Raw genomic sequence first — 57,116 nt, 5'->3', positions numbered from 1 at the left:
GAAGAGGCGCTGCCATCCTATATGCTGCCCAGCTGTTTCATCTGTGTCGACGAGATTCCGCTGACCGCGAATGGCAAGATCGATTACGCGAAGCTGCCGAGTCCGGAGAAGACACGGCCGGATGGAATGAAGAGACCGGCAAAGCCGCTGGCGGATGCCATGGAGCATCAGATTGCCGCTCTGATGGCCGACGTGCTCGATCTTTCTGTCGACGACGCCGATGCAGATTTCTTCGAGCTTGGCGGGCACAGCGTTCTTGCCGTTCAGTTTCTTTCCAGGATCACGCGAGAGACTGGTGTAAAGATTCCGCTCAGCGATCTCTTCAGCTGCTCAAGCGTTGCCAGACTCGCGGCCCGCATATCGGAAAGAAAACAGGCACAAGCCGCCAAGAGTCCGCTCGTGCCCGTCAATACGACGGGATCGGCCGTTCCAATGGTCTGTTTTCACCCCGTTGGTGGGAACATCCTCTGTTACCAGGCCCTGGCCCGGGAACTAGGGCCGAACCAGCCGATCTACATGGTTGAAGCGCAGGGGCTTGAGGAAGGCCAGTCACTTGCCCCTTCCGTAGAGGAAATGGTGGCGGCCTATATGCCCCACGTTCGAGAGGTCATTCCGGAGGGGCCGGTGTTCCTTGCCGGCTGGAGTTTCGGTGGATTGCTTGCCTACGAGGCCGCCTACCGCCTGCAGCAGGCCGGTGTGGAGGTGCAAGGCGTCTTCCTGTTCGACGCAGTTGCGGTGCCGGATGCCGTGCGTGAACTTCTGCGCAAGGATGAGGCCGAGTATCTATCAGATCTGTTCGCCGAACTCGGCATTGTCGAGGCTGCTGAGCTTAGGCCGCTGACTCCGGAGGGTCGTATTGATTTACTGCTTGAACGGGGAAAGAATTCCAAGCTTCTGCCCAGGGAAGCCGATCGTGGCGTGATCCGGCGCCTTCTGGCCGTGTTTCAGAACAATGCTCTGGCGGCCGTCCACTACATTCCACCAGTTCTCGAGACTGTCGATGTACTGTTGATCCGCCCGAAAACCATAATCTCGGCAGCCCCCGGTATTGAAGGCGATGACTATAACGGCTGGAAAAGCTTCGCGGGCGAGAAGGTGAAGCTGGAATGGGTTCCGGGCACGCACGGATCGATGATGTTCGACCCGGATATAGTCAATGTCGCTGCCTGTATCCGGCATGAGCTAAGGTAAGGCTGATCGGCATTGCGGCCTGATTCAAGTTGCCTTTGCCTTCAAGCCCATGGAAGGCTGGATACGTCGAGAGCGGTCCGTTCTGGAAGTGTCACGGCCAGCCACCCCTTGAGGCCCTGCCAGACGAGGGTGCGGTACTGGGCGAAATTGCGATAGCGAAGGGTGAAAATACCGTTGTCTGCCTCGATCGAGGAAGGTGCGTAGATGGACAGCGGCGTCATCATGCCGGTGGTAAGCGTCTTCGCGAGACTTTCGCGGGCGACCCAGATCAATGTGGCCGCCGCAGACTCATCGAGACCCAGATCGTCGAGCAAACCCCGTTCCTCTGAAGCAAGGCCGGAAAGCACTGGTCCTATGTCTTTCTTCGCCGGCAGATCGATATCGATCCCCATCGGATGCGCCCTATGGAATACCAGCGCTGCGGCGTAGCTGGCCGAGTGCGAAATGGATATGCCCGTTTCGCTGATCCCTGGATACGTGACGCAAATCACTGGCTGTTCGAATACGCCAGATCCAATGGAGATTTCACGTGGGTCGAGGCCGTCGTGATGGCTTTTCAGGGCCAACTTTGCGGCAATTCGCCCAGTGGCGTAGCTTTGCTTGCGTTTGTCGTGTTCCAGCGCCTGCAGCCGGGCCCATTCCTCTGCATGAAAACAGGACGTCATATAGTCGTCCAGGCAATCGTCATCCAGCTGATCGAGCGCAAGGACCACCAGTGTCGCACGCAGATACGTAACATCGCAGAAGGTCACAGATCCTTTCGCACGTTTCATTTGAAGCGAATGGACGCGGACAGCGTCTTGAGGCTTCATCGCGCTTTACCGCGAAGTGTCCGGGCTTGTGTCTCCCGAGAAAAAAGAATGCCCAAAACAGGTTTTGGGCATTCTAAATTCGGGTCGGTTCTGGACAACAAGCTTGAAGTCAGGCTTTGGCAGCTGCTGCGCCCCCTGGAGTCTTTGTGCCGCTTGTCTTTGAACTGGCCTTCTCTCCCTTGACGAAATCCGAAGCCTTGCGCTTGCCCTCGGCAAACTCGTCCTGGAAACGACCTTTCATTTCCTCGGCATCGAAATCATCAACAGTACCGCCTTTGGCAAAATGCCAGGCAAAAACGCGCCCCAATGCATAGGTACAGGCCGCTGCAAAGGTCGGCATGGCAACAACACCGAAAATTGTGCCAACCACCGGAACGCGGCGGATCAGGCTGGCTGTTGCAAGCCCAATGCCGGATGCTGGCAGAACCGTTGCCACCAGAGTTGCAATCGAGTTCTTGATCGCGTTCTCAGAGAAGGGCACCCCAAAGATATCGCAAAGCTTTGCGATCATCCGCAACTGAATGGTGCTGCTTGCCGCCATTTCGAGGAAGGGAATTGGAACGAGACCACCGACCGCGGCATAGGCGCTGTGGCGATGGATACAGTCGCGAGCCTGAGTGTGGTGTTCGTCAGATTCCGTGACAGTGACTTCTTCAGTTTGCTCTGTGTTCTCTTCTTCGCTCATGCTCGCCCCTTTTCAAGTGTCGTTGGCCTTTGGACTCGGTATTCTGATTTTTAAATGGTGGTGTAAGATACTCGAATTTGTAGTCTATCGCAAATTGCAAGAGCAACTATTGTTTTGAATCTGTTTTCATTTCCGGTTGGGCTTCTGGTTCATGTTCCGGCTGTGATCTTGTACCCGGGGGTGCAGGAGGATTCTTGCTCGCGTTTCCGGCACTTGGGTCATAAATTGGCGAGAGGGAACGCATCACCCTTTCGATATTGCCAGGCGCTGTCTCCTCTTCACTATCAGGGTTTGCCGGTCTGGCCGTAGGTGTGCTGGACTGCACCTCGGGGCCCGGAGCCCTGAGAGGGCTGCCCGCCGGACTCCTGGACTGGTCCGTCGTTGTTGGCCTGGTCCTGGACTCGCCGCCCCCCTCTTCGCGCACGCCTGGCGATACTGAATTGTGTGGGGAGATTTCACGGAAATTGGCATTGGTTTCGTTTGGCAGGGGCAGGCTATCCGCCGAATCGCCCGTCAATTCGGGAGTGCCTGCTGCGGATCCTGAAGGAGTCCCGGTTTCTCCCGTATTGAGAATGACCGGAAGGCCGTCCTTGCCGCCGATGATGATGGTCTTGCTGTTCTTCGAGGTTGCCAGCGACATGGTCGCTTCGATGCCACGCAGGCGCAGATATTCCTCGGTGATCGTCTTGGCAACGATGTCCTGGAATTCACGGATGCCTTCCGCCTCGATCTTCTTGCGATCCCTTTCCTTGGCTTCGCGCGCCAGGCGGAAGTCGTATTCCTGCATGATCTGATATTGTTCAGCCTTGCGTTCGATCGCGTTGGCCACACGTTCAGGCAGCTTGACCGAGCGGATGAGTACATCCTCAACTGTTACCAAGCGTCCCTGAAAGCTCTGATTCAAGAGCGAAGAGCCAAGCTCGTTGACCATGCGTTCGAGAATTTCAGCCTGAATGAAGGCGCGGGTTTCCGTATAGAGCTGTTCCGGTGTATAGCGAGAAATCAGTTCGCGTGCATGTGATCCGATTTCAGGATAAACGAGAATCTCAGGGTAGTTCGGCCCTACGAGCTTGTGAAGCATGCCGGCGGCTTCACGGTTGATGCGGTAGCGCACCGCAATGTCGACTTCCATCGACAGTCCGTTCGACGAGATCGTGTCATAGATGCGCGCCTGATTCTGCAGGCGCGCGTCATAGACGAACATCTTGTCCCACGGGAAGATCATGTGGATGCCTTCGCCATAGGTATGATCAACGACCGTGCCGCCAAAGAAGCGATACCACATCACACCGACATGCCCGGCGGGGATCGTGATGAAGATCTGAGGCGCCAATACGATCATTGCGATCAGGATAAAGAAGATCGTGATTAGCAGGCCTGCCTGGAAACGCTTGAAGAAGCGGCCGAATTTCTCGACGAACCGCCACCAGCTACCCCGCAAGCGACTTTCGTCCTGGCCGGGATCATCATGTGGCCGGCCGGCCGGCGTTGCCGTGCTGTCAACCATTCGTCATTTCACTTTCGTATGCGTCATGCGGAGGGTCGATTGCACGCTAGTTCTCATCGATATCCTGGATTCTCCGGCGAATCTCCTTTGAGGGTCGCGCGACAAGCTGCACCAGAAAGTCCCCAACCGGCGTAATGAAGATCGCCAGAATGAAATGCCCCAGGAATCCGAAAGAAGTATGCCGGCCCAGCAGGCCGCAAACGACCGCGGCCAGGATATAAAGCATGATTACCATCAAATACATGGGGTCAGGTCCTGATGCCTTGGGTTTGTCGGGCTTGTCCGGTCAGGCTGATTTTGCCTTCTGGGAGAACACGAAACCTTCTTTAAGCTTCTCGTGGAAATAGGGTTCTGCCTTCTTGGGGTCGAAATCCTGCAAGGTTCCCCCAAGGGCATAATGCTGTTGGAAGACCTTGCCCAGTGCATAAGTGAACGCCGCGTTGAAGCCAGGCATGGTCAGGATGCTCAATGTCGAGCCAATGACCGGAAGCGTCTTGGACAGGCTGGAGAATATACCTGTCCCCAGAAGCGATTTGCCAAGCACATTGCTGGTCAGGCTGGTCATCAACGCTGCAATGACGGACCTGCCGCTGCTTTTCTGGAAATGGACCCCGTAGACGTTGCTGATTTCGGCCAGCATCTTCAGCTGCACCGCAACGATCGCCGCCGAATCCAAAACGGGAATTGGTATCAGGCCTGTACCGGCGGCCCAGAGTGTGTTGCGCTGAACAATGGACGAGGCACGACGATGCCGTGCCTTGCGCTTCAATGCTTCCAGCTTTTCACTGTCCAATAGGTCCCCCTGCAGTTCTTTTTCTTCTCCCCATCAGCGGGGCGAAGCGTAAACGCTAACACTATAGACTGCAATCGTTTCAGGGGTCTCTATTAAGATTATGAATGCCGTCTGATAAGGTCTGCCATCAAGCTTGAAGCGCCTGTTGAGATTCCTTGAATGGCGGACACCATCCCTTTTGCAAGGCTCCACTGTCCTCCACTTCTTTTTTCGGCGTCGCATTGGCGGGAAGACGAGTGTCTGACCCTGACAGAACGGAAGTCATGCAGAGCTTGACCTTCATCAAGAAGCAATTGAACTTTGATCGGTTGCAGTCAGGCTGTACCAGTTTGCTGTTGGAAACCTGCCAGCTGCCTCGGGGATGATTGGAGCTGCAACTTGAACCTGGCAACGAAGATCGGCGTGGCGTTGTTCGTCGTGTTCGTCACAGCTTTATGCATGACGACTGTGCTCAATTACCTTCGATTTGAGCAGACGCTTCGAACCTTGCTAACGCAGCGGGTCAACGTCGTTGCTTCTGAAACCAATCAGGACCTGCATGCGGCCATGGATTTGGGCCTCAGGCTTGAAAGCATGGAAAACCTGGAGGAGATCCTCGAACGGCGCGCCGCAATGTCGCCGGAAATCAGAAGGATGAGCGTACTGGATTGCCAGGGAACGCCGATTGCGACCACTGACCTGCCGGATACGAACGGTATTCCGGACACGCCTCCGCCCGGTAACATTGAACAGTCATACTGGGTTCACTTCGGAGAACACGCAGTGGCGGCAGGGACCACGCTGTATGACAGTCTCGGCCAGTGTGCGGGTCTTCTTCACCTGCAGGTTGACGGCGAAACATACCGGCGGAAGCTTGAGAACGCCTCTGCCAAAATGTGGAAGTCGGCCAGCATGGGTATGCTGGCAATCATCCCCGTGCTGGGGCTGTTAGTGGTTCTCATGCGCCGACGCCACCGCGTTTTCGACGAATTGCATGCGGATCTTGAACAAGCAGAATCTGGCAAGGCCGGTTCTGGCCCGACCCATGATGGCGATGTCCTGACCGAAAGCGAGATGGAGCTGGTTGAACTCTATCGTGAAATCCGCGATCAGCTGCCCCATGACGCGGCAGTGGAGAAGACTGTGCCTGCGTCTGCGGACAAGAACGCATGAGCCGATTGTCCGAGCCGAATTCGGAAAATGTCGATAAGGGAAGGGAGTCCCGCAGGCGTCTGCTGCCCAGGGGCAAGATCTGGATCCTGCTTCTGTTCAGTGCCATTGCCCTTTGCGCCACCCTGGTCGCCGTTTCCTGGCGTGCTGCCGATCTGGCGCGCGCGGACCTGCAATCCGAAATCACCCAGAAGGCTGAAATCGAAGCGCGCACACTGTCAGAGAGAATCGCGCATGCTCTGCATCTAGAAATCCCGGTGGAAGAGATCGTCGGCTTTGGAGAGGTTGTTGGCCAGCTGCAGGATGGAGATCCGGACCTGGTCTTTGCCGCTGTCGTCCAGGATGAATCCATTCTGCACAATGGTGGCTTTTCGGCCGGGGAAATTGCCCCGCTCCTCGATCCGGCAGGGGACACAGAAACTTCACCCTATATCGTAACCCGTGTGCTGGTTCAGCCTACGGGAGGCAATGCAGAGAACCTGGACATCGTTGTTGGCCACGACAGGGCGGCCCTGATGCGCCCGGTCACAGACAACCTGTACGATATTGGGGTCATCTTCTTCATTACATTGGCCTTGTCCTTTGAGCTGGTCCTGTTGGTTCTGACGGTGAATGTCGTTCTGCCTGCGCGGGTTGCCAAACGTGTCCTGCTGAACATGCGCGCACGCAAGTTCACCCTTCTGCACGGCCAGTCGACCCACGATGAAATCGGCCGTTTCATGGAACGCATGAATTCCATGATCGGCCATATGGCGCGCAAGGCCGGCACCGAGCCTCATCGCGTGCGGGAGGCAAAACTGATCGGGGTGCGGATGCTGGCATTCCTGTTCGTGCTGGCTGAGGAATTGGCCCGGCCGATCATGCCGAGTTTCTTTGGCGAGATTTCCGCGAACACCCTGGACGGGCAGTTGGGTGCCGGCATTGTCATGGCCTTGCAGCTTCTGATGGTGGCTGTCGCCATGCCGCTGTGCAGCCTGTTCCAGGAGCAGGTCGGATCGCTGAGGATGTATCTTGCAGGGGCGTTTCTGGCGACCGTCGGTCTGTTTGGCACGGCCTTCGCGATTGGTTTCTGGGACCTTTTGTCCTGGCGGGCGCTCTCCGGGATCGGCTATGCGACCACCTTTGTGGCTTGCCAGTCCTATGTGCTGAACGCCACCAACGAAAAGAACCGGACGCAGGGGACCGCCATGATGGTCGGCGGGATCATGCTGGCCGACATTTGCGGCCCTGCCATAGGGGGCATTCTTGCTGGCCACTTCGGAGAAGCGGCCACATTCCTGGCGGGGGGCACAGTGGCCGGCCTCGCCGTGGCACTGGCCTATTTCCTGATGGATGACAGGGTGCGGGGACAGGCTACACCCCCGGTTCCGACACGCGAGGCGTTTCGGGCCATGCTGTCCAATCGGCGGTTTCAGGTTCTGATTCTCTTTGCGGCCGTTCCCGCCAAGCTGATCCTGAGCGGGTTCCTCTATTATCTGACCCCGCTTATCCTGTTGCAGTCCGGCGCCACTACGGCTGAGACAGGTCGTGTCCTCATGCTTTACGGGCTGGTGGCCTTGCTGACCGGCTGGGCCATCGCGCGCTGGACAGATGACAAGCAGAACGAAACCCGTGCGGTGGGTATTGGAGGCGCACTTACGGCTGTCGGCCTCCTGCTGGCTGGATGGATGCCGGACTACGGGATTTTTGCCGTGGCCATTGCAATGCTGGGGCTGGCACAGGCGACATCGATTCCTGCCCAGGTTTCCGCAAGCCTTAAACTCAGTGAGGAGTTTACGCGCAGTCACGGGACCGGTCCGGTCTTGGCCGTGCTGCGCCTTGCTGAACGATTGGGCGGTGCGCTTGGTCCGTTACTGGCAGCAGGATTGACCCTATGGGTCGGTACCGGGGGTGCGGTCCTTGTGCTGGGCATCATTGCCGCTGTTGCGGTGACGGCCTTCGAACTCATGATCCGGATCGCCCCCAATGAGCAGGCGGCCAAGTCCGGCGATTCAGGGGAGCTTTCTTGAGTATCTCATGACACCGATCATCCGTCTGAACGAGTCGCACCTGGAGGCCGTGATTGCACTGCACCATGAAGTCGTACGCGAATTTCCGCCTGAGTTGGTGGCAAGAGAAACCGATGCGTTTTTCCGTGATCACATGGCGGCCTGCGGACAGATCTTCGGGGCCTTCAGGCATGATCGGCTGATCGCTTATGGCGTCCTGGGCCTGCCCCGTCCGGGAGACCCCAACTTTGGCAGGGATCATGGACTTCCGGATCATGAACTGGCGGGCGTTGCACATATAGACGGTGTTGCGGTGCGCGCCGATCAACGCAGGCTTCGTTGGCAGCACAGGATGGTCCAGCACCGCCTGCAGGCAGCCAGGGAAGCCGGACGCAAGATCGCGCTCAGCACGGTTGCTCCGGAAAATTATGCGAGCGTTGTTAATATCTTGTCGGCCGGTCTGTCCATCCGCAACTTGATCAGCAAGTTCGGCGGCAAGCGATTCTTGTTGCGCCGGGACCTGGAGGATCACAGCGGAACGGTGACCTCCTCAAGTGATCCATCGGAAATGAGCACCTGGTGCCTGTGCAATGATCTTGAGCGCTGCGAGGAACTGCTCGAGGCTGGCTATGTCGGAGTGACTTACCGCAAGGCGTCCGACGACACAGTTCCGGAGATAGGTTGGAGGCCCGCCCAGTTCATGCAGGGGTAGCCTGTTGCCTATTCCCTTGAATGGGCGACTGAGTCGTAGGTTTCCTGCCATTCACAGGCATCCGGGCGTATTTGCCAATAGCATGCGGCGCCCCTGTGAAAGGGTAGGAAGTTTCCTTTTTCAGACAAGTCCTCTGCTGTTGTGCTTCTGAAAGTGGGATACTCTGCTCTCAGTGTTTCGATGTTCTCGTGAATGATGCGTGTCACCCAATAAACGACGTAGGGATCTGCTGGCTCATAGGCAATCAGGGAGGCCTTGAAGCCGTATGAGTCGATGGATTCGTTCTGATTGGAGTAGGTGCCCGTCGGCAAAACCTGATTGAAGTAGTAGGGGTGCTGTTCGACAAGCTCGCGGGTCAATTCTCCGCCCATGCCAACGACCTTGGAATCGCAGGCCAGGCTTTCTTCAATCACCGGGACGGGGTGTCCGATCCAGAGACCGAAGGCATCGATGTAGTCATTGCAGATACCCTGCCGATTGTAATCCTGGGCGACACTGTAAACCGTCTCGAAGTCATCGAGGTCGATCTCGTTCTGCTCAAGCAACTCAAGCCAGAGTTCACGTGAAGCAGAGCCTTCCGGCCCGATATTGATGCGTTTGCCAGGCAGGTCGGCTAGGCTTTCAATATCGGAATCACGGCGCACGACCAGAAGTCCCATTTCGTCATGAAGCGACATGACGGACCGGGCCCCGGGGATCGGATTGATCCCTTCCTGTGCTTCCCAGTTGTTGTTGGATTGCACCAGCGCCATCTGAACACGCCCTTCGTTCATGAGCTGAATGTTGCTGCCAACCCCTTGCGAGCGCAACGGAACGCAGCGAACACGGTGACGCTCGTAGGTTCGGCGCATCATGTCGCAGATGGCTGCGGCAACCTTGAAGTAGGCGCCGCCCGTGCTGCCGCTGTAGATGGCTGCATAATAGGACGGGCGGGTCTCGCCATCGCTTGCAATGTCATATTCGGAGAAGGAGATCAGGCTTGCCGAATCGTCGAGCTGGCGACGATATTGCGACAGCGGAATGGCATCCGGTTCATAGATCAGACCGTCGACCCTCTGTTGATCCTGGGGTGAAGGCATCAGGGCGCCGCTTTTGAAGCGGTCGGTATTGGAGTCTTTGGCGGTCTCTTCGAGGATAATGCTGCCAAGCGCCTCGTCTTGCGGAAGGGGAAATTCCTGTGGTGCTTCTTGTGCCAGCGCAAAGGTTGCCACTCCACATGCCAGATACAGGCTTGCGATGATCCACCCAGTCGACTTTCCTGCTCGGGACACCAACACGCGCAAGATTATCCCCACCACCAAATGTTTGCACAGCAGGTTACAGCTTAGGGAATTGCCAACTGACCGTCGAGATTCATTGTGAAGGAATACAAATTCTTTCAGACATTTACTCGACCCTTCCCTCCGGTCAGGTTTGCCGGCAGTCGCTGCAAACTCGATAGCTTTCGTTCTCGAGAGTGGCTGTTAAGGTCGATTGCATTCCGGAGCAACTCATGAGTGGCTTTGACAGCCCTGTTGTTATACCTGCAGAGATTCGACGAGCTGTCACGGAGATCTCCTCATGGCCGGATTACGCGCCAAGCCCCCTGTTGCCATCGCCCGGCCTTGCACGCGAACTGGCGCTGGGAGAGGTCTGGATCAAGGACGAAAGCAGGCGTTTCGGGTTGGGGGGTGTCAAGGTTCTCGGTGCGCCTTATGGTCTGAGCCGGCAGTTCCAGAAACTTGGCCTCTATCCTGGAGCTCCTGGCTGCCGGGACTATATCGCGGTTGCAGCAACGGACGGCAATCATGGGCTGGCGCTTGCCTGGGCGGCGAGACAGTTCAACTGTTGCGCCCGGATCTTCGTCGGCAACGAAGTCGATACGGCCCGGATACAGCGCTTGCGTGAAAGCGGTGCCGAGATCGTCAAGGTGGATGGAACCTATGATGACGCCGTCTCCGCCGCCGAGGAAAATGCGAACGCGCCAAACGTGATCCTGGTCACCGATACCGATTACCGTGGGAACCTTGAGGTCACACGCGATATCATGGCCGGTTATGCCCTTTTGGGAGTGGAGTGTGCGCGTCAAATCGCTTCAGAGTCTGTCGCGATCGACAGCCTGTTTCTGCAATGCGGTGTGGGCGGAATGGCGGCAGGCTGCGCCATCGGCTTCTGGCAGGAAAGTGGGGTCAAGCCGATTGTCTATTCGGTCGAACCCGAAACGGCTGCCTGTGTGAAAGCCAGCCTGGAGAGCGGCCGGCTGACCCGTCTGCCAGGAACGCTATCAACCCGCATGGTGGGACTTTCCTGTGGCTGTCCAAGCCTGCCGGCTCTTGAGATTCTTCGGAGTGTCTGTGCGGGCAGTCTTGCAATCGATGATACGACGGCAGCTCAGGTGCAGGAACAGCTGTGCTGTGGCCTTCTAAGAGATGCACCCTTGGATACATGGGATACCGGCATTTCCGGAATTGCCGGATTGTGGCATGCAGCGAAGAACAGGGAGTTGCGCGGAAAATTCGGGCTGACCGCTCGAAGCAGGGTGCTGGTCGTGAACAGTGAAGGGGCCAGTCCCGGAGAATCTCATTGAAATCCGGACAGGTTCTCCTGTGCTGCTTGCTGGACACCCGGGCCAGCATGGTTACAGTTGCAGGCAATAAAACAGGGGGTGCCTTGAGGGGGGCGTTCAATAGATGAAGTTGCTGGAATTGTTATCCTGGGGCGATAACAGGTTCATGCTCCGGCTGGCCATTGCGGGAACGCTTTCCGGTATCGGAAGTGCCGCCCTTCTTGGCATCGTGAACTCTGCAGCCGAGGAAATCAGCGACAACGGCCTGGACCGCGTCAACTGGCTTCTGGCCGGCATCTTCATTCTTATTTCCGTCGTCTATTTCCTGGCCGAGGTCTATCTGCTGAGCAATATTGCCAGGCAGATCGAGGATGGCATCGACAAGGTTCGCAAGCGGCTTTTCGGGCAGATCGCGGCGGCCGATTTCGCCCAACTCGAAACATTCGGGCAGGCCCGGCTTTATGACAGCATCACCCAAAGCACTCAGGTCATTTCCCAGAACTCGCACCTGATCGGAATGACCTTCCGCAGCCTGCTGTTGCTGGTTGCAGTGATGGTCTATGTCTTCTGGCTTTCCGCGCTGGCCTTTTTCCTGATCGTTGTCGTGATCGGGGTCGGCATCGTTATCTACCTGCGCATGGGTCGGACTCTGTCGGACTGGTTCGGCGAGCTTCACCGGATCGAAGGGGTCCTGTTCGGGAAGATTGCCGACCTGTTCTTCGGCATCAAGGAAGTCCGGATGTGGTCGCGGCGCAGCGACACGCTCTATGCATCCTTCGCGAGTACGTCGGAAGACAAGATGGAAATCGGCCAGACCGCCCATCGCCTGATATCGCGCCAGATGATCATGGGCATTTCGGCCTTCTATGTCCTGCTGGCCGTGATCGTATTTGTCGTGCCAGTCTATACGGCAAGCCTTGGCACCGATATCTCGAAGATCGTCACGGCGGTCCTTTTCATGATCGGGCCCATCAGCATCATCGTGCAGTCCATGACTGTCCTCGGCCTGGCCGAACAATCCGCACAGCGCATGGCGGCACTGTCGAAGGATCTTTCGACCATCAGCGAACCGATCGCCGATGAGGGGACTGCGGCCCTGCCGTCCGAGTTCAACCGCATCACCTTTGACCAGGTGACCTTCACCTACCCCGGTCGCGATCCGCGACACGGCTTCGTGCTTGGTCCCCTCGATCTCTCCATCGAGCGCGGGGAGCTTCTGTTTGTAACTGGGGGCAATGGAGCGGGGAAATCGACACTGGTCAAGCTGCTGACCGGGCTTTACCGGCCGGTGTCTGGGACGATCAGGATCGACCAGCTTCAGTTGGGACCGCAAAGCATCGCACCCTATCGCAACCTGATCGCCACGGTGTTCTCGGACTCCCATCTGTTTGCCGATCTGCATGGCATTGATGGGATTGATCCTGAGGAAGCCGCCTATTGGCTTGAACGCTTCGAGATGGCCCATGCCACCAGCATTCAGGATGGGCGCTATACAACAATCGACCTGTCGGCCGGACAACGCAAACGGCTGGGCCTGATTACGGCGATCCTGGAGCATCGCCCGATTATTGTCCTGGACGAATGGGCGGCCGACCAGGATCCGCAGTTCCGCAAGAAGTTCTATCACGAGATCCTGCCCGAACTGAAAAGGCGTGGCACCACGATCATCGCGGTTACGCATGACGATCATTACTTCGATGTTCCGGACCGTCGTTTGCATCTTGAGACCGGCAAACTTGTTGAACTCGAGGCTGACGATGCACGCGGGAGGATCTGACCATGCGGTTGTTCGACATTCTCCGGTCCCGGGCCCGGATCGACCTCAGAACCGTCATGGCGCTGCTGGTCATGGCGGCGATCTCGACAACCATGGTTCTGGTGATCGTCAACCTTGCCTCCGAGCAGGCTCAGAACCGCGAGGTCAGCCCGCGCTTGATGAGCCTGATGGCGGTTTCCTTGCTGGGCTTCATCTGGGCGCAGCACAAGTCCGATGTTCTCGTTTCGGCCGAGGTCGAACGGGTGCTGCACCAATTCCGGCTGAACCTGTTCGACCGTGTGCGCAAATCCGGTCCCGAGGTTCTGGACTCCGTTGGCCAGGGGCCGGTCCAGACCGCCCTGACACAGGAGATGCAGACCATCTCGAATTCCTTGCCGATGATGCTGAACGGCGTTCAGCAACTGGTGCTAATCGTCTTTGTCAGTCTCTATCTGGCGTGGCTGTCGCTGTTCGCCTTCGTCATCGTGGGCGTGCTGGCCGTCCTGTCTGTCGGCATTCATCTGCATCGCGTCCGCGGGATCAGCGCCGCTACCCGCGCCGCCGTGGAGGACGAAGGCCAGCTGTTCGGCGGGCTGAGCGACCTTCTGGATGGCTTCAAGGAGGTCAAGATGAACAGCCTGCGGCGTGATGCGCTGCTGGCACAGCTGCATGAGCGTTCGGGGCGGGCGCGGGACACCAAGTCGGCGACCAAGGCCCAGTGGGCGCGTGAGACGGCCAGTATCCAGCTGGCCTTCTATTTCATGATGGCCGCGATGGTGTTCATCGTCCCGAACTTCACGACGGACTATCATGATGTTGCCGTGCAAACGGCAACGGCCACCCTGTTTCTTCTGGGCCCGATCGGATCGACCATTATGGCGGTGCCGAGTTTCAACGATGCCGACGCGGCGATCTCGAAGATCACCGAACTCGAGAACCGGCTTGGCGACGCCTTGGAAAAACAGCGCGAAGTAGGGGGCGGTATCACCACGGAGCTTAGCGGACATTCCGACCCTGTCGCGGATAGCCTTTCGGATATCCGGGAAATCGCGCTCAAGGATGTGCACTTCACCTATCCGGGACCAACCGGAGGCTTCGGTGTCGGTCCTCTGAATGCAGGTTTCAAAGGCGGTGAAATCACGTTCATTACAGGTGGGAATGGCGCCGGGAAATCCACGATCATTGCTCTGCTGACCGGCCTGCGCGCGGTGGACAGCGGCGAAATCACCGTGAACGACATAGCCGTGCCTGTTGACCGGTTGCAGTCATATCGTGATCAGTTCGCGACAGTGCTTTCGGGATATCACCTGTTTGGCGAACTCTATGGCATCGATCCGGTCGATCCCGAGCGTGTCGATGCCCTGATCCACCAGATGGAGGTCGAGCACAAGGTTGCGCTTGAGGACAACGCATTCTCGACCACCGCACTCTCCCAGGGGCAGAGGAAGCGCCTGGCTCTGATCGTCGCGCAACTGGAGGAGAAGCCAATCCTGGTTCTCGATGAGTGGGCGGCGGACCAGGATCCGCATTTTCGGGCCATTTTCTATGAGGAAATCCTGCCCAGCCTGCGTGACCAAGGCAAGATCCTGATCTGTGTCACCCATGATGACCGGTGGTTTCATGTCGCAGACCGGGTCTATCATGTCCGGGATGGTCAGTTCGACGAAGTCCGGGAGTAGCTTTCCTGTCCACCCGCAACCGGCGGACAGCCGAGTTTTGTCGCGATGAGCTCGAGCATCGGCACCTCGTTCTGGGCCATGAAGAAATGCCCACCGGGATAGATGTGCTTCTCGAACCGCCCTGTTGTTGCCTGCCGCCAGCCATCCAGATCCGTCGGTGCAGGGTTGCTGTCATCGGTGCCCCCGAAAGCCGTGATCGGGCACGCCAGTTGGGGGAGATCGGCCGAGGAGGCCGTTTGCGCAAGCTTGAAATCGGCGCGCAGGGAAGGCTCGAACAGGGTGCGATACTCGCTGCTTTCGAGGATTTCGGCGGGTGTTCCGCCATATGCGGCGACCTCGGACCAGAAGTCATCCGATGGCAGGGAATGAAGCTGTCGGCGCGGTGCTGTCATGTTCGGACCGCGCAGGGCCGCAATGAAGAGATGTGCGGGAAGGGGCGCGCCATCAGCCATGAGACGGCAAGCCAGATGGTGCGCGATGATGCCCCCCATGGAATAGCCAAAGAAGGCGTAAGGCGTGGCCGCCATGGGGCGAATGGCATCGATCAGTGCGGCGACCGCATCGTCGATGGCTTCGAACGCCGCTTCGCCGAAACGCTGTTCACGGCCGGGCAGGCAGACCGGGCGCACCTCGATTTCTTCAGGCAGCTTGTCCTGCCAGGACCGATAGACTGCGGCCCCGCCCCCGGCAAAGGGGAAGCAGAACAGCCGCAGACGTGTGTGCCGTGACCCCCTGCCGGCGGGTGGGGGCATGAACCACTTGTCTCCTGTCATATGGATGTTCCCGATTCACAACAGCGCACTGGATGATTGCTGTGAGAGTTGCGGTGAAGAAGGGCAGGCGTAAGCCCTTGAAGAATAGGGTGGGTGAGGCTGATAGAGAACCGACGAGCCCTGTATTCCTGCAACATGGATCTGAAACGGAACGTTTTCAGTATGACTGGCTGTCGGCCAGGATGGCACGTCGAACGCATTCGATCGTCCAGATCCAGAATATCGTGCCGACGATTTCCGAGACATACCCTTCGAACGGGATATTCCAGAACATTGGACCCACACCGATGATCGGAAGCACGATAAGGTGTGCCCCCAAACCCATGGCCAAACCAAAAGGAATCCCCTGCCATACGCGAAAGATGGTGTTGGCATGGACGAGCAGGCAATAGATCACGGCAATCACCACCGAGAACAGAATATGCACCCCGTTTCCGCCCCAGTTCACGACTTGGTCCGAGAAGTGGTAGGTCATTGACGTCGCATCGAAGCCGAGGCGTTCGAGCAGGCTGATGGGCGGGGGAGTCACGTTCGGCAATCTGGGGGGTAACAGCGTCTCCACGCCTGACTTCACGAATGCCGAGATGACGCCAGCGGCAACCCCGGCTCCGATAAGTTGATGAGTTCTCCGGCTCGATTGCAACTTCTGGATATCCCCCTCACTTTTCATGAACCAATTCACTCCGCCGCAAAACCGCGTACCCGATCCGACCATTGGGCCACCGCAGCCTAACCAAGCTCAAACTGGGTAAAAAGAATTGAGTTGGCAATAATTTACATTGCCTGGCCGCAGGACCCATTCGTTCATTATCGGGGCTGTTCTGGATAATGCGGGTTCGCTATCGAAGATAGAGGTGATTGCGCGCCGGGTCTTCGTGACCTTGGCCCTAAGCTTAGGGCCAAGGTCAAAATCAACCAACGATTCAGTCGTAACTGAATGCGTTCTGGGGGCGTGCGGCTGCTCAAGAGAGAGCAGTTTGGGCAGTTACGGTGCGATCAGTTCCCATTTGGCATCGGTGACGTCACTTGCATGCCGCAAGGCACTGCGGTCATACTTCAAACGAGTGGTTTGGGTCCACATATTACGGTCACATCTGTTTCTCAGCACAACGTGGAATCCACAACGAACTGAAATCACACAATTCTTTTCGAATCATGCACTTAGTAAGCAGCTATTAATAAATGGTAATGCAAATGACGAAAACAGTAGTAGTTACGGGTGCCGGAGGTTTGATAGGGAGGCCGTTGATCCGGGCACTTGCTGAACGTGGTTTTAAGGTGATTGCCCTTGATCGTGATGAGGTGAAATTTAATCATCACAACGTCCTAAGCTATGCTGCCGAGCTGACAGATAGTCTGCGCGCGCATGCAATACTTAAGTCGAGTAACGCTGATGCCTTGATACATTGCGGCGCAATATCCGGTCCGATGGTGTCAAATGATAATCCATACTGGATCTGTGAAACTAATATAACCGGAACTGCAAATCTTTTGGAAGCGGCACGCATTCATGGGGTGCGGCGCTTTATATACTGTTCCTCAATTGCTGCATATGGACCGACCTCCGAAGGGCCAATAACAGAAGAGTGTCCGCTCTTTCCCACAGATGTTTATGGGGGCAGCAAGGCAGCTGGTGAACACCTGCTGGCAGGGTATCGCTATCAGCATGGGCTCGAAGGCCTGGCTTTGCGCATAGGTTGGGTCTATGGCCCGGGACGACGGACGGCATGCATGATTCGAGAAGCCCTCAAGAGCGGATTGAGGGGCGAGAAAATCGTAATTCCTGGGCCGGCTGATTTTCCGTGCCACTACCTATACGTTGACGATGTGGTCAGGGGCGTTATCGCCGCTCTTGACGCGAAGTCTGCACCATCGCTGGTTTATAACTTGAGCAGTGATCGTTTTTTACAGCTCAAGGACGTCTGCGAAACGCTCCAAAATGCTTTGCCTGACATTGAGGTCGTGCTTGATGAAAGTGCGGATACCGGAGATCTGTACCAGGGCCAACTGGACCCTACGCGGATCAAGACTGAGCTCGCGTTCAAGCCGCAACTATCAATCCATGAAGGGGTCATCCGATATCGCGATTGGCTCCAAGAGCAAAGCTACTGAAATGTCCAGGGGCTGTCCTGGGCAATCAGCCTATGTAGCATTTAACCCACTTCTTTAGTTGCTTTATTGCGACTGGAGTTCGGGGTTGTTGAGCCGCCATTCGCATTCCTATGCGTTCGTCCGAACGGTATTCGGAGAACAGCTTTTCCCTCTTTATAGCGGCCAGCCAGGCTTCCTTCCCTCACCAGTTTAGCCCCTCTGTTCAGAACGGCCTGACAACTCCCCTATACCATCACTGGTGCAGCTTTCTCCCAATCTCAGTACATGGACCATGTTCCGCTGACAGCGCGTAAAACTCGCAAGAGAAAGTCCCTGGAACGTGTTCAGACGGCTGCAACAGACTGCGGTGAGAACTGCGGTGAAAATGCCGAAATCGCGACGAGCGAGAACCCTGCGGTGAAAAAAGTATGATAAGTCCTTGAAATATATGGTGGGCGCGGCTGGGATTGAACCAGCGACCCCTACGATGTCAACGTAGTGCTCTCCCGCTGAGCTACGCGCCCGCACCATGGTCGGCGATGCACGGGATGATCGCCTGCGGTAGGGCGGGCAGATAGCACCCTCGCCCGTGTTTGACAAGTCTCCTCTGCCTTCATTTTCGATGGACGCTGCTGCGATTCCTGGTTGGCCGTCACGCGGCTTCCAGCAAGGCCTCGATCTGCCGGACCAGGTCGCGTAAATGGAAGGGCTTTGACAGCAGGCGCGCGCCTTCCGGGGCGTGCTCCACTCTGCCGTCATGTATGGTGACTGCGGCAAAGCCGGTGATGAACATGATCCGGACATCGGGGTGGAGCGCGGCGGCCCGGCGCGAGAGCTCCATGCCGTCCAGTCCCGGCATGACGATGTCCGCGAGCAGCAGGTCCACCGGCTGCGCCTCAAGAGTCTCCAGAGCCTCCAGGCCGTTGCCCGTGGCCTCGACAGAGTGTCCGGCCGCACCCAGTGCGCGCACCAGAACCCGGCGCAGATCCGGGTCGTCCTCCGCCAGAAGTATGCGCGCCATGGGTTTCCTGCCTCCAGTCCGAGCGGGCGGTCCCGGGCATCCTGCCCAGGCAAAGGGATCGCGTGTCCCGCTTGTCAGTTGCTATGGCGCGCCGTTCCGGAGCATGAACCCCTGTCAGGACGGCCTTGAAAAGGGCAGACTAGCGGATTCGGACCGGGCAGGGGAGTCGAATTGCGCTTCGATGCCTGGAAAGCCTGTCAGCGACCGGATCTGTGCCAGGTCAAAGAAATCGTTGCGAAGTGCCGGCAACATTCGGACATTGAGCAATGAAGTCAGATATTTTGCGGAGTCAGCATGGACGGCCCGGCCCAGAGGACCGATATCTGCGAGAGTCACGAGGTCTTGCGTCCCAGGCGCCAGAGCCTGCCGCTTGTCGTCGCCTCGCCGCACAGCGGTAACAGCTATCCGGCCGATTTCCTGGCGCGTTCGCGACTTGACCCGCTGATGCTGCGCCGGTCCGAGGACAGCTTTGTCGACGAGATCTTCGCTTCCGCGCCCGAGCTTGGCGCCCCCTTGCTGCGAGCGCTCTTTCCGCGGGCCTATGTGGACCCCAACCGCGAGCCCTATGAACTGGATCCGACAATGTTCAAGGAACCGCTGCCCGATTACGTCAATACCAGCTCACCGCGCGTTGCGGCCGGCCTGGGAACGGTGGCCCGTGTGGTCGCGAACGGTGCGGAAATCTACGAAGGCAAGCTGACCCTGGAGGAGGCCCTGAAACGGATCGACAGCTGCTATCGGCCTTATCACGATGCCTTGGCGCACCTTCTGGGCGATACGCGGGAGCGCTTCGGCGCCTGCCTGCTGCTCGACTGCCACTCCATGCCGTCCAGTGCGCAGAACTGCGGGCACGACCCGCGCTTGCCGATGATGGATATTGTGCTCGGCGATTGCCATGGCTCGGCCTGTGCGGCGCAGGTGACCGAATGCGCAACCGAGGTGCTGCGTGCGGCCGGCTATCGGGTGGGCCGCAACAAACCCTATTCCGGCGGCTTTGTAACACGGCACTATGGCCGCCCGCGCGAAGGCCTGCACTGCCTGCAGATCGAGATCAATCGCCGGCTTTACATGGATGAGACGCGCATAGAACGCACAGCCGGCCTCGACCGTCTGGCCGGCATGGTTCCGGAACTGATCCGCAGTCTCGGTCAGTTGGATCTGCGCGCTGCGTAGAAGGACGGAGGCGCCGACTGTCCCAAATTTCTGGCCGGAAAGAAAAAAGGGCCGTGCGCTTGGCACGGCCCCAAGTCTAGGGAGGAAACGCCCTTAGAGACGTACGGCGTACGAAGGAAATCCTTCGCATGCCGCACTGCACAATATAAAGATTTCCCTGGAGAGTGCAAGAGCGAAAATAATATCTAGTTGGAATACATATATATTCCACCATTACTGGCCACTAGGATGCGTGTGGGGGCAGTGGTTGTTTCGTGCTGCAACGCACAATCATGAACCTGGCTCTGCCTCCTGATTCTGGATCATTCCGCCTTATGTGGCATGAAGTTTGCTTTCTATACCCTGTGAATTCACAGGAGGTTCCAAGGTGACCACTTTTGGCAGATTGACCTATTCCCTTATGTTCCTGGGACTGCTTGTCTTCGCGGCCTGGCCGGTCAGGGCCCAGGGGCCGCAGTCTGCGCCGGCCGGCGTCGAGTCCGATTGGACTCTCTGTGCGCGACATGTTGCCGAGGCGGAGCGCCTGCTGGGTGTGCCGGCCAGGCTGCTGACGGCCATTTCCATGGCGGAATCCGGGCGGCACAACAAGGAACAGCGGGCAGTTTTTGCCTGGCCCTGGACGGTCATGGCCGAGGGTAAGGGGCGCTATCTGCCCACTCGGACGGCGGCCGTTAACGAAGTGCGTCAGTTGAAGGCCAAGGGCGTGCGCAACATCGATGTCGGCTGCATGCAGATCAACCTGATGTATCATCCGCAGGCCTTCGACAGCCTGGAGCAAGCCTTCGATCCGGCCTACAACGTGGCCTATAGTGCGAAATACCTCCTGGACCACTATCGCGAACTCAATTCCTGGGAAGCCGCGGTGGGGCGCTATCACTCGGCAACACCCAAGTACAACCTGCGTTACCGCACCAAGGTCATGGATATCTGGAACAAGGAACAACAGAAGATGGCCTCGGGCAACGAGGACACCTTCCTTCCCGTGCAGCAGGCGTCCCGTCCGGCAAACAATGGCGACCCTTCAGACAAAAGCGATCCGTCCGCGCCGGCCAGCACGCTGCCCTATACCGCCAAACCTATTTCGGCCCAGAGCTTTGCGCACTCCTCGCAGATCCAGCCTGGACCGGGCGGGCCATTCTTCGCGCGCTGAGTTGCGTGCGCTGAGTTGTGGGGCTGCTTCGGAACGGCAGGGGGCATCCGAGCCTTAAAAAAAACTTCGCGACAAAAGCCCGGGGGTGAATTGCGGTTCCCGGTGAGCGGCGCTATTCTCGCGCGCCCTGGGGCAGACAAGTCCCGGTTCAGGGGCCATATATAGGACAAATCCCCATTCGGTAAGGGTTAGGAGCGAGAGTTATGTCTCAGCCGCGCACGCTGTTCGACAAGATTTGGGACAGCCACCTCGTGGATCAGCAGGAGGATGGTACCTGCCTGTTGTACATTGACCGTCATCTGGTGCACGAGGTCACCAGCCCGCAGGCCTTCGAGGGGCTGCGGCTTGCCGGACGCAAGGTGCGCCGGCCCGAGGCGACCCTTGCCGTGCCGGATCATAACGTGCCGACGGAAGGCCGCGCGCGCGGCATCGAGGACGAGGAAAGCCGCATCCAGGTCGATACGCTGGAGCAGAACTGTGCCGATTTCGGCGTGCCGATCTTCCGCATGAACGACGTACGCCAGGGAATCGTGCACATCATCGGCCCGGAGCAGGGGCTGACCCAGCCCGGCATGACCATCGTCTGCGGCGATAGCCATACCTCGACTCATGGGGCCTTCGGGGCGCTGGCCTTTGGCATCGGCACCAGCGAGGTCGAACATGTGCTGGCCACCCAGACACTCTATCAGAGCCATGCCAAGAACATGCGCATTACCGTGGACGGTCCCCTGCCCACCGGCGTGACGGCCAAGGACCTGATCCTGGCCATCATCGGCAAGATCGGCACGGCCGGTGGCACCGGGCATGTCATCGAGTATGCCGGGCAGGCGATCCGCGACCTCTCCATGGAAGGGCGCATGACGATCTGCAACATGTCCATCGAGGGCGGTGCGCGCGCCGGCCTGATCGCGCCGGACGACACCACCATCGAATACATCAAGGGGCGCCCCTATGCGCCCAAGGGGGGCGCCTGGGAACAGGCCGAGGCCTTCTGGCGCGCGCTGCCGTCCGATGAAGGTGCGCGCTACGACAAGGAGGTCGTACTCTCGACCAGCGAGATCGAGCCGCTGGTCACCTGGGGCACCTCGCCCGAGGATGTGTTGCCGATCTCCGGCGCCATTCCGCGGCCCGAGGACGCTCCCAACGAGAACAAGTCTGCGGCCATCAAGCGCTCCCTGGAGTACATGGGCCTGACGCCCGGCACGCGGCTGCAGGACATTCCGGTGGACAAGGTCTTCATCGGCTCCTGTACCAACGGGCGCATCGAGGACCTGCGCGAAGTGGCGCGTGTGGCCGAGGGGCGCCGCGTGGCCGACAGCGTCTATGCCATGATCGTGCCCGGCTCGGGCCTGGTGAAGGAACAGGCCGAGGCCGAGGGCCTGGACCAGATCTTCCGCAAGGCCGGATTCGACTGGCGCGAACCGGGCTGTTCCATGTGCCTGGCCATGAACGCCGACAAGCTGCAGCCGGGGGAACGCTGTGCCTCCACGTCCAACCGCAATTTCGAGGGCCGCCAGGGCCCCGGCGGACGCACACATCTGATGAGCCCGGCCATGGCGGCTGCTGCCGCGATCTCGGGTCATCTGAGCGACGTGCGCGAACTGGCCTGCTGAGCAGGGCGCGAAGAGGAGAGAAGACAATGGAAAAGTTCGACAAGCTGACCGCCGTTGCCGCGCCGCTGCCCATGGTGAACGTGGACACCGACATGATCATCCCGGCGCGCTTCCTGAAGACCATCAAGCGCACCGGCCTGTCAGAGGGCCTGTTCTATGCGCTACGGCACGACAAGGACGGCAATCCCAAGGACTTCGTGCTGGATCGGCCGGCCTACAAGTCTGCACAGATCCTGATCGTTGGAGACAACTTCGGTTGCGGCTCCTCACGCGAACATGCGCCCTGGGCGCTGCTGGACGCGGGCATCCGCTGCGTCATAGGTCCGTCCTTTGCCGACATCTTTCACAACAACTGCTTCAAGAACGGCATCCTGCCGATCGTCCTGCCCCAGGAGGAGATCGACAAGCTGATGGAGGACGCCGAGCGGGGCGCGAATGCGACCCTGACGGTCGACCTGGAAAGCCAGACGATCGAGGGGCCCGACGGCGGGCGCATCACCTTCGATATCGATCCCTGGAAGAAGCACTGCCTGCTGAACGGACTGGACGACGTGGGCCAGACCCTGAACAAGGCGGCCGAAATCGACAGCTTCGAGAATACACAGAAGGCCCGGCAACCCTGGCTCTATGCCTGAGCCGGAAGTATTTCCAGACACCGTGAAAGCAGACAGGACAAAGTGAGCAAGATGGCAGCCAACAAATCGATACTCTTCCTTCCCGGTGACGGCATCGGGCCCGAGGCCATGACCCAGGTGCGCCGGGTCATCGACTGGATGGACCGCGAACGCTCGGTTTCCTTCGAAATGGACGAGGATCTGGTGGGCGGGGCTGCCATCGACGCCCACGGTGTGCCGTTGACGGACGCCACCATGGACAAGGCGCTCAACGTCGATGCCGTCCTGCTGGGTGCGGTCGGCGGGCCGAAATGGGACGACCTGCCCTTCGAGAAGAAGCCGGAACGCGGCCTGCTGCGCCTGCGCAAGGAGATGGAGCTCTATGCCAACCTGCGCCCGGCGCTCTGTTTCGAGGCCCTGGTCGATGCCTCCAGCCTGAAGCCGGAAATCGTTTCGGGCCTGGATATCATGATCGTGCGCGAACTGACCGGCGGGGTCTATTTCGGCGAGCCGCGCGGCATCGAGGAACTGCCGGACGGCCAGCGCCGCGGTATCAATACCCAGGTCTACACGACCAACGAGATCCGGCGTGTGGGCGACGTGGCCTTTGACCTGGCACGCAAGCGCAGCGGGCGCGTGACCTCCAGTGAAAAGGCCAACGTCATGGAATCCGGCGTGCTCTGGCGCCAGGAGATCACGAAGCTGCACCAGGAAAAGCACAGCGACATCGCGCTTGACCACATGTACGCAGACAACGCCGGCATGCAACTGGTGCGCAATCCCAAGCAGTTCGACGTGATCGTGACGGACAATCTGTTCGGCGACCTGCTATCGGACGTGGCCGCCATGCTGACGGGCTCGCTGGGCATGCTGCCCTCGGCTTCGCTGGGCGATGTGGACGACAATGGACGGCGCAAGGCGTTGTACGAGCCCGTGCATGGCTCTGCGCCTGACATTGCGGGACAAGACAAGGCCAATCCCCTGGCCACCCTGCTCAGCTATGCCATGGCCCTGCGCTATACCTTCGACCTGGGCACGGAAGCCGACCTGATCGAGCAGGCGGTCCAGAATGTCCTGGATTCCGGTTTGCGCACGCCTGATATCATGGCCGAGGGCACCAAGGCGGTTTCGACCATCCAGATGGGCGATGCCGTGCTTAGCGAACTGAACCGCCTCAACGCGTGATCGTCATGGCAGGCGGTTTGCCACAACTTTGCCGCAAACTGCACCAATAATGAATGGCATCATGCCTCCTGTTCGCCGAACGGCTGTGACGCTTTCCGGACGAAACAGGGTGCTGTGGAGGTAAGCGGTTGCAATTTTGGGACATTGGAGGCGACAAACTTGCAATATTCCCAAATGCATCACACCTTGTTGATGAGCCCTGACGCAAGGAGGGGCGACGCAGAATTATAAACTTCGAACAATGGATAAGGGGACTCAAGATGTCCAAGTTCGCACGTACATTCGCCGTTGTCGGCATCGCCACGCTGAGCGCAACCGGTCTGGCAGCCTGCTCCACCGCGATGAGCGAAGAGGAAAAGTCGCAGGTCATGGCTTCGGTTGAGCGGGCCGAACAGGCTGCACGTTCCGCCGAGGACTCCGCCGTGCGCGCGGAAGCTGCGGCCGAGCGTGCCGAAGGTGCGGCAGCCCGCGCCGATCGCGCTTTCGAAAGTTCTGTCCGCAAGTAAGCCTTTCGGCAACTTTCAAAGAAAAACCCGGCCCTGCAGTCTTCAGGGTCGGGTTTTTTTTTATTCTGTCTGGTAGCTGTTGCGGACAGGAAACTCTACCACAGCGTCTTTACGGCACGTTCATTCCAGTCCTGATCGAAACTTTCCCCATTGATGCGCGCTTGGGAAACCGCTTCCAGGATGTCGCCTGCACTTGGCAGGCTTTTTGGGTCCACCTGGCTGTCGCTGTCCCAGAGTCCGGCCCGCAGAACGGCGCGTGCACACTGGAAATAGACCGTCTCGACAGAGATCACCAGGGCGGTTTTCGGTGGCTTGCCGTCGATGGCCAGGCTGTCGAGTAACTCCGGATCGTCGGAGATGATGGCCCTTCCATTGACGCGCAGGGTCGTGCCGCTGCCCGGGATCAGAAAGAGCAGGGCGACACGGGGGTCATTCAGAATGTTGCGTAAGGAGTCCAAGCGGTTGTTGCCCTTGCGGTCGGGTAGGATCAGGGTGCGGTCATCCTGAAGCTTCAAGAAGCCGGGGCGGTCGCCGCGCGGGGAGCAGTCCAGTCCTTCAGGGCCCGATGTGGCCAGGATCGCGAAGGGGGAGGCTTCGATCAAGTGCGCATAGGGCGCGATGACCCGGTCGGTTTCCTTCTCGCGCGCGGCTTGGGAGACGCTTGTGTCATAAAGCGCTTCCAGTTGCGCGACGGTCGTGATGGCCATGGCTGCCCCCTTTTTAAGGCCGTATTGCTCGTGTGAGCCCTGCGCTGGTCGGTCCTGATCGGCTTATACGTTGACCTGGATGGGATAGCCCGGGCGTTCCATTCCGGCCTTGTCGATGGCCTGCCAGTTCAGGCGGTCCCTGTCCCGGCCGGCGGCCTGCATGACGCGTCCGACCAGATTCTCAGGCATGACGCGGTCGAAATAGCCGCTTCGTTCCACCTGGTCCGCCTGCTGCTGTGTGGGGTGGACTTCCAGATAGAGCGCCTTGCCGACCCAGGCGATCTTGACCGGTTCGTTCAGCACCTGGACGCCGGTGCCTATGGGCACGGTGGGATAGAGTGCCTCGACATCGTCAGGGTACATGCGGATACAGCCGGCACTGGCGCGTCGTCCGATACCATAGGGGTTGTTGGTTCCGTGGATCAGGTAAGCCGGCCAGCCCAGGTAGAGGGCACGGGTGCCCAGGGGGTTGTCCGGCCCCGGCGGCACCACATCGGGCAGCTCGGGTTTTTCGGCCTTGATGGATTCCGGCGGATACCAGGTCGGATTCTCGGTCTTGCGCTCGATCCGCGTGCTGCCCAGCGGGGTTGTGCGGCCTTCGCGGCCGATTCCGATGGGATAGAAGACGGGCAGGGCGCCTTCCTCCCGGAAATGATAGAGGCGCATTTCCGGCAGGTTGATGACGATACCGTTGTGCTCAGCCGGCGGCAGCAGGCTTTGTGTCGGAAGGATAATTTCCGTTCCCTCGCCCGGCAACCAGACATCCACGTCGGGATTGGCCGCGCGCAGGGCCACGAAGCCGATGCCCATGCGCGTTGCGATGTCCACCAGGGTGTCGTCCTTCCTGGCCTGGTAATACCGCAGCTCACCCACCAGGCGGCTTTCGGGACGTTCGCCTTCTTCAGTGCTGGCAGTGCCGTCCACGGCAAAGGCCTGGCCAGCGGCCAGTGTCCCTGAGAACAGGGCGCCGGCCGCCAGGGTCCAGGCGCTGGCCTTCAGGAAGCCGCGACGGGAGGAATCGGGGTGATCATAGCGTGACTGAGACATATTTTTCGTCCATCTGCATCTCTTGCAAAACGGAAGCAAAGGTCTAAAGTCCGAGCCCCGTTCAGGCGCAAGTCAAATATGGATAGTTATTATGGGTTACAAGGTGGCAGTCGTCGGAGCAAGCGGCAACGTTGGTCGCGAAATGCTCACGATCCTTTCCGAGCGTGGATTTCCCGCGGATGAAGTCTACGCCGTCGCCTCCGAGCGTTCGGCCGGGAGTGAGGTTTCCTTCGGCGAGGACAAGGTTCTGAAGGTCCAGGACCTGGCCAAGTTCGACTTCACCGGTGTCGATATTGCGCTCTTTTCGCCGGGTGGCAAGGTTTCCGAGCAGTATGCGCCGATTGCCGCACGTGCCGGAACCGTGGTGATCGACAACACCTCGCAGTTCCGCATGGATCCCGACGTCCCGCTGGTGGTCCCCGAAGTCAATCCCGAGGCCATCGCCGGCTATGGCCGCAAGAATATCATAGCCAATCCCAACTGCTCGACGATCCAGCTGGTCATGGCACTGAAGCCGCTGCATGAAGTCATGCCCATCGAGCGGGTGGTGGTGTCGACCTACCAGTCGGTCTCCGGCAGTGGCAAGGAGGGCATGGACGAACTGTTCAACCAGACCCGCGCCATCTACGTGAACGATCCGATCAAGAAGGAGCAGTTCACCAAGCAGATCGCCTTCAACGTCATTCCCCACATCGACGTCTTCATGGACGATGGCTCGACCAAGGAAGAGTGGAAGATGACAGTGGAGACCAAGAAGATCATGGATCCGCAGATCAAGCTGCACGCCACCTGTGTGCGCGTGCCGGTCTTCGTGGGCCATGGCGAGGCCGTGAACATCGAGTTCATGGATGAGCTGGGTGAGGAGCGCGCCCGCGAAATCCTGCGCGAGGCACCTGGGGTCTCCGTGGTCGATCACCGGGTCGACGAAGGCTATGTCACCCCGGTCGAGTCCGCCGGCGAGGATTCCGTCTTCGTCAGTCGAATCCGCCAGGATCCGACCGTCGACAACGGCCTGGCCCTGTGGGTCGTCTCCGACAACCTGCGCAAAGGTGCCGCTCTCAACACGGTCCAGATCGCAGAGAAGCTGGTCGAGAGCTACCTCTGAGCCATATCAACGCCGGATGAAGGGTGGGAGCGCGTTGTCACCCCACCTTGTCCGGCGTGAAGCGCTTGTCCGGCTTCACGAAGCGGTCTTGTGAAGCGATAAGCTGCAATTCCCGTGTGCCGGCTTCCAGAGTGGCAGAAATGATCTCGAAGACGGCCGCGGCCATGGCGGCCAGGCTGTCGGGCGCCGAGTGCGTTTTCAGGTAATGTGCCAGGAACAGAGCTGTGACGGCATCCCCGGCGCCGTTCGGCGGGATTTCCAGTGGCAGCATGGGCGTGCGCACGCGCCAGGCGCCTTCGCCCGAGACGGCCAGCATTTCGATGGAGTCGTCCGGAGTTTCCGAGGTCTGAAGCGAGGTCACCACAACCACTTCCGGACCCAGGGCGCGTGCCTTTTGAGCTGCTGCGATGGCGTGTTCAAGGTCGCTTGGCGTCTCTCCCGTCAAGAGTTCCAGTTCGAACTGGTTGGGCGTGATGATGTCGGCGGCCGGGACGGCGCGCTGTTTCATGAAGTCAGGGATTTCCGGCTGGACGAAAATGCCGCGGCCTACGTCCCCCATGACCGGATCACAGGTATAGAGCGCTGTTGGCCGGGCTTCGCGAACGCGGTCCACTGTGGACAGGATGGTCTCGCCCAGCTTGGCTGCGCCCAGATAACCCGACAGGACCGCTTCGCAGGACTCCAGGGGCGCGCGCTCGAAGATGCCGGAAAGGACCGAGGAGATATGCTCGGGCGTGAAGATTTCTCCGGTCCAGCTGCCGTAGCCCGTATGGTTGGAGAACTGGACCGTGTTGACGGCCCAGACGTCGAAACCGAGGCGTTGCAAGGGAAATACGGCGGCGCGGTTCCCGACATAACCATAGGCGACATGGGACTGGACGGAGAGTATGCTCATTTTGGACTTTCCAGTGGGATTGACGATTTTTCTTTCCTGCAAACTTGCTGTAGCAGCCCTGCTTCGGCAAGAATTCCTTTGATTGCAAGAACCGACCGTCGGACAGGCTTGCCGCAAGAGCCTCGACCGACCCTACGACAGAGAGGTAGAGCAGAATGACCGAAACCTTCCGCCCGCGCCGCAGTGTCCTCTATATGCCCGGCTCGAACACGCGAGCCCTCGATAAGGGCCGCGGCCTGCCGGCGGATGCCCTGATCCTGGACCTCGAGGATGCCGTGGCACCCGACGCCAAGGACGAGGCGCGCGCGAACATTGCCGAAGCCGTGAAGCAGGGCGGATATGGACGTCGTGAAATCATCGTCCGCGTCAACGGACTGGATAGCGATTGGGGCCGTGCGGATATCGAGGCCCTTGCGACCTGCGGGGCCGATGCCTTGATGCTTCCCAAGGTGGAATCGGCAGCCATGGTCCGGCAGGCCGAGGAACTGATGGTGAAGGCCGGTGCCGGGGAGGACGTTGGCCTGATGTGCATGATGGAGACCCCGCGTGGAATCCTGAATGCGGACGAGATTGCACAGGCCAGCAAACGGCTGACCTGTCTGGTGATGGGCACTTCGGACCTGGTGAAGGAATTGAATGCCGAGCATACCCATCAGCGTCTGCCGGTCCTGACCTCGCTGTCGCTTTGTGTCCTGGCTGCCCGGGCCGCCGGTCTGGCGATCGTCGATGGCGTGCACCTGGATCTGAGCGACGACGCGGGCTTTTCCGAGCATTGCCGCCAGGGCAGGGAGCTTGGCTTTGACGGAAAGACCCTGATCCACCCCAAGACGATCGCAAAGGCAAACGAGGTTTTTGCCCCCTCCAGCGACGAAGTGGCCGAGGCCAATCGCATCATCGAGGCACATGGCGAAGCCGTGCGCGAAGGCAAGGGCGTGGTCGTGCTGGATGGCAAACTGATCGAGAACCTGCATGTGGAAACGGCCAAGCGAACCGTGGCCCTGGCCGAGGCCATCAAGGAGCTGGAGGACCAGGCGGCGTCCTGAGGTGAACCCGGGAGCAGTCCTTCCGACCGGACAAGGAGCAGAATGTGAGTGACAAGGCCTTTCAGGGCAATTTCTTCGAGGATTTCACGCTTGGCCAGGAAATCCGTCATGCCACGCCGCGCACGGTGACGGAGGGGGATGCTGCACTCTACATGGCACTGACGGGCAGTCGCTTTGCCCTGCATTCCTCGGCGGACTTTGCCGTGTCGCTGGGGCTGGACGAGGCGCCGCTGGATGACCTGCTGGTCTTTCACGTGGTTTTCGGCAAGTCGGTGCCGGATATCTCGCTCAATGCCGTGGCCAATCTCGGGTATGCCGAGTGCCGCTTCGGCATTCCGGTCTATCCCGGGGATACACTGACGGCCTATTCGCAGGTGATCGGCCTGAAGCAGACCTCTGCGGGCAATACCGGGATCGTCTATGTTCAGACCACAGGAGTGAACCAGCTGGGCGAACCGGTCCTGGACTTCAAGCGCTGGGTTCTGGTCAACAAGCGCGATCCGGACTCGCCGGCACCACAGACCCAGGTCCCGGAGTTGGCCGATGCGGTCGCGGCAGAAGACCTGGTGCTGCCCGAAGGTCTGAACTGCGCCGGCTATGATGGCGAGTTGGCCGGCAGTCCGTATTTCTGGGAGGATTACGCGGTTGGTGAGCGGATTGATCACGGTGACGCCATGACCCTGGAGGAAGCCGAGCATCAGATGGCAACCCGTCTCTACCAGAACACCGCCCGGGTGCATTTCGACCAATTGGCAGCCAACAGCAACCGTTTCGGGCGCCGTATCGTCTATGGTGGACATGTCATCTCCCTGGTCCGTGCGCTCAGTTTCAACGGGTTGGGCAATGCCGTCCGGATTGCGGCCATCAATGGCGGGCGCCATGTTTCGCCCACCTTTGCAGGCCATACGCTTTTTGCCTGGTCCGAGGTTCTGGAGAAGATGGAACTGCCCGGCCGCAACGATCTTGCGGCCTTGAGGCTGCGGAGCGTTGGCGCGAAGGACCGGCCCTGTACCGAGTTTCCTGACAAGGATGAAGAGGGAAAGCCCGACCCCTGCGTTGTGCTGGACCTGGACTATACCGTCCTGATGCCGCGGCGCGGATAGCTCTCTGGGGCTAGCAAAGCTGTCCTCTGTTGGCCTGGACAAGCCCGTGCACGAAGCGAAGCTTGCCCATGACAGTCGGAGTCAGGACAAAGGGATAGAGGTCGGGCTGCCCCATGCTGTGACTTAGGCTGTTGATCGCAAAGGTCAGGGACGGCCAGTTTGCGAACAGACGGTCGAAATCCGCTTCCTCGTAGGGATCGATGTCAAAGCTTTGGGCGGTTTCGAAATCGCGGCCGGTGCGCGGCGCAACCTGCAACTGGAAGGCATGTGCCGTTTCCAGGGTGTCCAGAATATGCAGATAGTGTGCCCAGCACTCGGCGAAGTCCTCCCAGGGATGGGCGCTGGCATAGCTGCTTATGTAGTGGTCCTGCCAGTCGGAAGGAGGGCCATGGGAATAGTGGTTCTGCAGGGCCGTCATGTAGTCCTGGCGCTCATCGCCGAACAGCTCGCGAAAAGCGCTGTGCCAGACGCCGCCTCGCACAAGCCTTTCCCAGTAGTGATGCCCGATCTCGTGGCGAAAGTGCCCAAGCAGGGTGCGATAGGGTTCCGCCATCTGCAGGCGGTGGCGTTCGCGCGCTGCGTCGTCGGCTTCCGAAATATCCAGGGTGATCAGGCCCTCGGCATGTCCTGTCATGACCTGGGAAGATTCCTGGAACGGCTCGGGTGCCTGGCCAAGGAAGTCGAACGCAAGGCCATGCGCGGCATCCGCACGCTTGTCCACCAATGGCAGGCCAAGGCGCAGCAGGCCGTAAAAGAGCCGATGCTTGGCGCCCTCGATCCTCTGCCATAGCAGCAGGTTCCGCGCATCCGAGAGGTTAGGTATCGTCCGGTTGTGTCGACAGGCGTGGCAGTAGATGTCCTTGCTGCAGATATCCTTACTGCCCTGGGGCACAAGCCAGTTGCAGGCGTCGTGACTGGCATTGGCGCAGAAGCGGAAGGTCCGGCCGGAGGCAGCCAGTGCCTTCCAGGCGCCGTCACCAGAGGGCGAAAGCGCACTGAGCGTCGTTATTTCGGGAATGTAGCCCAGTGCCATGCCGCAGTGCTCGCACCTCGTGTTCTCGAAATAGAGGCGTTGCCTGCAGTTCTGGCACTCGAAGAGCTTCATGCAGGCGCATTGCCTTGCGGCTGTTCTCGATTCAGCTGCCGCAGTGTCACCATTTTCTCGCGCCCTTCATCCCAGAGGACGTACCAAAGCGCGCGCATGCCTCCGCGAAAGCTGAGTTGTGATGCGCCGTGCAGGGTCGGCAGGGCTTCATGACAGCTCTTCAAACGGTAATTGGGGACTCGCGGATTCAGGTGGTGGACATGGTGATAGCCGATATTGCCCGTGAACCAGCGCAGGATCCGAGGCAGGTTCAGAAAGGTGGAGCCCTCGATTGAAGCGGCCTGCGCACTCCAGCGATCATGCCGGAACCACTGGGTGGACTCGCTGCGATGCTGAACCGAGAACAGCCAGACCCCGACGATCGCGGCCAGGATCATGACCGGTAACTGAACCAGAACCACACGCTCGAAGCCAAGCAGCAGACCAAGGCCGGTAAGCAGGCCGAGCAATGCAATGTTTGTCAAATAGACACCGCGTCTTTCGCGTTGCCAATCGCGTGGCATGTCGAAGGGCAGGCGATAGAGCAGCAGGAAGATCAGCGGGGGCAGCAGAAGGTTGGCGACAAGCGGGTGTCGCGCCGTGCGATAAGCCCAACGCTGGCGCGGACTCAAGGCCTTGTATTCGTCGGTGGTCAGGCAGGACGAGTAGATGTCTGCGCCGCTTTGACGCCGATCCAGGTCGTTCCAGATGCCGTGGTGTCCCGCATGCTGGCGGCGCCATGATGTGTAGGGGGTCAGGGTCAGAAGGCCACAGATAAACCCGGTGACGTTGTTGGCCCTGCGTGAGCGGAAGAAGGAATAGTGGCCGCAGTCATGTTGTATGATGAAGATGCGGACAAGGAACAATGCGGCCAGAGGCGCTGGCAGCAGGGCGAGCCAGTAGGACTGTGCTGCCAGCAAATACATGCCCGTGCAGGTGAGGATGAACCCCCCGAAGGAGGTGACAATCTGGCTCAAGCTTTCACGGAGCGTCGGTGTCTGGAAGGGGGCAGTGGCACGTTGAAGTTCAGCTTGGGTCGGAAATTCAGCTTGGGCTGAAGGCGCATCCCCGATGGCTTTTTCTTGGATCACTATGGTCTTTCATGGGCTTGTGCATTGAAGTCACGTCTTTTTCGGTCACTTCTTACCGTGTATCCAGCAGAATTTGGAAATAAACGTAGAGTCTTTACGTAAATATTATAATCTGGGAATCAATTCCATAATACCCATATATTTAAGACCGGCGAATTAATGCCGGAAAATACGAAAGAAAATTTCAATGTCATTCAAAGATTTTTCCTCGAAGCAAAAAGATAAACCTGAGGACAAGGCTGATACGAAACCTGCCGACGCTCCCGCCGGCACGGCCAAGAGCAGCGACGCAGCGAAGGGCTCCAAGCCCGCCCGTTAAGCCCGCTCGCTGAATTTCGGCTTTTCAGGGCCCGACTGTCCGGCGGTGCGATTGCTGCCGGACAGACAGCTGCATGTGTATGAATCTGCAAGGAAACCACGACATGACCTTCTTCCAACCCTCGGGTGACAGTCCGTTGGGGGACAGACCAGATGTGGCTGAAGGCAAGACCAGGCAGTGCCTGCGTTGCCGCGATACTTTCGAAAGTGAATGGGCAGGGGAGCGTATATGTGGGCGCTGCAAGGGAACCCGGAGTTGGCGCAATGGAGCTCCGATGCAAAGCTTTTCGACGAGCGGTAGGAGCTAGAGTCCGGCCAGCATCTACCGCAGATTGATGTAGTGCCCGGAAAGAGGCACAGGCGCCCGCCGATCCCTTGCCCGCTGGAGGCAAAGGGCGTAAACAGCCCGTGAATTTCACAAGGGCGGGTTGCCCGACCATAGCTTTCGAGGAGTCGTTTCATGGCACGAAGCAAGATTGCACTTATCGGCGCAGGCAATATTGGCGGTACGCTGGCGTTGCTGACCGGACTCAAGGAATTGGGCGACGTGGTGCTGTTTGACATTGCCGAAGGGCTGCCCCAGGGCAAGGCGCTGGATATTGCACAGTCCGCGCCGATCGAGGGTTTCGATGCGAAGCTGAAGGGTGCCAACGACTATGCCGACATCGAGGGCGCCGATGTGGTGATCGTGACGGCTGGCGTGCCCCGCAAGCCGGGCATGAGCCGTGACGATCTGGTCGAAACCAACATGAAGGTCATGAACTCCGTAGGTGAGGGCATCAAGAAATATGCTCCCAACGCTTTTGTGATCTGCATCACCAATCCCCTGGACGCCATGGTCTGGGTGCTGCGTGAGGCAAGCGGCCTGCCGCACAACAAGGTGGTCGGCATGGCCGGCGTTCTGGACTCTGCTCGCTTTCGTCATTTCATTGCCGAAGAGGTCAAGGTCTCCGTCGAAGACGTGCGGGCCTTCGTTCTGGGCGGCCATGGCGACTCCATGGTGCCCATGACCCGCTATTCCACCGTGGCCGGAATTCCCCTGCCAGATCTGGTCGAGATGGGCTGGATCGATGCCAAGCGGGTCGAGGAAATCGTGCAACGGACCCGGGACGGGGGCGCCGAGATTGTCGGTCTGCTGAAAAGCGGCTCGGCCTTCTATGCGCCGGCCTCATCGGCCATCGAGATGGCCGAGAGCTATCTGAAGGACAAGAAGCGCATCCTGCCCTGTGCTGCCTACCTTGATGGCGAATACGGTGTCGATGGCATGTATGTGGGTGTTCCCGTGGTCATTGGTGACGATGGTGTCGAGCGCATTGTCGAGTTGCAGTTGACCGATGAGGAGCGCAAGGACTTCGAGACCTCGGTGGCCTCCGTGCGCGGCCTGCTGGATACCTGCAAGAAGCTGGCCGGCGGTTGATGCCGCCAGCCCTTCACAAGGTTGACCGGGCGCCACAAAAGGCGGCCGCGACGGTTGCGTGTCACTGGCAGGGTGATAAAGTGACGCGCGCTTCCGGTGCGCAAGAGGATTTGGCGGGGCTGCCGTCCCGCCTTGTCGTCACCAGCACAAAGATCACGAACATCACGAACGGACCAGCATGAATATCCACGAATATCAGGCAAAGAGCCTGCTGGCGAAGTTCGGCGTTGCCGTGCCGAAGGGCCAGGTGGCCTATACGCCGGCGGAGGCCGAGAAGGCAGCTGACGAACTGGGCGGACCCGTCTGGGTCGTGAAATCCCAGATCCATGCGGGCGGACGAGGCGCCGGCCGCTTCAAGGAAGATCCGGATGGCAAGGGTGGCGTCCGGGTCGTCAAATCCAGGGACGAGGTGCGCGAGAACGCCGAGCAGATGCTGGGCGCTACGCTCGTCACCAAGCAGACCGGATCCGAGGGCAAGGAGGTCAAGCGGCTTTATATCGAGGAAGGTTGCGACATTGCGCGCGAGCTTTACCTTTCGATGCTGCTGGACCGTGCCACTTCGCGGGTGACCATCGTTGCCTCCACCGAGGGCGGCATGGAAATCGAGGAAGTGGCCGCCGAAAACCCGGAGAAGATCTTCAAGGAAGCGATCGATCCGGCCATCGGCTTCATGCCCTATCAGGGGCGCAAGATTGCCTTCGCGCTGGGCCTGGAAGGCAAGCAGATTGGTGCGGCCGTCAAGTTCCTGGGCGCCATGTACAAGGCCTTCACCGATCTGGACGCTTCGCTGTTGGAGATCAATCCGCTGGTGGTGACCGGCGAGGGCGGCGTGCTGGCCCTGGATGCCAAGATGAACTTCGACGACAACGCGCTGTTCCGCCACAAGGACGTGGCCGAACTGCGCGATGAAGACGAAGAAGATCCCATGGAGATCGAGGCCAGCCAGCATGAGCTGAACTACATCAAGCTGGACGGCAATATCGGTTGTATGGTCAATGGCGCCGGCCTGGCCATGGCGACCATGGACATCATCAAGCTCTACGGCGGCGATCCGGCCAACTTCCTCGACGTGGGTGGCGGCGCCACCAAGGAACGCGTCACGGCGGCCTTCAAGATCATCCTGTCCGACCCGAACGTGGAGGGCATTCTGGTCAATATCTTCGGTGGCATCATGCGCTGTGACGTGATTGCCGAGGGCGTTGTCGCGGCCGCACGGGAGGTCTCCCTGCATGTGCCATTGGTTGTGCGTCTGGAAGGCACGAATGTCGAGCTGGGCAAGAAGATTCTTGAGGAATCGGGCCTGCCGATCGTTTCGGCCGACGATCTGGCGGACGCAGCCGACAAGATCGTGAAAGCGGTAAAGGAGGCTGCATAAATGTCAGTTCTCGTCGACAAGAATACACGCGTTATCTGTCAGGGTTTCACCGGCGCACAGGGAACTTTCCACAGCGAGCAGGCGATCGCCTATGGCACGCAGATGGTCGGGGGCGTCACGCCGGGCAAGGGCGGTTCGAAACACCTGGACCTGCCGGTCTTCAACACCGTGAGCGACGCCGTATCGGAAACCGGTGCCAATGCCAGCGTGATCTATGTGCCTCCGCCGTTTGCGGCGGAGGCGATCCTGGAAGCCATTGACGGCGGGATCGAACTGGTGGTGTGCATCACCGAAGGCATTCCCGTGCTGGACATGGTCAAGGTCAAGCGTGCCCTTGCGGATTCCAACACGCGCCTGGTGGGGCCGAACTGCCCGGGCGTCATCACGCCGGATGCCTGCAAGATCGGCATCATGCCCGGTCATATCCACAAGCGCGGCAAGATCGGTATTGTCTCGCGTTCCGGCACACTGACCTATGAGGCCGTGGCCCAGACCACTGCTGCAGGCCTGGGGCAGTCCACCTGCATTGGCATTGGCGGCGACCCGGTCAACGGCACCAACTTTGTCGATTGCATCAAGCTGTTCCTGGATGATGACGAGACCGAAGGCATCATCATGATCGGCGAAATCGGCGGCGATGCCGAGGTTGAGGCGGCCGAGTTTTTGCGGGATGCGCCGAAGAAGAAGCCGGCTGCCGGCTTCATCGCCGGTCGCACGGCACCGCCGGGCCGCCGCATGGGACATGCGGGCGCCGTGATCTCCGGTGGAAAGGACACTGCCGATTTCAAGATCAAGGCACTGCAGGAAGCTGGCGTTCATGTCTCGGACTCGCCGGCACACCTGGGAAGCACCATGTTAGAGGCACTGAAGGCCGCGTAAGGCCGCGACCCGATAAGAAGGAGAGGCGGCGGGGTCCGCCAGCCGGCCCCCGCCGGAAAATTGCAAGATGGCGCAGCAGAACCCGCACGTTGATACCGCTCTCATCGGCCCGAGCGCAGCAGAGATTGCAGAGCTCTATGCCCGTTTCCTGGGAGAGCCCGATAGCCTGGACAGCGATTGGCGCGACTTTTTCGGGTCCCTGTCCGATGAGGCGCGCAGCCTGCTGGACGGGATGGTGGACAAGGCCGAAGGCGGTGGCCAGTCCCCAGCCGCAGGCCAGGGAGTCTATTGTGACGACCCCAAGGTTCGTGCGGCGGCGAAGGACTCCATTCGTGCGCTGATGCTGATCCGTGCCTATCGTGTGCGCGGACATCTGGAAGCCAAGCTGGACCCGCTGGGCCTGACCGAGATCGAGCCGCATCCCGAGCTGGATCCCAAGACCTACGGCTTCACGGACGCCGACTATGACCGTCCGATCTTCATCGACAATGTCCTGGGGCTGGAAACAGCCACGATCCGCCAGATCATGGAGCGCTTGCGGCGTATCTACTGCGGCTCCATCGGCGTCGAGTTCATGCATATCCAGGACCCGGACCAGAAACGCTGGATCCAGGAACGCATCGAGGGTGCGGAACTGAACCGCACGGATTTCACCGAGCGGGGCCGTCGCGCCATTGTCGAGCGCTTGGCGGCTGCGGAAAGTTTCGAGCAGTTCCTGAACAAGAAGTATACCGGTACCAAGCGTTTCGGCCTGGACGGCGGCGAGTCCATGATTCCGGCGCTGGAACAGATCGTGAAGCGTGGCGGCCAGCTGGGCCTGAAGGAAGTCGTGCTGGGCATGCCGCACAGGGGGCGCCTGAACGTGCTGGCGAATTTCATGGCCAAGCCCTTCCAGGCCATCTTCAGTGAGTTCCAGGGCGGCGCTGCGCATCCCGAGGACGTGGGCGGCTCCGGTGACGTCAAGTATCACCTGGGCACCTCGACGGACCGCGAGTTTGACGGCAACAGCGTGCACCTTTCGCTGACCGCCAATCCCTCGCATCTGGAGGCAGTCAATCCCGTGGTGGCGGGCAAGGTGCGCGCCAAGCAGCAGCAGCACAATGACGAGGACCGCACCGAAGTCATGGCCCTGATGATGCACGGCGATGCGGCCTTCGCGGGGCAGGGCCTGGTGCCCGAGACCCTGGATCTGTCGGAGCTGCGGGGCTATCGCATCGGTGGGACGATTCATTTCATCGTCAACAACCAGATCGGTTTCACGACCAATCCGGTGAATGCGCGTTCCGGCCCCTATTGCTCGGATGTCTCGAAGATCATCCAGGCGCCGGTCTTCCATGTGAACGGTGACGATCCCGAAGCGGTGGTCCATGTGGCACGCATTGCGACGGAGTTCCGGCAGACCTTCAAGAAGGATGTCGTCATCGACATGTTCTGCTATCGCCGTTACGGCCACAACGAAGGCGACGAACCGGCCTTCACCCAGCCGATCATGTACAAGACGATCCGCGACAAGAAGTCGGTGCGGGCGCTCTATACGGACAAGCTGGTCGAAGAGAAGGTCATCAGCGAGGAAGAGGGCGAGTCCTTCGTCAAGGACTGGTATGCAAAGCTGGAAGAGGAATTCGAGGCTTCCAAGAACTACAAGCCGAACAAGGCGGATTGGTTGGAAGGCGCCTGGAGCGGTTTCAAGGCCGCCCGCGGCTATGATCCGCGCCGCGGCAAGACAGCCGTGCCCAAGAATGAACTGGAGAAGGTCGGCAAGGCACTTGTCACGGTGCCGGATGACTTCAACCTGAACCGCAAGATTGCGCGTCAGCTCGAGGCGAAGAAGCAGGCGCTGGAGAGTGGCGAGAACATCGACTGGGCCACGGCCGAGGCACTGGCGTTCGGGACCCTTTTGCTGGAGGGGCATCCGGTGCGCATGTCCGGCCAGGACAGCAACCGCGGAACCTTTTCACAGCGTCATGCCGCCTGGGTCGACCAGGAGACCGAGGAGCATTACAAGCCGCTGGCTCACATCGATCCGGAACAGGCCAAGGTCGAGATCGTGGACAGCCCCCTCAGCGAGATGGGAGTCCTGGGGTTCGAGTATGGCTATTCCCTGGCGGAGCCACGGGCGCTCACCCTGTGGGAGGCGCAGTTCGGCGATTTCGTCAACGGTGCCCAGGTAATCATCGATCAGTTCATCGCCTCGGGCGAGGCCAAGTGGCTGCGCATGTCCGGCCTGGTCATGCTGTTGCCGCATGGTTACGAAGGCCAGGGGCCGGAACACTCCTCGGCACGCTTGGAGCGCTTCCTGCAGCTCTGTGCCGAAGACAACATGCAGGTGGTGAACTGCACCACACCGGCGAACTACTTCCACGCCCTGCGCCGTCAGGTGCATCGCGACTTCCGCAAGCCACTGGTGGTCATGACGCCGAAGTCCCTGCTGCGCCACAAGCGCTGTGTCTCCACTCTGGAGGAGTTCACCGGCAAATCCACTTTCCACAGGGTCTTGCCGGCACCGCAGCAGCCAAGTCAGCCCAAGGACGCCAAGCAGGTGGTGCTTTGCAGCGGCAAGGTCTACTACGATCTGTTGGACGAACTGGAAAAGCGCAAGCTGAAGGATATCCATCTCATACGCCTTGAGCAGCTCTACCCCTTCCCGGTGGACGGGCTGGCCACGGAGCTGGAGCCCTACAAGCATTGCGATATTGTCTGGTGCCAGGAGGAGCCGCGCAACATGGGCGCCTGGTCCGTTGTCGAAAGCTTCATCGAGGAAGTGGCCACGGATGTCGGCTTCAAGAATCCGCGCCCGCGTTATGCCGGCCGTCGTTCGGCCGCATCCCCGGCCACGGGCTCGTTCAAGCGCCATGAGGCCGAGCAGGCCCAGCTGATTGACGAAGCCTTTACCAAGGGGCTCAAGAGAACCGGACGCATAGGCACTCGGCGTGCGATGGACGAGGAAAAGGCCAAGCAGTCGGCCAAACAGGCCGCCAAGTAACGGCGCCTGAAGGATGACACGAAAGCCGCACGGCCTGGCCGTCCGGCGCACAAGGGTGGAACGAGGAAAGACATGGCAACCGAAATCAAGGTGCCCACACTGGGGGAATCGGTAAGCGAGGCCACAGTGGCCCGTTGGCTGAAGAAGGCGGGTGAAACGGTCGAGGCCGACGAAGCCCTGGTGGAGCTGGAGACCGACAAGGTGACCCTGGAGGTCAATGCACCAGCCGCTGGCACGATCAGCGAGATTACGGCCGAGGAAGGCGCCAATGTCGAAGTGGGCGCCGTGCTGGGCCTGATCGGTGAAGGCCAGGCGGCTGCCTCATCCGGCAAGAGCAGTGACGCCAAGAGTGAGGACAAGAAGGACAGCCAGCCGGCAAAGCAGGAGGCGAAGGCCGAGGACAAGGCCGCCTCCACCTCCAGTGAAAGCGCCTCTTCGGGCAAGGGCAAGACCGGCGGCGCGGGCAGTGGCCAGAGCGTCGATGTGGTCGTCCCGACCCTGGGGGAATCGGTCGCCGAGGCTACGGTGGCGCGCTGGCTGAAGAAGCCGGGCGAAGCGGTTGAGGCCGACGAGGCCCTGGTGGAGTTGGAGACCGACAAGGTGACCCTGGAGGTCAATGCACCAGAGGCCGGCAGCCTGTCGGAAATCCTGGCCGAGGAAGGCGTGAACGTCGAAGTGGGCGCGGTCCTGGGCAAGATTGCCGCCGGTGCGGCTGGCAGCGAACCTGCACAATCTGGCGCCGAGGAAGAAAAGAGCGAAGGGACTGAGTCCGATAGCGAAGAAAGGACCGCGCAGGCTGACAAGGGGAAAGCTGCAGCCGGAGCGGACACGGACCAGCACCTGGATCCGAGCAGTGCGCCGCGCAGTGGCGAAGGCGGCAAGATCACGGCCGATGACCTGAGGCAGTTCGTTGAGTCCGCCTCGCCCAGTGCGGCCAGCCTGTCGCCGGCTGTTGCCAAGCTGGTCGAGGAAAACGATCTGGATCCCGCGCGTATCCAGGGCACAGGCCCGCAGGGGCGCATCACCAAGGAAGACGTTCAGAACGTCATCGATGGCAAGACGCAACTGAAGCCGCGCCCCAAGGTGGCGGCCGGTCAGGCGGCGACCGCCGCAGCGGGCCAGGCAACCAGCCAGTCCCCCTCTGCGGAGAGCGGTCCCCGTGAAGAACGGGTGCGCATGACGAAGCTGCGCCAGACAATTGCGCGTCGCCTGAAAGAGGCCCAGAACACGGCGGCCATGCTGACCACCTTCAATGAGGTGGACATGGGCGAAGTCATGGCTGTGCGCAGCGAGTTCAAGGAAGCCTTCGAGAAGAAGCACGGCGTGAAGCTGGGCTTTACCTCCTTCTTCGCCAAGGCCGTGGTCGGGGCCCTGAAAGAGCAGCCGACGGTCAACGCCCGGATCGATGGCGAGGAACTCGTCTACAACAAGTTCTACGACATCGGCATGGCTGTCTCGACGCCCAACGGCCTGATGGTGCCGGTCATCCGGGATTGCGACAGCAAATCCTACGCCGATATCGAGAAAGCGCTGGGCGACGTCGCCGCGCGTGCCCGGGACGGCAAGCTGACCATGGAGGAAATGCAGGGCGGCAGCTTCACGATCACCAATGGCGGTGTCTTCGGTTCCCTGCTGTCCACGCCGATCCTCAACATGCCGCAATCCGGGATTCTGGGACTGCACAAGATCCAGGAGCGGCCCATGGCCGTGAACGGCAAGGTGGAAATCCGCCCCATGATGTATGTCGCCATGTCCTATGATCATCGCATCATCGACGGGCGCGAAGCCGTTACCTTCCTGGTGCGCCTGAAGGAACAGATGGAAAATCCGCAGCGCATGCTGCTGGATCTCTGATCGGGGGCGCGGTTGTCCGGGATGGCAGGAAGCCAGGGTATAAGCGGGCAGCTAGGGCTTTCGAAGAAGGCAGGCGTTTCCTTCATGGGACGCGCGACGGCTGTTCCGGCACTCTGTGCCGAGGCAGAGCGACTGGCCGCCGGGCTTGCGGCACGTGATGGCGCCCAGGCAGGGCAGGTCACCCTGTTCATGCCCAACTGCCCCTTGGCGGTTACCAGCCTCCTGGGCTGTCTCGCTGCGGGGTATGCGCCGCGCTTGCTGGATCCGCGCGCGGCTTTGAATGATCTGAAACCCCAGTTTGCGGATATCGAGGAGGGCGACCTGATCCTGACGGTGGATCTTTCGGCCGTGCAGGACAGGTTGCTTTCCGTGCTGCCCGAGGGCAGCCAGCCAGAGGTGGCGGTGGCACGCTTTGCCAGTCAGATGCCTTTCCCCCAGCGCTTGTTTGCGCCTTACCTTCGTGGCGGTACCTTTTCCCGGGTGCCCGCACACACCGCTTTCTTTCGCCTGGACCAGTTGATGGGAAAATCCGGACAGGTTGCCAGTGCGCTTTCAAGCGAAAGCGAGATCGTGGTGTCGTCCGGGGCCTGTTCCCTGTCGGCTCTGGTCGAGGAAGCCGGCGAGCAGGCGCAGAAGAGGCAGGGCGAGCGCTGGCTGCTGGATCAGCCACTCACGCGGCGGGACAGCCTGGTGGCTGCATTGGCAGCCATGAGAAAAGGCGCGGAGCTTGTTCTGACTCCGCGCCTCGATGGGGACTCTCTCAAGAAGGTCCAGGCGGCCTCAAAGGCCGACCTGCGGGTCCCGGGCACACGATAAGCGCGTCCGGTCCCGCTGGATTGAGCCCTGTTATTTCATGGTCGGCATGACGAATTCCGCTCCGCTGCGCACGCCCTTGGGCCAGCGCGAGGTGATCGTCTTCATGCGTGTGTAGAAACGCACGCCCTCGGGACCGTGGGCATGATGGTCACCGAACAGTGACCGCTTCCAGCCGCCGAAGCTGTAGAAGGCCATCGGCACGGGGATCGGCACGTTCACGCCGATCATGCCGATCTGGGCGCGGTTGGAGAAATTGCGCGCGGCATCGCCGTCATGGGTGAAGATGGCGGCTCCGTTGCCGTACTCGTGCTCGTTCACCAGCTTGAGCGCTTCCTCGTAGTCGTTTGCCCGAACCACGGAAAGGACCGGACCGAAGATCTCTTCCTTGTAGATGCGCATGTCCGGCTTGACATGGTCGAACAGGGTGCCGCCCACGAAATAGCCGTTCTCGTAGCCCTGTAGCTTCAACTCGCGGCCATCGACGACCGCTTCCGCGCCTTCCTCGATGCCTGAGTCGATGTATCCGCGAACGCGCTCATACGCCTGCTTGGTGACCAGCGGGCCCATGTCGGCCTCGGGATCGTCGAAGGGGCCGACCTTCAGGTTGCGCACCTTGGGCGCCAGACGCTCGATTAGTTCGTCTCCGGCGGTGCCCACGGCGACAGCCACGGAGACGGCCATGCAACGCTCTCCGGCGGAGCCGTAGCCGGCTCCCATCAGGGCATTGGCGGCCTGGTCCATGTCGGCATCCGGCATGACGACCATGTGGTTCTTGGCACCGCCGAGCGCCTGCACGCGCTTATTGTGGGCGGTGCCGGTGTGATAGACATACTCGGCGATGCCGGTGGATCCCACGAAGCTGACCGCCTCGATCTGCGGATGGGTCAACAGGGTGTCGACGGCTTCCTTGTCCCCATTGACGACGTTCAGGACGCCATCGGGCAGACCGGCCTGCTTGGCCAGCTCGGCCAGGAACAGCGGAGCGGAGGGATCGCGCTCGGATGGCTTCAGGATGAAGGTGTTGCCACAGGCGATGGCGACCGGGAACATCCACATGGGCACCATGGCGGGGAAGTTGAACGGCGTGATGCCGGCCACCACACCCAGTGGCTGGCGAACCGAGTGGGAATCGACGCTGGTGCCGACGTTCTCGGAAAACTCGCCCTTCAGGAGATGCGGCGCGCCGCAGACGAATTCCACCACCTCGATGCCGCGGGTCACTTCGCCGGCGGCGTCGGCCAGCACCTTGCCGTGCTCGCGGGAGATCAGCTCCGCGATCTTCTGCTTGTTGGCTTCCAGAAGCTCGCGGTACTTGAAGAAGACACGCGCACGGTTGAGCGGCGTCGTGGCTGCCCAGTCCGGAAAGGCCTCCGCGGCATTCTGCACGGCCTTGTCCACCTCTGAGGCAGAGGCCAGGGAGAGTTTTCCTGTCACCTCACCGGTGGCCGGATTGTAGACGTCACTGGTGCGTCCACTGGTGCCCTTGACCACCTGTCCGCCTATGAAATGGTGCAGTTCCTGTGTCATCCTCTACCTCTGTCGGTTGGCTTTATGTATTCCATTGAATGGATTGGCGACAGCTTAGGGAAGGACAGGGGGAATTGAAAGAGTAAGACTGAAATTTCACTGCCACTGCCGGCACGCTTCATTTCAGTGGCCGGCGACACTTATCAGTGATCAGCGACCCTTGCCGGGCGCATGGGAGGCATTTGGCAAGCCGTCTTTTACCTTTTCTTTATTCGATCTCCACATTCTGGCATTAGGGTTGCCGGAGCAACCTTTGGCCGTAATTCCCAACACTTTCCGATCAGGAAGCGATGATGCCGGACCCGGAACTGAAGGAACGTCTCGAGGCGGAACTGGAAAGACTGTCTGCCCGCCGTGAGACCGTGACTTATCGGGATATGGCGAAGTCCCTTGGGATGTCCGGGGGGCAGACCATTCACAGGCTGACACTGCTGCTGGAGGAGACCATGCGCGAGGACCATGCAAGGGGTCGACCTCTCCGGGCCTCGCTGGTCGTCAGCCGCACGAGCGGCAATCTGCCCCAACGCGGCTTTTTTCAGTTGCTCCGTGAGCTTGGACTCTATAACGGCTCCGAGCAGGGCGCGGAGGCTGAGGCTGCGCACCAGCACGAATTGGCTCGTCTCTGGGACAGCCAGAGATCCAGGCAAGAGGGACGAGGGAGCAGCGGCAGCTCATGATTTCGCGCGCATCATCACGGCCACCGGAGCTGCTGGAAGCGGGTCTGACACGGCGCAGCGAGGCCAACTGGCTGGCCATAGAACTGAGCGGTGCCTGGATCACCGAGACAGTGGCCGCGCGCGAGAAGGACATCTCGGCCCTTGTAACCTCACACGACATCCGTGCCTCTCAGCAGGTGGTTCTCGATCTTTCTGAAGTGGACGCGTTGGACACAGCCGGCGCCTGGATCGTGCAGCGCACGGCCGAACGTCTGCGCGAGCGCGGATTTCAGGTCGAAATCGCCGGAATCGAGGGCGCACGCGTGGAATTGATGGAGGCGGTCTCGAAGGCGTCCGAACCGGAACAGCCGGCGCCCGGCCCGGGCGGCCTGGCTGGCCTGGTGGAAAGTCTGGGGCGTGGGACCGTGGCGCTGGGGCGGGACGCACGCGACCTGGTGGCCTTTCTCGGCCTCTGTGTCGTGGCCACTGGCCGTTCCCTGATACATCCCAAGCGCCTGCGCATCGTCTCGCTGGTCAACCAGATCGACCAGACCGGGTTTCGGGCCCTGCCGATCGTGGGGCTGCTGGCCTTCCTGATTGGGGTCGTCGTCTCCTATCAGGGCGCGGGGCAGCTTGCCCGCTTCGGGGCGCAGATCTTCACCGTCAACCTGCTGGGCGTTTCCGTCCTGCGCGAGATGGGCATCCTGATTACGGCCATCATCGTGGCCGGTCGTTCCGGCAGTGCCTTCACCGCCCAAATAGGAACCATGAAGGTCAACAAGGAGGTGGATGCCATGCGGACCATCGGGCTCGACCCGGTGGAGATTCTGGTCTTGCCGCGCATTCTCGCCCTGGTCCTGGTGCTGCCCTTGCTGACGGTCTATGCAAACTTCATGGCCTTGCTGGGTGGGGCCATCATGTCTATGGTTCAACTGGATATCGATCCCAGCCAGTTCATTTCGCAGCTGCATGACGCGGTCACGGTCTGGTCTTTGTGGGTCGGTGTCATCAAGGCGCCCGTCTTTGCCTTCGTGATTGCACTTGTTGGCTGTTATGAAGGCTTGCGTGTCGGTGGCGATGCCGAGTCCGTGGGTCGGCAGACCACCCGGGCCGTGGTCGAGGCCATTTTCCTGGTGATCGTCCTGGATGCCTTCTTCTCGATTTTCTTCACGATGATCGGAGTCTGAGCCCATGAGCGAGACGGCAATTCGCGTTCAGGGGCTTGAGACACGCTTTGGCACCAACGTGGTTCACGAGAACCTGGACCTCGAGGTGTATCGCGGTGAGGTGCTCGGTCTCGTCGGAGGATCCGGGACAGGCAAGTCGGTCCTGCTGAACACCATCGTGGGTCTGCGCCAACCAGACGCCGGGCATATCGAGGTCCTGGGTCAGGACATGTCATCGGGAAATGCCGCAAGTCGCGCGGCCTTGCGGCGGCGCTGGGGCGTGCTTTTTCAGGATGGCGCCCTTTTCTCGTCCCTGACGGTGCTGCAGAACATCGAGGTGCCGCTTCGCTTCCATACACGCATTTCCGAGACGCTGCGCCAGGAACTGGCGGCCGTCAAACTGTCCCTGGCAGGTCTGCCGCCCGATGCAGGCCCCAAGTACCCGGGCGAACTGTCCGGCGGTATGCGCAAGCGTGCGGGCCTGGCCCGGGCATTGGCGCTGGATCCGGACATCCTGTTCCTGGACGAGCCGACGGCGGGTCTGGACCCCATCGGGGCCGCCTCGTTCGACAGCCTGATCGGGGACTTGAGAGCGTCTCTCGGTTTGACAGTGGTAATGGTGACTCACGACCTGGACAGCCTCTATGCCGTCTGTGACCGGGTTGCCGTGCTTGTCGACCGACGTGTAAAAGTCGGAACGATCAAGGAACTGATGAATGAGCCGGACCCCTGGATCCACGAGTACTTTGGTGGACCGCGTGGTCGACAGGCCGGACAGGCGCATGACAGTACGTAGGCAGGAAACAGTCCCGAGAAACGGCAAGCAGGAATGCTAGGCTGATGGAAACCAAGGCGAACTATCTGACGGTTGGAATCTTCGTCCTGCTGCTTTTCCTGGCGGGTCTGGGGTTTGCCATCTGGCTTGCCGAATCCAACTGGGACAAGAAGTTCGAACATTACCTGCTTCTGTTCGACGGCTCCGTGACGGGGCTGAGCAAGGACAGTTCCGTGCGCTATAACGGTGTCCGCGTGGGCAATGTGCAAAGCGTGCAGCTCGATGATAGGGATCCCAGCAAGGTCAGGGTCGTCATCCGGGTCGAGGACGGTACACCTGTTCGGGCAGACACGGTCGGCTCACTGGCGTTCCAGGGCTTGACGGGCGGGCGCTTCGTGGAATTGACAGTAGGGTCCCGCTCGGCTGACCTGCCTAAGAAGCAGCCTGGCGACCGTTATCCCAGATTGAAGACCAAGGCCTCTTCGATCGATCAGATCCTGGAAGGGGCCCCCGACATCATGTCGGCCGTCAGCAAGGTTCTGGGCCAGGCCGAGAAGGTCTTCAGCGACAAGAACATCGCCAATGTCTCCATGATGTTGGAAGAAGGGGCCTATGCCGCCGGGAATGTGCGGGATGCCAGTGCCGAATTCGCCGACCTGGCCCGGGACCTGCGCACGGAAGCCGGCAACCTGACCGAGCAGGCGAACAAGACCCTGCTGGCCGTGGAAGCCTTTGCCAATACGGCGGAGGGGACAGCCAAGTCCATAGATCCGGCGGTCCAGGACTTCCGCACGACGGCCCAGTCGGTCACGGCGGTGGCCGGGCGCCTGGACCAGGTCATAGAACAGAACAGCGGCCCTCTCAGCGACTTCACCTCCTCGGGCCTGGGCGAGCTGTCCTCGTTGCTGACCGAGTTGCGCAGCCTGACGGGCAACCTCAACCAGGTGGTCACACGCATCGAACGGGATCCGGCCCAGTTCCTGTTGGGCGATCCCCAGTCAGGTTACGAACCGGAAGATGACAGATAGCAGGCAGGAAGGATCAGGGCAGTGAAACAGCCTTACTATACGCGACGCGGTCTCTTGACGACCGGACTTCTTGGCGGTGCTGGGCTGCTGTCCGGTTGCGGGTCTCTGCTGCAGGCTGTCGAGCGGGACGAGCCGCGCCTCTACCGTCTGGATCCCGATGTGAGCCTGCCTTCCAGCCTGCCCAGGGTCGACTGGCACCTGGTGGTCGCCGATGTGAACTCGGGCTCCGACATGGACAGCCTGAGAATCCCGCTGCAGCAAACGCCGCTTCAGGTGGAGTACTTTGCCCGTGCCAACTGGACGAATCACCTGTCCGACATGGTTGCCAACCGCATGCTGGCTGCCTTCGAGAACTCCGGCAGCATACTGAATGTCGGCCGCGAAAGCCTGTCGTTGAACCCGGATTACCGATTGAGAACGGAAGTGCGCAATTTCCAGGCCGAATATTTCAACGGTACACCCCCCGAGATTCACGTGGGCCTGGCTCAGCGCCTGTTGTCTGTCCAGGACAGTCGTGTCGTGGCCACAAAGATATTCGAAACACGGCAGAAGGCAGAGCAGGACAGCATGGATGCGATCATTCGCGCCTTCAACGCGGCTTTCGGAAAGGTTCTCACGGAGATCATCCCCTGGACCCTGCAGCAGGGTGAAAGCGATTACCGCGCCCGACAGAATTCCTGAAGGTCGGCGAAGAGGTCGGGGTCGCTGATCAGGCGCGGCACCTTGTTCTGTCCGCCCAGGCGTCCGCGTTTCTTCATCCAGGCGGCAAAGGTCCCGGGCGGCATGGCCTGGACCTCCGGTGCGCCCATTCCGGCGCCGCCTCCGCGATGGGCGGCATAGTCGTCGTTTTCTTCAGCCAACAGTCGGTCCACTTCCGCGGCGAAACGGCTTGTCTGCTCGCTATCCGGCACCTGGTCGAACTCGATGTAGAGTCGGTGATGCCCCCTGTGGCGGTCAGCCTCGGGAAAGACGGCGCCCATGGAATAGTCGGTCACCTCCAGGCCGGCGGAGCGGGCCGCCTCGGCAACGGCATTTTCCACCTCTTCCGCGATCAGGTGTTCGCCGAAGGCGGACAGGCTGTAGGAGGTCCGTCCGGTCACGAAAATACGCGGCGGCTGCAGGTTGGAAAAGCGTACGGTATCGCCGATCAGGTAGGCCCAGGCGCCGGCGCAGCTGGTGACCGCAATGGCGTAGTTGACGCCGGTTTCCACGGTATCGATCCAGTGACGAGTGGGGCACTCATGGTCCAGTTCGTCCAGGGGCACGAATTCGTAAAAGACGTCATGATCCAGGTTCAGCCGCAGGCCGTCGTGGGGACCTGCATCCGCGCCTGCAATGAAGGCTTCGCTGGCAGGGTAGACCTCTCGAAACGAGGCGGGCGTATCCGAGAGCAGGCGCTCGAAACGTGCACGATAGGGCTCGAAATTGACGCCGCCGTGGACCAGCAGCTCAAGATTGGGGTAGGGCGTCTGGCCACCGTTCAGTTCGCGCGCGCGTTCCAGCAGGATCAGCAGCCAGCTGGGCGTGCCGCTCAGACTGCGAATGTCCTGGATCAGCGAGGCCTCTGCCGTGCGCTCCAGCTTTTCCTCCCAGTCCGAAAGCAGGGCCAGGTCCTTGTCGGGGAAGGCAAAGACCTTGCCCCACCAGGGCATGGCCCCTGTGATGATGCCGCTGATATCGCCGCTGTACACACCCGGCGCTTCCTCCACCAGGGCCGTGCTGCCGCCCAGCATGAAGCTCTTGCCGGCGAACAGGCGACTGTCCGGGTGGGCCTGCAGGTGCCAGGTGATGATGTCCAGGGCCGCCTTGCGATTGCTGGCCAGCATGCGATCGGTGACCGGAATGTACTTGGTCTTGCCGGTGGTGGTGCCGGAGGTGACGGCAAACCAGGGGACAAGCCCCGGCCAGGTGATGTTGTCGAGCCGGGGAAAGGCATCGCGCCAATAGACTTGCCAGAAATCCTCGTAGCGGCGCAGCGGCACGCGTTCCTGGAAGGCCTCGACAGTCGTGATGTCCGCAAAGCCATGATCCCGCCCGAAACGCGTATCCCGGGCCTCCTGCAGCAGTTTCAACAGAATCTGCTCCTGGCTTTTCACGGGGTCCAGCCTGGCCAGGCGTTTCTGGCGCCAGCGCGCATAGAGACGCAGGATCGGTGTGGCATCCATCATGGGTTACCCTAGCACAATGGGCCCTGGGCGATCATCCGGTGCCGGCGGGCAGCTGCATCAGGCGCGGAAAATCCTCGACAATCCTGTCCCGGGTCAGCGGCATGCGGATGTAGTCGCCCTGCCGCCAGAGCGGGACCTGGTCCATGAAGTTCGCACTGCCAAGCCAGCCATCATTCCCGCCGAAAAGCACGAAGTAGTTCTCGTCGGGATCCGACAGGTCCGACAGATGGCGGGCCTGGGAGCCATAGCGCGCCGCATGGCGCGCATTGACCAGGTCATGTGCCGTTTTCATGATCGTCTCCCGTGATCCGCCCACGGGATAGTCGCCATATTCGAAGAAGCTTCCGATCACGGGCAGGTTGGCCAGGCTGTGTGCGGCCTTCAGCCGGTGCATGTCCCCCCAGCGAGGGTAGGCTTCGGCATCTTCCTCGGCGGCCTCCAGGCTTTCGGAGAGGGCCTGCCTGCGCTCTTCGGGCAGAAGGGCGGCCAGGTCCTCCTGAAGATAGGCCAGGATGTAGTTCCATTCGTTCACGGCCCCTGCCAGGTCGTCGCTGTTCTCGGCCCCCTGGATGCGTGGCCAGAGGTGGTAGAGCAGGGTTTCGAAGACGACAGGCGCGCGGGCATCGGCAGCATAGTCGCCGTCCCAGCTCTCGAGCGGACCCAGGAATTCTGAATGCCTGTCGTGGAGCTCGGCCTCACGGATGGACCGCAATAGATGCCCGGCCAGGTCCTGCGCGCCCAGCGATCGGGTGTCGCGCTGCAGATCTGCCAGATCGTCGAGGGTTATATTCCGTTGGCCTGCAACGAATTGTTCCAGGCGGCGCACCCTTTCGTCCGGGCTGTAGAAATAACCCATGGGAGGGCCGGATTGCGTTGGTTCGTTGTTGGCCGAAGCCAGATATCCCTTGTCGGGATTCAGGATATACGGCAGATCCGAGGTGCGGTGAAAGCCCTGCCAGAGAGTGTCCGGGTCCGAGGGATCCAGAACGAGGTCGTCGGGAGGAAAGTCCTTCCGGACAGGCTGGAAGGTGGCCATGATATGGCCGATGTTGCCGGCCCGATCGGCGATCAGCATGTTCTGCGGCGAAAGCGCGAAACTTTCCAGCGCCGCCCGGAATTCTTCGGGCGTGGTGGCGCGGTTGGCTTGCAGCAGGGCCGACAGCTCGTCACTGGGTTCATGGCCGACCCAGCGCAGCGCCAGGGTCTCGTTCGCGCCGTTGGGCAGGATATCTGCATCGGTGATGATGGGCCCATGGGGTGTGCGGCGGACCTGGCGGGTTTCGTCGAACCAGAAGCGCACGGAGATATCGGTTTCGCTGACGTCTATCTGCTCGGCGGGCAGGTCCGAGACATCGTAGAGATCGCTGCTGGCCGCGCGCATGTGCGTGCCGCCCCAGGCCATCTCGGGATTGCGTCCTACGGCAACGAAGGGCAGGCCCGGCACCATCAGGCCGACGGCCTGATAGTTCGGGGCTTTGAGGCCGGCCAGGATCCAGAGATTGGGCAGGTTGAGGCCCAGATGGGGGTCGCTGGCGATCAGGGCGCCGCCGCTGGCACTGCGTTCGGGCGCGACCACCACGGTGTTGCTGCCCGAGCGGCTGAGCCCGCCCAGGAAATCGGACAGCGCCTGCTGCTGCGAGCCTTTGCGGAAGGACACGGTGCCGTTCTGCCCGGCTTCGAGCGCCCGGTCCCAGAGGCGCTGGAACTCCGGGTCGCCGCGCTCGGCCAGCAGGGAGAAATAGACCAGCCAGTTCACGTCCGTTCCGGCCAACCGCCCTATGCGCAGCACATCGCGGATCGTCCAGGGTTCGCTTTCCAGGCCGGCAAGGCCGTATTCAGGCGGGTCTTCCCGGCGTTGCGCCTGATAGTGGTTCAGGCCGTCGACGAAAGCCTGGACCCAGTTGCGTGTTTCCGCGGGCAGCTTGGCTTCGATCTCCCCGGTGGCATGGCCGAAATCGAGGATGCGCAAGGCATGATCGATCTCCGTGGCCGGTGGGCCGGCGATCTCGGACAGGCGTCCGCTTGAGACATGACGCAGCAGGGAAAGCTGTGCGCCGCGCAGGTGGGCATGGACCAGGCCCAGGGTGAAGGCCAGGTCATGATCGTTCCGGGCCTCGATATAGGGAACCTGGTGATCGTTCCAGCGCAGCTCGACCGCCTGCCTGAGGGGCAGGTCCTCTGTTGGGAACACCGAAAGCCTGTCATCGGTCGCGCGCTCGTCGGGCCAGAGCGCACTGCAGCCGCTGACAAGCAACAGGATCAGCAGGAAGGCAGGAAGTTTGGCGACAAGGCGCATGCGGGTTCCTTGAAGGTTCGGCTGGGCCACGGCGTCTGCGAACAGCAACCGGGATTGCAAATAGGGCAGCCGCAAGGCCGGTCAAGCTGTCCTGCTGTCAAGACGTCCGCTGTCAAGGCGTGCAAGGACAAGCCCCGACTTGCCGTAGCGGCGGCGGTCGAGCACCTGCAGGCCGCCGGGCAGCTCTTCGGGGTGCTTTCCATCGGTTTCCATGACGATCAGGCTGTCGCCATCGATCCAGCCGCTTGTCTGCAGGGCCTCGACGGCAGGCGCCAGCAGGCCCTTGCCATAGGGCGGATCCAGGAAGACCAGGCCGCAGGCGCGCCGCGCGGCAGGCGGGCGCAGGGCATCGCCCTCGCGCACCTGACAGCTAGCTGTCAGGTCAAGCTTCGTGATGTTCCGGCGCAGCAGGACCAGGCTGTCGCGGTCCCTGTCCAGAAATGTGCATTCGGCAGCACCACGGGACAGGGCTTCCAGCCCAAGTGCGCCGGTTCCGGCAAAGGCGTCCAGGACGAAGGCGCCCCGCACGAGATTGCGACCGTCGAGCAGGCTGCCGCTTTCCAGGATCGAAAAGAGCGCTTCGCGCGTGCGGTCGCTGGTCGGGCGAACGGCATGCCCCTTTGGCGTTTCCAGGGCTCGGCCGCGCAGCTGTCCGGCAACGATCCTCATGGGCTCGTCTTGCGCCTGCTTTTGGCAGCGGGCGCACGCGCGGGGCGTGAAGCCGGCTTTTCCCGTTCCGGCTTGGCCTGTCTTCCCGGCCGGCGCGTCTTTTCCGGCTGTTGCGGCAGGCGGTTGCCCAGTTGTTCGCGCAGGATCTTGGAGGGCACCTCCTCGACATGCCCCTCCTTCAGGTTGCCCAGTTGGAAGGGGCCGTAGGCAACGCGGATCAGGCGATTGACCTGATAGCCCAGATGTTCGCAGAGCTTGCGGATCTCGCGGTTCTTGCCTTCGCGCAGGGCGAAAGTCAGCCAGGAGTTGCGCCCGCGCGTGGAATCCAGCCTGGCCTGAACGGGGCCGTAGGAAACACCATCCACCGTCAGGCCGTCGGCCAGGCTGGCCAGGTCGCGTTCGTTGACGCTGCCGAAGACACGCACGCGGTAGCGCCGCAGCCAGCCGGTCGCCGGCAGCTCCAGCTGCCGCTTCAGCCCGCCGTCGTTGGTCAGCAGCAACAGCCCCTCTGAGGTCAGGTCCAGCCGCCCCACAGGCATGACACGGGGCATTTCGTCGGGCAGGCCATCATAGATGGTTTGCCGTCCCTGGGGGTCCTGTGCCGTGGTCAGGACGCCGCGCGGCTTGTGAAGGCGCCACAAGCGCGTTTGCTCGACGGCGGGCAGCAGCTCGCCATCGATGGTCACGCGCTGGCCGGGACGCACCCGCACCGCCGGTGTCTCCAGGGTGTCGCCGTCGACGGCGACACGCCCCTGGGCAACCAGGGTTTCCGCTTCGCGGCGTGAACAGACGCCGGCACGCGCGATCAGTTTGGCGATGCGCTCGCCCTCGGTGGCGCTCTGGGATTCGGTCATGATCTCACTTGTCGTATTCAAAAGGCGCTGGCGCGTTTAAAAGGTGCTGGCGAAGTTTTAAAAGGGGTTGGCGCGGGGGCGTCAGATCCGGTTTTCCTCGTAGTCCCCGCAGGACAGGCCGAAGGCCGCCAGTCCCTCTTCCAGATAGTCGGCCAGTTGCGGCATGCCCAGAAGATAATAGGCCGTGCGCAGATTGAAACGGTCGGCTGCGGCTTCCACCACATCCGCCCATTCCTCGGCCTCGTAATCGCCCCGTCCGATCCAGGTCAGTGCGATCAATTCAATCTGCTCGTCCTCGGGCAGCGAGGCGATGTAGTTCGCAAGCTCCTCGCCCAGGGGGTCGTTGTCGTCATGCCCGTCCAGCTCGTCGAAGGCCTCTTCGTGGTCCAGGTCGAATTCGTCGTCGCCCTCAAGACGCTCGGGGTCGTCGATGAGGTCTTCCTCCTCGAATTCGTGGAACCGCGCGATGATGTAGCAAACCTTGTCGGGATCAATCTGCAGCATCCTTGTGCCTCCGTTCCGTGGGCTGCCCTGTTCTGCCCGTTCACGCAGTCATCTGCACCCTTACCTTGATCCTTGACCTGGTGCAATCGCGGCGCTTGTCTTGAACCCGTGACAAGCAGCAAGACAGGACCCGGCCAGCCATGATAGCGCGCAGGGACTACATGAAGGAAGCGCTGGATCAGGCCGCGCGCGGCGCGCAGGCCGGCGAGGTGCCCGTGGGCGCCGTGGTGGTCGCGCCGGATGGGACCATTCTGGCCAGTGCGCACAACCGGGTGGAGCAGGACGACGATCCCACCGCGCATGCCGAGCTGTTGGCCCTGCGTGCGGCTGCGGCCGGGTCGGGCAGTGCGCGGCTCGCCGATTGCGACCTCTATGTCACGCTGGAGCCCTGTGCCATGTGTGCCCAGGCCATTGCCTTCGCCCGCATCCGGCGCCTGTATTTCGGGGCCTATGATCCCAAGGGCGGCGGTGTGGATCACGGCGCGCGGATCTTCCAGCAACCGACCTGTCATCACCAGCCCCAGGTGGTGGGCGGCCTGCAGGAACAGGCCTGCGGCGATCTGTTGAGGGATTTCTTCCGCGACCGCCGGGCGGCCCAGGCCCGTGACCATCAGCAATAGCAGGGCCCAAAAGGCGAGAGCCGCGCGGGGCAGCGCGGCTCTCTGGGCAGAAAAGGAAGCAGATGCTAGGGACGGAAAACAGCTTCCATGCTTATGAGCCTGCCGAAAAAGATTTAAGGAGTGATTAAAGCGATGGGGCGGTTTTTTGAATCATGTATCGCAATTCCCATCAGTCATATTTGTACCGGGATGTTGCTGGCAGAAGCTGGCCACGCTTGGATGCAGTACGGCCACCATGCTTTTTTATCTTATATTTAAAGTGCGCTTATCGGCACATAGCTGACAGTTTATTCCGGATACATGGTTTTCGGCAGCCGCGAACACCGATCTGGTGCGCGCATTGCTGCTGGACCTTCTCGCTCAAGCGTCTGTGAACGGACCGGACGCCATGGTTCTGTTCCAGGGAGTGCTCCCAGCACGCGCAGAAAAGGGCACTAGCCGGTGAGAGCGGGGACTTTCCGGCAGTTCAGAACATTTCTCGGGGATTGAAGTTCAGAATCATATCGCTCCAAAGCGCATAATCTTCGGAAGGCAGGTCGAAAGGCTGGCATTCCGATATTGCGCGCCGGGCATTCTCGGCGGCTTTTCGGTAATATCTATCATTGTTCATTCGTGAGGTGTTCTGGATCTCTGGCGTTCGACGCAAGCTGCCATCCCTCGCCAGTTGAACACGTATGGGAACCACCAGATCCTCGGCGCGCTGGGCACCAGCGTCAATTCGCCAGCAGCGCGCAATCTGAGCCTGAATAGTCTCAGCCAGCTTTTGCGTGGGCTCCATCGAAGACAGATTGTGGTCCTCAGCAGACGAGGATTGTTTGGCCTTCTGTTGCTCCATCTCTTCAATGTTTTTCAGAATCGAGGATAGACGGTCTTCTTCCTGCTCTGGCTTGGATTGTTCAGCATTTGCCTGATGATCTTCAGTGGCGTCATCGGTTACGGCTGACTCCGGAGGGGCCCACTTGCAACGCTCTTCAATATTCCCAATAACCTCGTCGAAACCACCGGTCATGAAGACGGCCATAACAGATTTGTTCTCGTTAACCGGCACTTGTACGACCAGACGATCCATGCCCTCCCAGCTTCTCATGCGCTCGATGGCTGCGCCCCGATATAGGCCGGTGGCCGTCTTGTCCAAAATCTGCCACGTCTCTATTTCCGGATTGTTCTTATCCTTCCGCCACCGCACAGTAACCTCTTCATCAAAAAGATGGATTGCGCGGTTCCAGAGAATAGTAAAATCAGTGACGTAGTCACGGCAGCGCAGAGCTAGGATAGGTGTTTGCCTGATGCCAAAGCTGTTTCCGACTGGGGATTCTGCAGGCAGCATATAATAAAGCTCTTCAAAATCGGTCATGGGTGAGATGCGCTCCGTCACCCACCAACCGCCAATATCTGTGCGCGCCGCAATCTCCTCCAACTGCTTTTCGATGGAAGGTTCCCTGAAGTTTTCCAGTGCTTTTTTTAACTTTTCTTTGCCCTCGTCGGCCAAAGCAGGGACGCCGAAAAGGCAGACCACGGCAAATGTGATGCATCCAACCCTATTCACTGCGTTTCCCCTTACAAGCTTCAGCCAATGGTAGCGCAATGGCCGCGTAAAGTCAGTCATATCGCCAGCACTCATCCGGCAATAATTAGGGCGTTATTAGTGACGTCTGTTACGTCTGCGGGTTTCGGAGGCAAACCCTTCTGGCCCCCATCATGGAGTTTCGGGCCAACTTGTCCCACTATTATCCTCAGTCTGACCTCGCCCACCCACAAAATCAGCAGATATCTAAGGAACCTTATAAGCTTCTCGACTGGCTTTAGCCCGCCTGCTACTACTAGCTGAAATGCTTTAGGTGGAATGCAATGAACAAGACTGGGGGTCTCATCGCAATTGCTGTCGGGCTCTCTGGCTGGCTGCACCAGAGCGGACATGCGGCATCAAAACGAGCTGACGCTTTAGCCGGGGTCCGAGCTGCAGGCCTTCAAATTTAGGCTTTTAGCTGGTTCTGACTTCCCTGAGGATGACCCCGAAGCTGAAGCGGTGCGCGTTGAATATCTCGAAGAGCACCTAGAGATGAATAACCTCTGCCCGGACGGCTACACTATCCACCAGCGCGACGTGGTTGTGGCGAGTGAAGGCGCATTTGGCCGCTCCAGGATTTATTATTACGGCCACTGCGAATAGCCTTTCAGACGGCCAGCACTCGC

The 57,116-nt window shown here is 60.3% G+C and carries 51 protein-coding genes and 1 tRNA gene (1 of these 52 cut by a window edge); 30 read left to right on the top strand and 22 right to left on the bottom strand.

The genetic code is table 11. The features are described 5' to 3' along the window. On the top strand, positions 1–1,191 hold the final stretch of the coding sequence (locus G502_RS0110295) for an alpha/beta fold hydrolase (protein WP_022728591.1). Its footprint begins 2,304 nt before the window's first position; the window shows 1,191 of its 3,495 coding nt (coding positions 2,305–3,495); its start codon lies beyond the left edge, outside the window; it ends in the stop codon at positions 1,189–1,191. A 41-nt stretch (positions 1,192–1,232) separates the two neighbouring features. On the opposite strand, the gene G502_RS0110290 is transcribed toward G502_RS0110295, so the two are convergent. The 5 genes from G502_RS0110290 to G502_RS19655 form a co-directional block, all read right to left on the bottom strand. Further along, positions 1,233–2,003 carry a 4'-phosphopantetheinyl transferase family protein gene (locus G502_RS0110290; protein ID WP_155957835.1) on the bottom strand — a complete coding sequence of 257 codons (771 nt, stop codon included), beginning with the start codon at positions 2,001–2,003 and terminating at the stop codon, positions 1,233–1,235. A gap of 109 nt (positions 2,004–2,112) precedes the next feature. After that, a complete protein-coding gene (locus tag G502_RS19665; protein ID WP_022728589.1) occupies positions 2,113–2,688 on the bottom strand; it encodes a YcjF family protein in 576 nt (191 codons plus the stop codon). A gap of 106 nt (positions 2,689–2,794) precedes the next feature. Beyond that, entirely contained in the window at positions 2,795–4,195 is a 1,401-nt protein-coding gene (locus G502_RS21465; protein WP_022728588.1) for a prohibitin family protein, read from the bottom strand. 46 nt (positions 4,196–4,241) lie between these two features. Continuing rightward, entirely contained in the window at positions 4,242–4,439 is a 198-nt protein-coding gene (locus G502_RS0110275) for a hypothetical protein (protein ID WP_022728587.1), read from the bottom strand. Between the two features lie 42 nt (positions 4,440–4,481). Continuing rightward, positions 4,482–4,988, bottom strand: coding sequence for a YcjF family protein (locus tag G502_RS19655; RefSeq protein WP_022728586.1), 507 nt, complete (start codon positions 4,986–4,988; stop codon positions 4,482–4,484). Positions 4,989–5,366: 378 nt separating this feature from the next. On the opposite strand from G502_RS19655, the gene G502_RS0110260 reads away from it, so the two are divergent. Genes G502_RS0110260 through G502_RS21460 form a run of 3 tightly spaced genes read left to right on the top strand, consistent with a single transcriptional unit; the run spans position 5,367 to position 8,837 of the window. After that, the gene (locus G502_RS0110260) at positions 5,367–6,140 is read left to right on the top strand and encodes a hypothetical protein (RefSeq protein WP_022728585.1); all 774 of its coding nucleotides are present in this window, start codon (positions 5,367–5,369) and stop codon (positions 6,138–6,140) included. Continuing rightward, a complete protein-coding gene (locus G502_RS0110255; protein ID WP_022728584.1) occupies positions 6,137–8,146 on the top strand; it encodes an MFS transporter in 2,010 nt (669 codons plus the stop codon). The genes G502_RS0110260 and G502_RS0110255 overlap by 4 nt, the downstream gene beginning before the upstream one ends. 7 nt (positions 8,147–8,153) lie before the next feature. Then, positions 8,154–8,837: a GNAT family N-acetyltransferase gene (locus G502_RS21460; protein WP_022728583.1), complete on the top strand. Its 684-nt coding sequence runs from the start codon at positions 8,154–8,156 to the stop codon at positions 8,835–8,837. Positions 8,838–8,845: 8 nt separating this feature from the next. Here G502_RS21460 and G502_RS21455 read toward each other — a convergent pair whose 3' ends face one another. Next, entirely contained in the window at positions 8,846–10,048 is a 1,203-nt protein-coding gene (locus G502_RS21455) for a TAXI family TRAP transporter solute-binding subunit (protein ID WP_022728582.1), read from the bottom strand. A gap of 281 nt (positions 10,049–10,329) precedes the next feature. Here G502_RS21455 and G502_RS0110240 point away from each other — a divergent pair, with 281 nt between their 5' ends. The 3 genes from G502_RS0110240 to G502_RS0110230 all read left to right on the top strand — a co-directional run bounded on the left by G502_RS0110240 (position 10,330) and on the right by G502_RS0110230 (position 14,817). Next, positions 10,330–11,403, top strand: a complete 1,074-nt coding sequence (locus G502_RS0110240; RefSeq protein WP_081649759.1) for a pyridoxal-phosphate dependent enzyme — start codon at positions 10,330–10,332, stop codon at positions 11,401–11,403. A gap of 103 nt (positions 11,404–11,506) precedes the next feature. Beyond that, positions 11,507–13,159 carry a cyclic peptide export ABC transporter gene (locus G502_RS0110235; RefSeq protein WP_022728580.1) on the top strand — a complete coding sequence of 551 codons (1,653 nt, stop codon included), beginning with the start codon at positions 11,507–11,509 and terminating at the stop codon, positions 13,157–13,159. A gap of 2 nt (positions 13,160–13,161) precedes the next feature. Next, positions 13,162–14,817, top strand: a complete 1,656-nt coding sequence (locus G502_RS0110230) for a cyclic peptide export ABC transporter (protein WP_022728579.1) — start codon at positions 13,162–13,164, stop codon at positions 14,815–14,817. Here G502_RS0110230 and G502_RS19640 read toward each other — a convergent pair. Beyond that, on the bottom strand, positions 14,793–15,590 hold the full coding sequence (locus tag G502_RS19640) for a thioesterase II family protein (RefSeq protein WP_081649758.1): 798 nt from the start codon (positions 15,588–15,590) through the stop codon (positions 14,793–14,795). The two genes, G502_RS0110230 and G502_RS19640, sit on opposite strands and share 25 nt — an antisense overlap. Before the next feature lie 157 nt (positions 15,591–15,747). Next, entirely contained in the window at positions 15,748–16,260 is a 513-nt protein-coding gene (locus G502_RS0110220; protein WP_022728577.1) for a DUF1440 domain-containing protein, read from the bottom strand. 512 nt (positions 16,261–16,772) lie between these two features. On the opposite strand from G502_RS0110220, the gene G502_RS22030 reads away from it, so the two are divergent. Further along, positions 16,773–17,702 (top strand): NAD-dependent epimerase/dehydratase family protein, encoded by a 930-nt coding sequence (locus G502_RS22030; protein WP_081649756.1) that lies wholly within the window; start codon positions 16,773–16,775, stop codon positions 17,700–17,702. Between the two features lie 428 nt (positions 17,703–18,130). Here G502_RS22030 and G502_RS0110210 read toward each other — a convergent pair. After that, positions 18,131–18,205 (bottom strand) — tRNA-Val (locus G502_RS0110210). A 128-nt stretch (positions 18,206–18,333) separates the two neighbouring features. Then, a complete protein-coding gene (gene cpdR, locus G502_RS0110205; protein ID WP_022728575.1) occupies positions 18,334–18,702 on the bottom strand; it encodes a cell cycle two-component system response regulator CpdR in 369 nt (122 codons plus the stop codon). A 294-nt stretch (positions 18,703–18,996) separates the two neighbouring features. On the opposite strand from cpdR, the gene G502_RS0110195 reads away from it, so the two are divergent. The 6 genes from G502_RS0110195 (at position 18,997) to G502_RS21450 (ending at position 24,943) form a co-directional block, all read left to right on the top strand. Next, positions 18,997–19,875 (top strand): N-formylglutamate amidohydrolase, encoded by an 879-nt coding sequence (locus G502_RS0110195; protein WP_022728574.1) that lies wholly within the window; start codon positions 18,997–18,999, stop codon positions 19,873–19,875. A 367-nt stretch (positions 19,876–20,242) separates the two neighbouring features. After that, positions 20,243–21,025, top strand: coding sequence for a lytic transglycosylase domain-containing protein (locus tag G502_RS19635; protein ID WP_245560749.1), 783 nt, complete (start codon positions 20,243–20,245; stop codon positions 21,023–21,025). Positions 21,026–21,228: 203 nt separating this feature from the next. Continuing rightward, a complete protein-coding gene (leuC, locus tag G502_RS0110185) occupies positions 21,229–22,638 on the top strand; it encodes a 3-isopropylmalate dehydratase large subunit (RefSeq protein WP_022728572.1) in 1,410 nt (469 codons plus the stop codon). A 26-nt stretch (positions 22,639–22,664) separates the two neighbouring features. Beyond that, entirely contained in the window at positions 22,665–23,273 is a 609-nt protein-coding gene (leuD, locus tag G502_RS0110180; RefSeq protein ID WP_022728571.1) for a 3-isopropylmalate dehydratase small subunit, read from the top strand. A gap of 51 nt (positions 23,274–23,324) precedes the next feature. Beyond that, positions 23,325–24,437 (top strand): 3-isopropylmalate dehydrogenase, encoded by a 1,113-nt coding sequence (leuB, locus tag G502_RS0110175; RefSeq protein ID WP_022728570.1) that lies wholly within the window; start codon positions 23,325–23,327, stop codon positions 24,435–24,437. Between the two features lie 260 nt (positions 24,438–24,697). Beyond that, positions 24,698–24,943, top strand: a complete 246-nt coding sequence (locus tag G502_RS21450) for a hypothetical protein (protein ID WP_051152122.1) — start codon at positions 24,698–24,700, stop codon at positions 24,941–24,943. A 95-nt stretch (positions 24,944–25,038) separates the two neighbouring features. Here the strand turns inward: G502_RS21450 and G502_RS0110165 are convergent, their stop codons facing one another. Together G502_RS0110165 and G502_RS19630 are read right to left on the bottom strand one after the other, a co-directional pair. Beyond that, positions 25,039–25,650 carry a pyridoxamine 5'-phosphate oxidase family protein gene (locus G502_RS0110165; RefSeq protein ID WP_022728568.1) on the bottom strand — a complete coding sequence of 204 codons (612 nt, stop codon included), beginning with the start codon at positions 25,648–25,650 and terminating at the stop codon, positions 25,039–25,041. Between the two features lie 63 nt (positions 25,651–25,713). After that, positions 25,714–26,697: a L,D-transpeptidase family protein gene (locus G502_RS19630; protein ID WP_022728567.1), complete on the bottom strand. Its 984-nt coding sequence runs from the start codon at positions 26,695–26,697 to the stop codon at positions 25,714–25,716. 91 nt (positions 26,698–26,788) lie between these two features. Here G502_RS19630 and G502_RS0110155 point away from each other — a divergent pair, with 91 nt between their 5' ends. Further along, complete coding sequence (locus G502_RS0110155; RefSeq protein WP_022728566.1) at positions 26,789–27,802, top strand: aspartate-semialdehyde dehydrogenase; 1,014 nt, start codon at positions 26,789–26,791, stop codon at positions 27,800–27,802. Positions 27,803–27,839: 37 nt separating this feature from the next. Here G502_RS0110155 and pdxY read toward each other — a convergent pair whose 3' ends face one another. Continuing rightward, on the bottom strand, positions 27,840–28,697 hold the full coding sequence (pdxY, locus tag G502_RS0110150) for a pyridoxal kinase PdxY (RefSeq protein WP_022728565.1): 858 nt from the start codon (positions 28,695–28,697) through the stop codon (positions 27,840–27,842). Positions 28,698–28,852: 155 nt separating this feature from the next. On the opposite strand from pdxY, the gene G502_RS0110145 reads away from it, so the two are divergent. Together G502_RS0110145 and G502_RS0110140 are read left to right on the top strand one after the other, a co-directional pair. Further along, the gene (locus G502_RS0110145; RefSeq protein ID WP_022728564.1) at positions 28,853–29,740 is read left to right on the top strand and encodes an HpcH/HpaI aldolase/citrate lyase family protein; all 888 of its coding nucleotides are present in this window, start codon (positions 28,853–28,855) and stop codon (positions 29,738–29,740) included. A gap of 44 nt (positions 29,741–29,784) precedes the next feature. Further along, positions 29,785–30,843: a MaoC family dehydratase gene (locus tag G502_RS0110140; RefSeq protein ID WP_022728563.1), complete on the top strand. Its 1,059-nt coding sequence runs from the start codon at positions 29,785–29,787 to the stop codon at positions 30,841–30,843. Positions 30,844–30,853: 10 nt separating this feature from the next. Here G502_RS0110140 and G502_RS0110135 read toward each other — a convergent pair whose 3' ends face one another. Then, a complete protein-coding gene (locus G502_RS0110135; protein ID WP_022728562.1) occupies positions 30,854–31,948 on the bottom strand; it encodes a zinc-binding metallopeptidase family protein in 1,095 nt (364 codons plus the stop codon). Continuing rightward, entirely contained in the window at positions 31,945–33,018 is a 1,074-nt protein-coding gene (locus tag G502_RS19625) for a fatty acid desaturase (RefSeq protein ID WP_022728561.1), read from the bottom strand. The genes G502_RS0110135 and G502_RS19625 overlap by 4 nt, the downstream gene beginning before the upstream one ends. Before the next feature lie 187 nt (positions 33,019–33,205). On the opposite strand from G502_RS19625, the gene G502_RS22790 reads away from it, so the two are divergent. The 7 genes from G502_RS22790 (at position 33,206) to G502_RS0110090 (ending at position 42,660) form a co-directional block, all read left to right on the top strand. After that, entirely contained in the window at positions 33,206–33,337 is a 132-nt protein-coding gene (locus G502_RS22790) for a hypothetical protein (RefSeq protein WP_022728560.1), read from the top strand. A gap of 459 nt (positions 33,338–33,796) precedes the next feature. Further along, complete coding sequence (gene mdh / locus G502_RS0110120; protein WP_022728559.1) at positions 33,797–34,753, top strand: malate dehydrogenase; 957 nt, start codon at positions 33,797–33,799, stop codon at positions 34,751–34,753. Between the two features lie 178 nt (positions 34,754–34,931). Further along, entirely contained in the window at positions 34,932–36,128 is a 1,197-nt protein-coding gene (gene sucC, locus G502_RS0110110; RefSeq protein WP_022728557.1) for an ADP-forming succinate--CoA ligase subunit beta, read from the top strand. After that, the gene (gene sucD / locus G502_RS0110105; protein ID WP_022728556.1) at positions 36,129–37,007 is read left to right on the top strand and encodes a succinate--CoA ligase subunit alpha; all 879 of its coding nucleotides are present in this window, start codon (positions 36,129–36,131) and stop codon (positions 37,005–37,007) included. Positions 37,008–37,074: 67 nt separating this feature from the next. After that, positions 37,075–39,990 carry a 2-oxoglutarate dehydrogenase E1 component gene (locus tag G502_RS19620; protein WP_022728555.1) on the top strand — a complete coding sequence of 972 codons (2,916 nt, stop codon included), beginning with the start codon at positions 37,075–37,077 and terminating at the stop codon, positions 39,988–39,990. A 72-nt stretch (positions 39,991–40,062) separates the two neighbouring features. Beyond that, entirely contained in the window at positions 40,063–41,844 is a 1,782-nt protein-coding gene (gene odhB / locus G502_RS0110095) for a 2-oxoglutarate dehydrogenase complex dihydrolipoyllysine-residue succinyltransferase (RefSeq protein ID WP_022728554.1), read from the top strand. Positions 41,845–41,928: 84 nt separating this feature from the next. Beyond that, a complete protein-coding gene (locus G502_RS0110090) occupies positions 41,929–42,660 on the top strand; it encodes an AMP-binding protein (protein ID WP_022728553.1) in 732 nt (243 codons plus the stop codon). Between the two features lie 30 nt (positions 42,661–42,690). Here G502_RS0110090 and G502_RS0110085 read toward each other — a convergent pair whose 3' ends face one another. After that, a complete protein-coding gene (locus G502_RS0110085; RefSeq protein ID WP_022728552.1) occupies positions 42,691–44,187 on the bottom strand; it encodes a CoA-acylating methylmalonate-semialdehyde dehydrogenase in 1,497 nt (498 codons plus the stop codon). Positions 44,188–44,477: 290 nt separating this feature from the next. On the opposite strand from G502_RS0110085, the gene G502_RS19615 reads away from it, so the two are divergent. From G502_RS19615 to G502_RS0110060, 5 genes are read left to right on the top strand one after another with little or no spacing between them, the layout of a single operon-like run. Next, positions 44,478–44,864, top strand: coding sequence for a hypothetical protein (locus tag G502_RS19615; RefSeq protein WP_022728551.1), 387 nt, complete (start codon positions 44,478–44,480; stop codon positions 44,862–44,864). Beyond that, entirely contained in the window at positions 44,861–46,030 is a 1,170-nt protein-coding gene (locus G502_RS0110075) for an MlaE family lipid ABC transporter permease subunit (protein ID WP_022728550.1), read from the top strand. The genes G502_RS19615 and G502_RS0110075 overlap by 4 nt, the downstream gene beginning before the upstream one ends. Positions 46,031–46,034: 4 nt before the next feature. Further along, positions 46,035–46,805: an ABC transporter ATP-binding protein gene (locus G502_RS0110070; protein WP_022728549.1), complete on the top strand. Its 771-nt coding sequence runs from the start codon at positions 46,035–46,037 to the stop codon at positions 46,803–46,805. A gap of 44 nt (positions 46,806–46,849) precedes the next feature. Further along, positions 46,850–47,812: an MlaD family protein gene (locus G502_RS0110065; RefSeq protein ID WP_022728548.1), complete on the top strand. Its 963-nt coding sequence runs from the start codon at positions 46,850–46,852 to the stop codon at positions 47,810–47,812. Positions 47,813–47,833: 21 nt separating this feature from the next. Then, positions 47,834–48,493 (top strand): ABC-type transport auxiliary lipoprotein family protein, encoded by a 660-nt coding sequence (locus G502_RS0110060; RefSeq protein ID WP_022728547.1) that lies wholly within the window; start codon positions 47,834–47,836, stop codon positions 48,491–48,493. Here G502_RS0110060 and G502_RS0110055 read toward each other — a convergent pair. From G502_RS0110055 to G502_RS0110035, 5 genes are all read right to left on the bottom strand, one after another. Then, the gene (locus G502_RS0110055; protein WP_022728546.1) at positions 48,469–49,980 is read right to left on the bottom strand and encodes a GH3 family acyl-acid amido synthetase; all 1,512 of its coding nucleotides are present in this window, start codon (positions 49,978–49,980) and stop codon (positions 48,469–48,471) included. The two genes, G502_RS0110060 and G502_RS0110055, sit on opposite strands and share 25 nt — an antisense overlap. Positions 49,981–50,011: 31 nt before the next feature. After that, the gene (locus G502_RS0110050; RefSeq protein WP_051152155.1) at positions 50,012–52,276 is read right to left on the bottom strand and encodes a penicillin acylase family protein; all 2,265 of its coding nucleotides are present in this window, start codon (positions 52,274–52,276) and stop codon (positions 50,012–50,014) included. An 81-nt stretch (positions 52,277–52,357) separates the two neighbouring features. Continuing rightward, positions 52,358–52,945, bottom strand: coding sequence for a 16S rRNA (guanine(966)-N(2))-methyltransferase RsmD (gene rsmD, locus G502_RS0110045; RefSeq protein ID WP_026989319.1), 588 nt, complete (start codon positions 52,943–52,945; stop codon positions 52,358–52,360). Then, positions 52,942–53,799, bottom strand: coding sequence for a pseudouridine synthase (locus G502_RS19610; RefSeq protein WP_051152120.1), 858 nt, complete (start codon positions 53,797–53,799; stop codon positions 52,942–52,944). Before G502_RS19610 ends, rsmD begins: the two co-directional genes overlap by 4 nt. Before the next feature lie 81 nt (positions 53,800–53,880). Then, entirely contained in the window at positions 53,881–54,303 is a 423-nt protein-coding gene (locus G502_RS0110035) for a DUF3775 domain-containing protein (RefSeq protein ID WP_022728543.1), read from the bottom strand. A gap of 140 nt (positions 54,304–54,443) precedes the next feature. Between G502_RS0110035 and G502_RS0110030 the strand changes: the two genes are divergently transcribed. Continuing rightward, on the top strand, positions 54,444–54,923 hold the full coding sequence (locus G502_RS0110030; protein ID WP_022728542.1) for a nucleoside deaminase: 480 nt from the start codon (positions 54,444–54,446) through the stop codon (positions 54,921–54,923). 466 nt (positions 54,924–55,389) lie between these two features. Here G502_RS0110030 and tolA read toward each other — a convergent pair whose 3' ends face one another. Beyond that, positions 55,390–56,529 carry a cell envelope integrity protein TolA gene (gene tolA / locus G502_RS21445; RefSeq protein WP_162140969.1) on the bottom strand — a complete coding sequence of 380 codons (1,140 nt, stop codon included), beginning with the start codon at positions 56,527–56,529 and terminating at the stop codon, positions 55,390–55,392. Positions 56,530–57,116: the final 587 nt, after the last annotated feature.

The organism is Fodinicurvata sediminis DSM 21159, from assembly GCF_000420625.1.
GTDB classification, from domain to species: domain Bacteria; phylum Pseudomonadota; class Alphaproteobacteria; order Kiloniellales; family DSM-21159; genus Fodinicurvata; species Fodinicurvata sediminis.
Note: the sequence above shows the minus strand (reverse complement) of the source record. Positions and strands in the feature narration are given on the sequence as shown.

What these genes read in the sequence shown, in the direction of transcription:
- G502_RS21450 (WP_051152122.1), top strand. Translation starts at nt 24,698, where the DNA reads ATGTCCAAGTTCGCACGTACATTCGCCGTTGTCGGCATCGCCACGCTG.
- cpdR (WP_022728575.1), bottom strand. Translation starts at nt 18,702, where the DNA reads ATGGCGCGCATACTTCTGGCGGAGGACGACCCGGATCTGCGCCGGGTT.
- G502_RS19620 (WP_022728555.1), top strand. Translation starts at nt 37,075, where the DNA reads ATGGCGCAGCAGAACCCGCACGTTGATACCGCTCTCATCGGCCCGAGC.
- G502_RS0110065 (WP_022728548.1), top strand. Translation starts at nt 46,850, where the DNA reads ATGGAAACCAAGGCGAACTATCTGACGGTTGGAATCTTCGTCCTGCTG.
- leuB (WP_022728570.1), top strand. Translation starts at nt 23,325, where the DNA reads ATGGCAGCCAACAAATCGATACTCTTCCTTCCCGGTGACGGCATCGGG.
- leuD (WP_022728571.1), top strand. Translation starts at nt 22,665, where the DNA reads ATGGAAAAGTTCGACAAGCTGACCGCCGTTGCCGCGCCGCTGCCCATG.
- rsmD (WP_026989319.1), bottom strand. Translation starts at nt 52,945, where the DNA reads ATGAGGATCGTTGCCGGACAGCTGCGCGGCCGAGCCCTGGAAACGCCA.
- G502_RS19615 (WP_022728551.1), top strand. Translation starts at nt 44,478, where the DNA reads ATGATGCCGGACCCGGAACTGAAGGAACGTCTCGAGGCGGAACTGGAA.
- G502_RS0110195 (WP_022728574.1), top strand. Translation starts at nt 18,997, where the DNA reads ATGGACGGCCCGGCCCAGAGGACCGATATCTGCGAGAGTCACGAGGTC.
- G502_RS19665 (WP_022728589.1), bottom strand. Translation starts at nt 2,688, where the DNA reads ATGAGCGAAGAAGAGAACACAGAGCAAACTGAAGAAGTCACTGTCACG.
- G502_RS0110220 (WP_022728577.1), bottom strand. Translation starts at nt 16,260, where the DNA reads ATGAAAAGTGAGGGGGATATCCAGAAGTTGCAATCGAGCCGGAGAACT.
- G502_RS0110235 (WP_022728580.1), top strand. Translation starts at nt 11,507, where the DNA reads ATGAAGTTGCTGGAATTGTTATCCTGGGGCGATAACAGGTTCATGCTC.
- G502_RS19630 (WP_022728567.1), bottom strand. Translation starts at nt 26,697, where the DNA reads ATGTCTCAGTCACGCTATGATCACCCCGATTCCTCCCGTCGCGGCTTC.
- G502_RS0110030 (WP_022728542.1), top strand. Translation starts at nt 54,444, where the DNA reads ATGATAGCGCGCAGGGACTACATGAAGGAAGCGCTGGATCAGGCCGCG.
- G502_RS0110145 (WP_022728564.1), top strand. Translation starts at nt 28,853, where the DNA reads ATGACCGAAACCTTCCGCCCGCGCCGCAGTGTCCTCTATATGCCCGGC.
- G502_RS0110050 (WP_051152155.1), bottom strand. Translation starts at nt 52,276, where the DNA reads ATGCGCCTTGTCGCCAAACTTCCTGCCTTCCTGCTGATCCTGTTGCTT.
- mdh (WP_022728559.1), top strand. Translation starts at nt 33,797, where the DNA reads ATGGCACGAAGCAAGATTGCACTTATCGGCGCAGGCAATATTGGCGGT.
- G502_RS22030 (WP_081649756.1), top strand. Translation starts at nt 16,773, where the DNA reads ATGGTAATGCAAATGACGAAAACAGTAGTAGTTACGGGTGCCGGAGGT.
- G502_RS0110255 (WP_022728584.1), top strand. Translation starts at nt 6,137, where the DNA reads ATGAGCCGATTGTCCGAGCCGAATTCGGAAAATGTCGATAAGGGAAGG.
- sucC (WP_022728557.1), top strand. Translation starts at nt 34,932, where the DNA reads ATGAATATCCACGAATATCAGGCAAAGAGCCTGCTGGCGAAGTTCGGC.
- G502_RS0110290 (WP_155957835.1), bottom strand. Translation starts at nt 2,003, where the DNA reads ATGAAGCCTCAAGACGCTGTCCGCGTCCATTCGCTTCAAATGAAACGT.
- leuC (WP_022728572.1), top strand. Translation starts at nt 21,229, where the DNA reads ATGTCTCAGCCGCGCACGCTGTTCGACAAGATTTGGGACAGCCACCTC.
- G502_RS0110155 (WP_022728566.1), top strand. Translation starts at nt 26,789, where the DNA reads ATGGGTTACAAGGTGGCAGTCGTCGGAGCAAGCGGCAACGTTGGTCGC.
- G502_RS19640 (WP_081649758.1), bottom strand. Translation starts at nt 15,590, where the DNA reads ATGACAGGAGACAAGTGGTTCATGCCCCCACCCGCCGGCAGGGGGTCA.
- G502_RS0110230 (WP_022728579.1), top strand. Translation starts at nt 13,162, where the DNA reads ATGCGGTTGTTCGACATTCTCCGGTCCCGGGCCCGGATCGACCTCAGA.
- G502_RS0110090 (WP_022728553.1), top strand. Translation starts at nt 41,929, where the DNA reads ATGGGACGCGCGACGGCTGTTCCGGCACTCTGTGCCGAGGCAGAGCGA.
- G502_RS0110075 (WP_022728550.1), top strand. Translation starts at nt 44,861, where the DNA reads ATGATTTCGCGCGCATCATCACGGCCACCGGAGCTGCTGGAAGCGGGT.
- pdxY (WP_022728565.1), bottom strand. Translation starts at nt 28,697, where the DNA reads ATGAGCATACTCTCCGTCCAGTCCCATGTCGCCTATGGTTATGTCGGG.
- G502_RS0110035 (WP_022728543.1), bottom strand. Translation starts at nt 54,303, where the DNA reads ATGCTGCAGATTGATCCCGACAAGGTTTGCTACATCATCGCGCGGTTC.
- G502_RS21460 (WP_022728583.1), top strand. Translation starts at nt 8,154, where the DNA reads ATGACACCGATCATCCGTCTGAACGAGTCGCACCTGGAGGCCGTGATT.
- G502_RS0110070 (WP_022728549.1), top strand. Translation starts at nt 46,035, where the DNA reads ATGAGCGAGACGGCAATTCGCGTTCAGGGGCTTGAGACACGCTTTGGC.
- tolA (WP_162140969.1), bottom strand. Translation starts at nt 56,529, where the DNA reads ATGACTGACTTTACGCGGCCATTGCGCTACCATTGGCTGAAGCTTGTA.
- G502_RS19610 (WP_051152120.1), bottom strand. Translation starts at nt 53,799, where the DNA reads ATGACCGAATCCCAGAGCGCCACCGAGGGCGAGCGCATCGCCAAACTG.
- sucD (WP_022728556.1), top strand. Translation starts at nt 36,129, where the DNA reads ATGTCAGTTCTCGTCGACAAGAATACACGCGTTATCTGTCAGGGTTTC.
- G502_RS0110055 (WP_022728546.1), bottom strand. Translation starts at nt 49,980, where the DNA reads ATGATGGATGCCACACCGATCCTGCGTCTCTATGCGCGCTGGCGCCAG.
- G502_RS0110275 (WP_022728587.1), bottom strand. Translation starts at nt 4,439, where the DNA reads ATGTATTTGATGGTAATCATGCTTTATATCCTGGCCGCGGTCGTTTGC.
- G502_RS22790 (WP_022728560.1), top strand. Translation starts at nt 33,206, where the DNA reads ATGTCATTCAAAGATTTTTCCTCGAAGCAAAAAGATAAACCTGAGGAC.
- G502_RS0110240 (WP_081649759.1), top strand. Translation starts at nt 10,330, where the DNA reads ATGAGTGGCTTTGACAGCCCTGTTGTTATACCTGCAGAGATTCGACGA.
- G502_RS21465 (WP_022728588.1), bottom strand. Translation starts at nt 4,195, where the DNA reads ATGGTTGACAGCACGGCAACGCCGGCCGGCCGGCCACATGATGATCCC.
- odhB (WP_022728554.1), top strand. Translation starts at nt 40,063, where the DNA reads ATGGCAACCGAAATCAAGGTGCCCACACTGGGGGAATCGGTAAGCGAG.
- G502_RS0110135 (WP_022728562.1), bottom strand. Translation starts at nt 31,948, where the DNA reads ATGAAGCTCTTCGAGTGCCAGAACTGCAGGCAACGCCTCTATTTCGAG.
- G502_RS0110165 (WP_022728568.1), bottom strand. Translation starts at nt 25,650, where the DNA reads ATGGCCATCACGACCGTCGCGCAACTGGAAGCGCTTTATGACACAAGC.
- G502_RS0110085 (WP_022728552.1), bottom strand. Translation starts at nt 44,187, where the DNA reads ATGACACAGGAACTGCACCATTTCATAGGCGGACAGGTGGTCAAGGGC.